Below are 42,530 nucleotides of genomic sequence, written 5' to 3' on the forward strand. Positions count from 1 at the left end.
GCGGGTGGGGTGGGTCAAGGCCTGCACCCAGCCGAGATCCATAGTCGGCACGTCGAGGTCGATCTCGACCAGCGCGCCCCGCGACAGCTCGGCCGCGGCGACGAAGCGCGGCCCGTAGACGAGGCCCTGGCCGGCCGCCGCGGCGCGGACCAGCGCCTCCCCGTTGTTGGCGTGCATGCTGCCGCGCACCGGGACGACGACCTCCCCGCCGCGCCCGAAGCTCCAGGTCGAGGTGCCGGCCTGCGAGACGATGGTGTAGCCCAGGCAATCGTGGGCGGTGAGGTCCGCGAGGATCCGGGGCGTCCCCCGTTCGCGCAGGTAGCCGGGGGCGCCGCACAGCGCGATCCGCATCGGCGCGAGCTTGCGCGCGACCAGGCTGCTGTCGACGAGCCGGCCGATGCGCACCGCCACGTCCCACTTCTCCTCGAGCAGGTCGACGTAGCGGTCGGTGAAGCCGAACTCGACCGTCACCCGCGGATGGCGCGCATGGAAGGCGGGTAGCAGCGGCGCGAGGTGGAGGACGCCGAAGGTCGCGGGCGCGCTCACCCGCAGCAGCCCCTCGACCTCCAGGGCGCGCGAAGCCGCCTCGCCCTCCGCTTCGCCGATCTCGGCCAGGATGCGCTCGGTGCGTTCCAGGTAGGCGGCGCCGGCCTCGGTCGGCGAGACCCGCCGCGTCGTGCGATGGACCAGCGCGGTGCCCAGCCGCGCCTCCAGCGCATCGATGTGCTTCGTCGCCATGGCCGCGGACATGCGCAGCTCGCGCGCGGCGGCCGAGATGCCGCCGAGGCGGACCACGCGGACGAACACCTCCATGCCGGTCAGACGATCGGCCACGACCTCGTACTCCTGGTGTGAGCAGATCGTCATACATTGTCGATTATCGCATCGGACGGCAAGGTCCATATCCCGGCTTGCGACAGGCGGCGCCCCCGAACCGGGCCTCCTCCCGGAGGACCTCCGCCGACGCCGGACCCGCGTCCGATCCAACTGATCCAAGACGGAGAACACCCATGACCATCGCCGTGACCGGTGCCACCGGCCAGCTCGGGCGCCTCGTGATCGAGCGCCTGAAGGCCGAGGTTCCCGCCGACGCCGTCGTCGCGCTCGTCCGCTCGCCCGGCAAGGCGGCCGGCCTCGGCGTCGCCGCCCGCGCCTTCGACTACGCCAAGCCCGACACGATGGCCGCCGCCCTGGAGGGCGTGGAGACGCTGCTGCTGATCTCGTCGAGCGAGGTCGGCCAGCGCCCCGTGCAGCACCGCAACGTCATTGAGGCCGCCAAGCGTGCCGGCGTCGGGCGCATCGTCTACACCAGCATCCTGCACGCGGACCGCTCGCCGATCAGCCTGGCCGAGGAGCATCGCGCGACCGAGGCGGATCTGGCCGCGTCCGGCATCCCCGCCACGATCCTGCGCAACGGCTGGTACGTCGAGAACTACACCGCCTCGATCCCGCCGGCGCTCGCCAACGGCGCCTTCGTCGGCAGCGCCGGCGACGGCAAGCTGTCCCTGGCGTCACGCGCCGACTACGCCGACGCCGCGGTCGCGGTGTTGACCGGCCAGGGTCATGAAGGCCGCACCTACGAGCTCGCCGGCGACGACGCCGTGACGCTTTCCGATCTCGCCGCCGAGCTGTCGAAGGCGGCCGGGCGCGCGATCCCCTACCAGAACCTGCCGCAGGACACCTATGCCGGCATCCTCAAGGGCGCCGGCATCCCCGACGCCTTCGCCGAAGGGCTCGCCGCCTGGGACGTCGACGCCTCGCAGGGCGCGTTGTTCGACGACGGCCGCCAGCTCTCCCGGCTGATCGGCCGCCCGACCACCCCGCTGGCGCAAGCGGTCCGCGACGCCCTGCCGGCCGCCTGAAGAAGGAAAACGTTTCGATGAAGACCATCACCTGTGGCGGCGCGCTCGGCCTCGACGGGCTCTCGATCGTCGACGGCCTCGATCCCGGTGCGCCCGGGGCCGGCGAGGTGCGCGTGCGCATCCATGCCAGCTCGCTCAACTTCCACGACCTCGCCGTCGTCACCGGGCGCATGAAGACCGCCCCCGGGCGCGTGCCGATGTCCGACGGCGCCGGGATCGTCGAGGCCGTGGGCGCGGGCGTCGCCGACCTGTCGGTGGGAGACCGCGTCGTCTCGACGTTCTTCCCGCACTGGATCGACGGCGAGCCCACGGTCGCCGACTTCTCGACCACGCCGGGCGACGGCGTGGACGGCTACGCCCGCGAGGTCGTGGTCGCGCCGGCCAGCGGCTTCACCCGCGCGCCGGCCGGCTACAGCCACGCGGAGGCGGCGACGTTGACCACCGCCGGGCTGACGGCCTGGCGGGCGCTGGTGGCGAATGGCGGTCTCAAGGAGGGCGACAGCGTGCTGGTGCTCGGCACCGGCGGCGTGTCGATCTTCGCGCTCCAGATCGCCAAGGCGATGGGGGCGACCGTCATCGCCACCTCGTCCTCCGACGCGAAGCTGGAACGCGCCCGCGGGCTTGGGGCGGACCACCTCGTCAACTATCGCACCCGGCCCGACTGGGGCATGGCGGTGCGCGACCTGACCGGCGGGCGCGGCGTCGACCACGTGGTCGAGGTCGGCGGTGCCGGCACGCTCGCCGAGTCGATCGTGGCGGCACGGGTCGGCGGCCACATCGCGCTGATCGGCGTGCTCACCGGGCCGGCCGGCCCGGTGCCGACCGCGGCGCTGATGGCACGCCAGCAGAGGCTTCAGGGCCTGATCGTCGGCAGCCGCCGCCTCCAGCAGCAGATGATCCGCGGCCTGGAGGCGACGGGCCTGCGTCCGGTGATCGACCGCAGCTTCCCGCTGGACGACATCGCCGAGGCCTTCCGCCTGCAGCAGGCCGGCGATCACTTCGGCAAGATCGCCCTCGAATATTGATCGCGCGGAAGAGGCGGCCTCCGCTTCGATCGCGCGGAGGCCGTGTCACACCTCCGGCACCGGATACCGGCTCAGGTCCGGCTCCTTGGCGCGGCCGGCGGTGAAGCGCGCAGCCAGGCGGCGGGCGGGCTTGGTGCTCGCGATGCGCAGGGCGCCGTGGAGCAGGCGGATGCCGAGGCGGGTGTTCGGGTTCATCAGCTTCGGCGCGATCTTGGGCACGCCCTGCCCGTCCTCGACCATCGGGCGCATCGCGCGCTCGTAGGCGGCGAAGGCCGCGGCGACGTCGTCGGCGGCGGCCAGCTCCGCGGCGAGGACGTAGGCGCCTGTGACGGCCAGCGTCGTGCCGATGCCGGCGAGCGGCGTGGCGCACCAGGCCGCGTCTCCGGTGACCGCCACGCGGCCGCCGGACCACCGCGGCATCCGCACCTGGCGCAGCACGTCGAAGTAGAAGTCCGCGGTGGCGTCGAGGCCGGACAGGACGCGCGCGGCCTGCCAGCCGGCGTCGGCGAAGCGTTCGCGCAGGTAGGCCTTCTGCCGGGCGGCGTCCCAATCCTGCTCGCCGCCCGGGGGCTGGCGCAGGGTCAGCATCGCGCGCGTGGTGCCGTGCTGGTCGGGACGCAGCGAGATGCCGCGCCCGCCCGGCGCGTTGAACCAGCGCCACATCCGGTCGTCGCCCGCGATGCGCGGGATGGTGAAGTAGGCGATGGTCAGGTCCATCCAGCGCGGGTCGGCCTCGCCGGGGAAGACCAGTTCGCGCGTGCTCGAGCCGACGCCCTCGGCGATCAGGACCGCGTCGTAGCGCGCGCTCGCCCCGCTCGCGAAGCCCACCGTCACGGCGTCGGCCGCGTCGTCGATGCGGGTCACGCGGTCGCCGAAGCGGTAGGTCGCGCGCTGCCGGGCGGGCTCGTAGAGCAGCCGCGCGAGGTCGCCGCGCAGGATCTCCATCTCCGCCGTCGGGCCGTCGCCGAGGCTCGGATCCATCCGGAAGGCCGCGACCGCCCGGCCCTGCCCGTCGACCCAGGCGGTGCCCTCCTCGCCGGTGCCCTGCGCGAGGGCGATCTGCTCCAGGCCCATGCGGCGCAGGACCGCGCGCCCGACCCCGCGGACGTCGACGTTCTGGCCGCCGTCCCGGAAGTCCGGCGCCCGCTCGACGACGGTGACGTCGAAGCCGGAGCGCCCCAGCCACCACGCCGCGGTGTTGCCGGCGACGCTGGCGCCGGTGATCAGGATGCGGCGGGGCATGCGGGGCTCATGGTGGACGGATCAGGGCCCCGCCGCGCCGGCGCGGTTGACCGCCCGCCGCAGGGTGCGGGACAGGTCCTCCACCGAGTAGGGCTTCTTCAGGAGCGGGAAGCCGTGGGTGCCCTGCTCGGCGATGACGTGGCTGTAGCCGGAGGCGAGCACGACCGGCAGGCCGGCTTGGCGGTGGCGGATCTCCCGCGCCATGTCGATGCCGTTCATCCCCGGCATCACCACGTCGGAGAACACCACGTCGAAGCGCGGGGACGCGGAGAGCACCGTCAGGGCCTCCTCCGCGCTCATCGCCCACACGGTCTCGTAGCCGAGCTCGCGCAAGGCCTGGGTGGCGAAGGAGCCGACCTCCTGGTTGTCCTCGACCACGAGGACGCGGGTGCCGTGCCCGTCGGCCAGGGGCTCGGGCTCGCCGTCGTCCTCGGCCGCCACCGAGCGCCCGACCTCGCGGGGCAGGTACAGGGTGAAGGTCGTGCCCTCGCCCAGCGTGCTCTCGACCACGACCTCGCCGCCCGACTGCTTGGCGAAGCCGAACACCTGCGACAGGCCGAGCCCGGTGCCCTGGCCCACGCCCTTGGTGGTGTAGAAGGGCTCGAAGATCCGGTCGAGGTCGGCGGTCGCGATGCCGGTGCCGGTGTCGCGGACCGAGACGGCGACGAAGTCGCCGGCGACGCGGGGATGGGCGCGCACCGCCGGGATGGCGGAGGCGCGGCGGACGTTGATGTCGAGGCGGCCCTCCCCGTCCATCGCGTCCCGGGCGTTGATGGCCATGTTGACCAGCGCGGTGTCGAACTGGCTCGGGTCGGCGTCGATCAGGTAGGGCACCTCGTTGCCGCGCCCGTCGCGGTTGGCGGCGACGTCGGTGACCACGCGGATGCGGGCGCCGGTGAGCGTGCCGACCATGTCGGCGACCGAGGCGACGCTGCGGCCGACGTCGAACACCTCCGGGGTCAGGGACTGGCGCCGGGCGAAGGCGAGCAGCTGCCCGGTGAGCTTGGCGGCGCGGGTGACCGTGTCGGAGATCGCGCCGATGTAGCGCTGGCGGCGCTCCTCCGGCAGGTCGGGGCGCTTGAGCAGGTCGGTCGAGGACCGGATCACCGTCAGCAGGTTGTTGAAGTCGTGCGCGACGCCGCCGGTGAGCTGGCCGACCGCCTCGAGCTTCTGCGACTGGCGCAGCTGCTCCTCCAGGGCGCGGCGCTCGGTGACGTCGCGGCCGGCGCCGTAGAAGTGGTCCTCCTGCGGGATCGCGTTCCACGACACCCAGCGGTAGCCGCCGTCGGCGGTGAGCATGCGCACGTCGAGGCTGTCCAGCACCTGGCCGGCGCGCAGCTGCTCGAAGGCGGCGGAGGCGGCCGCCTTGTCCTCGGGGTGGACGTAGTCGCTGAACGAGGTGCGCACGAGCTCGAAGGCGGACCAGCCCAGCATCCCGTTCCAGGCCGGGTTGACCGAGCGGTAGAGGCCGTCGAAGCCGCAGACCACGAGGAGGTCGCGGCTGGCCCGCCAGACCAGGTCGCGCTCCGTGGTCCGGTCGCGGGCGGTGTCGCGCAGGACGCTCTCGGCCTTCTGCCGGTCGGTCACGTCGTTGAACAGCAGGGCGACGCGGTGCTGCACGGGATCGCCGATGCGCAGGGCCTGGACCTCGAACCAGCGGCCGAGCGCGACGACCCCGCTCTCGAAGCGGACGGCCCGGCCGGTCAGGGCGACCTTTCCGTAGGTGTCGAGCCAGCTCCGCTCGAGGTCGGGCACCACCTCGCTCACCCACTTGCCGACCACGTCGTCGAGGCCGGTGTGGCGCGAGAAGGCGGGGTTGGCCTCGACGAAGCGGTAGTCGACCGCGCGGCCGTCGGCGTCGAACCGCAGCTCGATCACGCAGAAGCCGGCGTCGAGCGCGTTGAACAGGGTGCGGTAGCGCGCCTCGCTCTCGGCGAGCATGCCCTCCTCGGTGCGGAACCGGGTGACGTCGAGCTGGCTCGCGAAGAAGTAGCGCAGGTGGCCCTCGGGGGTGAAGACCGGGCTGACGTAGAGCTCGTTGCGGAAGGTCGAGCCGTCGCGGCGGTAGTTCAGGATCTCGACGACCACGTCGCGCCGCGCGGCGATGGCGTCGCGCACCTTGGCGATGTCGGACGGGTCGGTGTCCGGCCCCTGCAGGAAGCGGCAGTTGCGGCCGATCAGCTCCTCGGCCGAGTAGCCGCACAGGACCTGGAACGCCCGGTTGGCGAACACGATCGGGTTGTCCGGCAGGTTCGGGTCGGTGACGATCTGCGGCATGCGGGTCTTCTCCGCCGCCGTGAACAGCAGGTCGACGTCCGCCCCGGAGGTGCGCTGGCCCTCCTGCGGCAGGCGCACATGCGCGGCGTTGCGCTCGCGCAGGCGCGCGACTTCGGCCTCGAGTCTCCGGTTCTCGCTGCGCAGGCGCTCGATCTCGTCGTCCATGCCGTCCATTTCCAGGGACATGTTCCGGGAGGCTCGCCGCCCCGGAACACCCGTTCGCGAACGGTCCGCGGCGACGGCGGAGCGCCCGTCCGGACGCCCGTGATGCCGCCGGCCTTCATGCGTCAGGCGATCGCCTCCGGTCAACGCGGGGGGCGCAGGGGGCATCGCGGACGGTCGCCGCAGGCCGATCCCGAGCGGTCGGAAACCGATGCCCGGCCTCCACGCCGGACCATCCGAGAAGGAGCAGGAACTCCTGGCACCCGGCGTCGGATTTCCATCGCCGGACGCTGCGACGCAGCGAACGATCATCCCCTGTTGGAACGCGATCGGGCCGAAGGTGTTTTAGGTCCCATACGCATCACGACAGGAGAACTCGAATGCGCAAGCTCGCACTCGCTTCCACCGCGCTGCTCGGCCTCGGCCTGCTGGCGTCGGCGCCCGCCGAGGCCCGCGGCTGGGGTTACGGCGGCGGCTACGGTCACGGCGGCTACGGCTATCGCGGCGTCGGCTTCCGCGGCGGCTACGGCGGATACCGTGGCTACGGCGGATACGGACGCGGCTACGGCTACCGCCGCGGCATCGGCCCGGGCGCGGCCATCGGCCTCGGCATCGCCGGCCTCGCAGCCGGCGCGATCGTCGCGAATTCCTACGGCGGCTATGGTGGTTACGGCGGATACGGCTACGGCCGCCCGGTCGGCTATTACGGCGGCTACGGCTACGCGCCGGCCTACGGTTACGCCCCGGCCTACGGCTACGGCTACCCGGCCTACGGCTACTGACGAACGGACGCGCGGGCGGGCATCGCCCGTCCGCACAGGTTCATCGTTCGAGGGCGCCCGACGCGAGTCGGGCGCCCTCCTTCGTGTTCGGTCGCGAGGTGAGCGCGGCGCGGCCGCCGGCCCGTCACCGGGCCGGGACCACCATCCGGAAATGCAGCCCGGCGGCGTCGATGGTGCGCTCGAAGCGGCCGGCGAGGCTGCGCTCGATCGTCTGCTTGAGAAGGCGCGAGCCGAACCCGGTGCCGTCGGCCTTGGTGATCCCGGACGCCGCGCCGGCCTCGGTCCAGTCCAGCGTCAGCACGTCGTCGGCGACCCGCGCCACGAGGTCGAGGGTGCCGCCGCCCGCCAGCGCGCCGTACTTGGCGGAGTTGGTGGCGAGCTCGTGGAAGATCATCGCGTAGTCGTTGACCTTGTCGCGCGGCGCCACGACCGCGTCCGCCACGTCCACGGTGATGTCGGCGCCGCGCAGGTACGGCGCCAGGATGCGCTCGGCGAGGTCGCGCAGGCGCACGTCGCCCTGGTCGGCCCCACTGGCGCGCATCGCCAGGGCGGTCGCCTCGTGCAGCACGCCGAAGCGCTGCGACAGGTCCTCGGCGAAGTTCGGCGTCGAGGTCGCCTCCCTTGCGACGATGGCGGTGAGCGCGCGGGCGACCGTGAACATGTTCGAGACGCGGTGGGCGAGCTCGGCGGTCAGCAGCCGCTCGGCCTCCTCGGCCCGCTTGCGGTCGGTGATGTCGAGGAAGATGGCCTGGACCCATTCGCCGACCCGGCCGGCCTCGCCGCCGACGCCGCGCGCCGAGATCCAGCGCGCGTCGGCGCCCTCGCCGATGCGGAAGTCGAAGCTGTAGGCGTGCGGGTCGACGGCGCTCGCCGCCCAGTCCCGCATCATCGCGGGGCGGTCCTCGGCGTTCACCCGCGCGAAGAGGGCGTCGATGCCGACCACCGGCTCCGTCGTCTCCCAGAACGCGCGGCAGAGTTCGTCGAGCTGGGCGAGGCGCCGCTCCGGCGACCACGCCCAGAGGCCGACGCCGCCCCGATGGATCGCCGCGGTGAAGCTCGCGAGCGTCCACGCTTCGCCGGTGAGATCCGTGCCCTGCGCCATGCGTCCTTCCGAATCGAGCTGTTCGCATCCTGCCGGAATTCGGCCCGGATGCAGGCGCGGCGCCGTCTCGACGGAAGGGAACTCGGATCTGGCGCCTTTGCTCCGGTCGCGATGTCGCGATGCGGCACCCGCACGAGACCGTCACGCGCGAGGGATGCAGTCGGGCGTCAGCCTTCGGCCCGCTCCACGAAGCGCCGGCATCCGAACACCTCGCTGTCGCGCGATCGCTGGAGGATTCCTTCGCGCGCAGCTACGCGCCCCCTGATCCCGAGGGGCTTGTGGCCGGACACCCAGTCCCTGTCGGACGCCCGACCTCAGTGGTGCCCGGCCATGTGGCGGCCGATCGTGGCCACCTCGGCGGTGGCGGCCGGCGTCTCGTAGACGAGGCGGCCCTCCGACATCACCACGATGCGGTCGGACAGCTCCAGGATCTCGTCGAGGTCTTCGCTGATCAGCAGCACCGCGGCGCCGGCGTTGCGCGCGGCCACGATCCGGTTGCGGATCTCCGAGACGGCGGAGAAATCGAGGCCGAAGCACGGGTTGACCACGATCAGCAGGTCGACCGGGTCGGTCAGCTCGCGGGCGAGCACCGCCCGCTGCACGTTGCCGCCGGACAGGGTGGCGATCGGCGCCTCCGAGGAGGCGGTCTTCACCTTGAACCGCTCGATCAGGTCGCGTCCGCGCCGGGCCATCGCCCCCCGGTCGAGCCAGAAGGTCGGCTTGGCCGTGGGGTCGTCGCCGCGCCGGTCGAAGGCGCGAAAGCCCAGGTTCTCGACCACCGACATCCGCGGCGCGCAGGCGTTGCGCAGCGGCTCCTCCGGGATGAACCGGACTTTTCGCGCGCGGCTCTCGGCGCGGGTGCCGGCATAGGGCGCGCCGGCCACCACCACCCGGCCGCCGGTGGCGCGGACCTGCCCGCCGAGCACGTCGGCCAGCTCCTTCTGGCCGTTGCCCGAGACGCCGGCGATGCCGACGACCTCGCGGGCGCGAACGCTGAGCGCGTCGATCGCGATGTGGCGCAGGCCCGAGGCGTCGGTGGCGGTGACGCCCGCGATGCGCAGGACCTCGCGGGCTTCGTCGGGCGCGCCGACGCGGGCGGCCGGCACGCGCACCTTGCGCTCGCCCATCATCATCGCCGCCATGTCGTCGCGGGAGAGTTCGCCGACCGCGCCGCCGCCCACGAGCTTCCCGCGCCGGAGCACGCTCAGGCTCCGGGCGAAGGTCTCGACCTCGCGGAACTTGTGGCTGATCATCAGCACGGTGAGGTCGCCGCGATCGGTCATCGCGCGGAGCAGCCCCAGCACCTCCTCGGCCTCGGCCGGCGTCAAGACCGAGGTCGGCTCGTCGAGGATCAGGAAGCGGGCTTCGAGATAGAGCTGCTTGACGATCTCGAGCTTCTGCTTCTCGCCCGCCGCCAGCTCCGCCACCGGCCGGTCGAGGTTCAGCCGGAACGGCATGCCGGCCATGAAGGCGGAGAGCCGCGCGCGCTCGCGGCCCCAGGCGATCACGGAGGGCGCGTCGGCGCGGCTGATGACGAGGTTCTCGGCTCCCGTGAGCGAGGGCACCAGCGTGAAGTGCTGGTAGACCATGCCGAGTCCGCGCCCCTGCGCGCCCTTCGGGTTGGTGATCTCGGCCTCGCGGCCGTCGACCAGCACCGTGCCGGCACTCGGGGCGTAGAAGCCCATCACGCACTTCACCAAGGTCGACTTGCCGGCGCCGTTCTCGCCGAGCAGCGCGTGGAAGCCGCCGGCCGCGATCTTCATCGACACGTCGTCGAGGGCGGCGAAGGCGCCGAAGCGCTTCGTCATGCCGACGGTCTCGACGCCGATGGCGCGCGGCGGGACGGGCATCGGGACCGGGGCTGGCGACGTCATGGGCGGCCTCTCACGGCGCGTGGGCGATGATCGCGACGGGGCCGCCGCCATCCGGTCCCTGATGCTCGGCGCCGCCCGAGACGTAGAGTTCGGCGTGGCCGACGAGGCCGGCGAGCACCCCGCCGACGAAGCCGCGGGCGTGGCGGGTCGCGGCGAGGTCGGAATCGGTGAGCATGGTGGTGCGACGCCCGCGCAGGCGCCCGTCCGACGGGGCCTCGGCCTTGGCCAGCAGCGCCACGAGCCGTTCGCGCTGCGCCGGCGCCAGCTGTCCGGCCGCGCCGAGGCCGAGCCGGGCCAGCGCGGCCCGCACCGGCTCGACGTCGAGGGCGTCCGCCATGGTGGCGTGGTCGATCCGCAGCGGGCCGGACCAGCCGGCGCCGCGCCCGAGCACGACGATCTCGTGGCCCATCAGCTCGACGCCGGCCGACGCCGAGGCGCGCGAGGAAGCGAGCGCAAAATCCCGGCCGATCGCGCCCTCCTCCAGCGCGCCGACCTCGCCCAACGCCGTGGCGATGCCCAGCGAGGCGGCGGCGCGCGACAGGCCCATGGATTTCAGCGTGTCGGCGGTGGCGCAATCCGCGCCCCGGCCGCGCGCTGCGGCGATCCGCTCCGAGGTGAGGAGCGGGCACTTAACCTGGACGAACTGCACGTCGGCCGGGTCGGCGATGCCGGCGTCGCGCATCGCCGCGCGCACGCCCTCGGCCACCGACTCGACCTGGGCCAGGCGCCCGACCTCTTCGGGCGCCAGGTCGGCGGTGTGGGCGTGGCCGATGGCGAGGGCGCCGGGCTCGGCGGGTTCGTCCGCCTCGCGCACCTCGAAGACCGTCAGGTGCGGGGACAGACCGCCCTCGGTGCCGCCGGACATCACCAAGCAGACCCGCTCGGCGGCCGCCTCGCCGGCATGCCGTCGGAGCAGGTCGCGGAGCGCGCGGGCGGCGAGCCCACGGGTCCAGTCGTTGACCAGGCCGTTGCCCTCGGTCTTGCCGAAGATGGCGACGACGGCGCCCGGCACGATCCGGCCCTCCGCGATCGCGCGTTCCAGGCCGGAGACGTCGTCGGGGGCGGCGACGGCGATGCGGTGGACGACGGCGCGGCGCGTGCTCATGCGGCCGCCTGCGCGGTCACGGCCGCGATCACGGCGTCGGTGTCGGAGACCGCGCCGAACACGCCGCCCTGCATCGTCACCATGCGGAGCGCCGCCATGTGGTTCTGCGGATCGGTGGCGCCGCAGGCGTCGCCCAGCACCACGCATTCGAAGCCGCGGTCGTTGGCCTCCCGCATGGTGGTGGAGACGCAGACGTCGGTGGTGATGCCGGTGAGCACGAGGTTGCGGATGCCGCGGGTACGCAGGACCAGCTCGAGGTCGGTGGCGCAGAACGCGCCCTTGCCGGGCTTGTCGATCACCACCTCGCCGGACAGCGGCGCGAGTTCGGGGATGATCTCCCACCCGGGTTCGCCGCGCACCAGGATCTTGCCGCAGGGCCCGGGGTCGCCGATGCCGGCGCCGATCCGGCGCGAGCGCCAGCGCTTGTTCTCCGGCAGGTCGGAGAGGTCGGGCCGATGGCCCTCGCGGGTGTGGACGACCAGGTAGTCGCGGCTGCGCATCGCGGCGAGCAGGCGGGCGATCGGCGCGATCGGCGCCCGGGTCAGCGACAGGTCGTAGCCCATCGCGTCGACGTAGCCGCCCGCCCCGCAGAAATCCGTCTGCATGTCGATGATGACCAGCGCCGTATTCGACGGCCGCAGGTCGCCGTCGTAGGGCCAGGGGTAGGGCTCGGCGGGGATGGTGGTGCCGGGCCGTGCGTCGGCGGAAGGAGGACGATCGAAGCTCATGACGATGCCTCAGGGCACTGGCTTGCCGAACCGCTTTGTCGTGACAATTTCGACGTGACGACGCGCTTCGAATGGGATCCCGACAAGGCCGCGTCCAAGCTGCGCAGGCATGGGGTGCGGTTCGAGACGGCAGCGCGCGTCTTCACGGACCCGTTCGCGATCACCTCGGCGGATCGGATCGAAGATCGGGAGCTGCGGTGGCGGATCGTCGGGATGGCGGACGCGATCCGGGTGCTCGTCGTCGTCCACACGATCCGTGAGGCGACCGAAGCCGGCGAGGAGATCGAGGTCGTCCGCATCATCTCCGCCCGCAAGGCCGATCGTTCGGAAAGGCGAAGCTATGAAGACGAAGCTTGTTAGCTACGAGATCGACCTCGCCAACCCGCCGCCCCTCACCGAGACGCAGAAGACGGAGCTTAAGGCACGCGCGGCGATGCCGGACGAGGCGATCGACGACGGCGACATCCCGCCCCTGACCGAGGCGTTCTGGGCGAACGCCGTGCGCAACCCGTTCTACCGGCCGGTGAAGACCTCCACGACGGTGCGGATCGATGCCGACGTGCTGGCGTGGCTGCGCGCGCCCGGGCGGGGCTACCAGACGCGCATCAACGCGATCCTGCGCCGCGAGATGATGGCGGCGCTGAAGAAGGGCTGAGGCCCTCACTCGGCCGCCTCCCGCGCGGCGGATGCGTTCGGGTTCGTCTGCCCGGCGCCGTAGGAGCGGGTCGGCGCGGGGAAGCCGCAGGCGGTGCCGTCCACGGTCCGGACCTGGTCCTCCCAGGGCACCCTGTACCGGCCGGCCGCGAGGTCGTGCATGTAGGTGTAGGGGCAATCCTGCGCGCCGCCCTTCACCGCCGTGTAGCCGCGGTGGCCGAGCTGGTAGATGTTGTTCTCGACGCCCCAGTGGATGCGGGCCTCGCGCACGAGGTCGGGCCGGACCTCCGCGGTGATGATCTCGTCGACGCGGCCGGTGGTGCCGTGGGCGAGGATCGCCCCGTCGAAGTTGCAGACCATGCCCTCGCCCATCGAGTCGAAGGTGCCGTCCGAGCCGCACAGGCAGACGTTGGCGGTGACCATCAGGTTGCAGAAGGCGTTCGACTGGTTGGTGAAGCGCCAGGATTCGCGGATCGGCGCGGTGTAGCCGGCCGTGCGGATCATGATCTCGGCGCCCTTGTAGGCGCATTCGCGCGCCATCTCCGGGAACATGCCGTCGTGGCAGATGATCAGCGCGAGCTTGGCGCCCTTCGGACCGTCGATCACCGGGATGCCGAGGTCGCCCGGCTCCCACGGCTCCACCGGCACCCAGGGGTGCATCTTGCGGTAGTACAGCTTCACCGCGCCGGTATCGTCGACGACCAGGCCGGTGTTGTAGGGCGCGCCGTGCGGGTTGAACTCCATGATGGAGAAGCAACCCCAGATCCGGTTGTCGACGCAGGCCTTGCGGAAGGCTGCCACCTCCGGCCCGTCCATCCGGCACATCAGCTCGGGCCGCGTGTCCATCGAGAGGCCGTGGAGTGCGTATTCGGGGAACACCACGAGGTCCATCGTCGCGAGGTTCGCCCGCGCCTTGGCCACCATCGCGACGATCCGGTCGGTCTGCGCCGCCAGGTCGGCCGGCGTCTCGATCCGCGGCAGCTTGAGCTGCACCAGGCCGAGGACGACGCCGTTCGGGGATTTGTTCAGGCCGCCGAGACCATTCATGAGAAACCCTATTTCGAGAGGGAGAGCTCGCCCGGCGCGCCGGTCAGCGCCCGGTCGGGCGACGAGGTGGCGATCAGCAGGGCGAGCGTGAGGACGTAGGGGGCTGCGTAGTACAGGTAGTAGCCCTGCGTGACGCCGACCGATTGCAGCGCCGGGCCGAGCGCCCCGGCGCCGCCGAACAGCAGGGCGGCGGCGAAGCACGCGAGCGGGTTCCAGCGGGCGAAGATGACGAGCGCCACCGCCATCAGCCCCTGGCCCGACGAGATCCCCTCGTTCCACGAGCCCGGATAGTACAACGACAGGTAGGCGCCGCCGATCCCGGCGAGCACGCCGCCGGCGGCCGTCGCGTAGAGGCGCACGCGGTCGACGTCGTAGCCCATGGCGCGCGCCGCGTCGGCGCTGTCGCCGACGACGCGCACGATCAGCCCGGCCTTGGTGTTGCGGAACGCCCACCACAGGAACACGGAGAGCGCGGCGCCCGCCAGGAACAGCACGTTGACGCGCAACGCCGCCTGGATCTGCGGCACGTCCGACCAGAACCCGAACGGGATCGCCGGCAGCGGCGGGGCGGAGGGCTGGATGAAGGCCTTGCCGAAGAAGAAGGCCAGCCCGGTGCCGAACAGCATCAGCGCGATGCCGACCGCCACGTCGTTGACCCGCGGTAGGCGGCAGACGAACCCGTGCAGCAGCCCGAAGGCGCCGCCGGCCAGGCCGGCCACCGCGACGCCGGCCCAGGGCGAGCCGGTGAGCACGGCGGTGGCGTAGGCCGACATGGCGCCGAACACGAGGGTGCCTTCAAGCCCGAGGTTGATCCGCCCCGAGCGCTCGGTGATGGTCTCGCCGAGGCTGACGAACAGGAACGGCGTCGAGACGCGGATCGCGCCGCCGACCACCGCGATCAGGACGCTCCAGAGCCCGAGGTCGCCGTTCATCGCATGCTCCCCGCCGTGGTCATGCCGGCGCCCCCGCCGGCAGGGCGGCGACCGCGCGCTTGGTCGCCCACAGGTGCGGGCTGAACAGGTGCAGGCGCCCGTAGAGCGTCTCGCTGGCCAGCACCACGAGGAACAGCAGCCCTTCGAGCACCAGCACGGTGGCGTCGGGCAGCTGCATCCGGCGCTGGATCAGCCCGCTCGACGCCTCGATCCCACCGAGCAGGAACGCGACCGGCATGATCGCGATCGGGTTCTGGCGGGCGAGGAACGCGACGAGGATGCCGGTGTAGCCGTAGCCGGCCGCCAGCGTCCCGTTGGCGGTCCCCTGCACCGCGACCACCTCGAAGAACCCGGCCAACGCCGCGAAGGCGCCACCGAGCGCGGTGAAGCCGACGATCAGGCGCCCGACCGGCAGGCCCTGGATCTGGGCCGCGCGCACGTTCCCGCCGGCGATCCGCGCGGCGAAGCCCAGCGTCGTGCGGTCCATCAGCACGTAGGCGACGAGGCAGGACAGGACGCCGACCCCGAGGCCCCAATGCACCCCGATCCCCGGCATCGGCGCCAGCATGAAGGCGTCGCCGACGGGCAACGTCGAGGGCTTGTTGAGGCTCGCCGGATCGCGCAGCCAGCCTTCGATCAGGTGGTTGGAGAGCGCGATGGCGATATAGGACAAGAGCAGGCTCGCGATGGTGGCGTTGACGCCGCGATAGGCCTGAAGGAAGCCGACGGCCCCGATCCAGACCGCGCCGACGAGGGCGGCGGCGAGCGCCATCAGCGGAATCGCGAGCGCGGGCGGCAACGCGGCCAGCGGCTGGGCCGCCGCCGCCGCGCCGAGGCCGCCGAGCACGATCGCCCCCTCCCCGCCGATCACCACGAGCCCGAGGCGGGCGGGCAGCGCGACGCAGAGCGCGGCGAACAGCAGGGGCGCGGCGCGCTGCAGGCTGTTGCCGAGGGCGAAGGGCGAGCCGAAGCCGCCGCGATAGACGATGTCGACGAACTGGAGCGGCGACTTGCCGAGCGCCGCCAGGAACAGGCCGAACAGCACGAAGCCGGCGAGCGCCGCGCCGACCGGGATCAGGAACGCCTCCGAGCGCCGCGCCAGCCAGGCGCGGACCTGGAGGCCCCGGGAAGGGCCCTCGATCACCTCGACCGGTGCCACAGCGGCGTCCGCGACCATCCCGCACCGTCCTTCGGTTCCACGATCCCGCAAACCCTGCGGCAGGAAGCGTGCCAGCTTCTCCGACCCCGTCGGATCGAAGGCCGTCCGCTTCCTCTCACGCAGGGGCTACCCACCTCGCCGATTTCGTCACGGCATCGGATCACGCGCGGGTCCCCCCCTCTCCCCGCGGGCGGGAAGAGGCCCGGCGGCACCCCGTCGTGCAGCCGGGGAGCGAAAGGCGAAGCCGAAGCGGAGGTGAGGGGGGTGCCGACGGAGGAGCCTCCTTCGGCTCGGCCCCCTCACCGTCGGCTGCCGCCTCGCTTTTCCGACGACGAGGTCGGCAAAGCCCTCTCCCCGCGCGGGAAAGGGGATGCGCGCAAAGCGAACCGCCAGACGCGGCGAGGTGTGAATCGTGTCGCCTCCGCGGGCGCGGGAAACGATCCCTCAGACCGAGCCCTTCACGCCCGCGACGAGGTAGTTCGTACTTTCCAGCTCGGGCGCCTTCTCGGGGTAGCCCTGGCCGGCGGCGAGGATCTCCTTGCCGGCATTGTCCTTGAGCGGGCCTTTGATGATCTGGTAGCCGCCCTTCATCATCTCGGCCTTGACCGCGTCCGCGTTCTTTCGCGCCGCATCGCTCACGCCGGGGCCGTAGGGGCTCATCTTGACGTAGCCGTCGGCGAGGCCGCCGCGGACGAAGTTCTCCGGCACCTTCCCGGCCTGCATCGCCTCGACGAAGCCCTTGTAGATCGGCAGCCAGTTCCACTCGGCCCCGGTGAGGTACTTCTGCGGCGCCAGCGGCGACTGGTCGACGTGGTAGCCGCAGACGAAGGCGCCCCGGCGCGCGGCGGTCTCCACCGTCACCTTCGGGCTGTCGACGTGGCAGGTGATGACGTCGGCGCCGCCGTCGATCAGCGCGTTGGTGGCCTCGGCCTCCTTGACCGCGAGCGACCACTCGCCGGTGAAGATCACCTGGCAGGTGATCGAAGGGTCGACGCTCTGCGCACCGAGCAGGAAGGCGTTGATGTTGTTCAGGACCTGCGGGATCGGCTTGGCGGCGACGAAGCCGACCTTCTTCGACTTGGTGGCGTGGCCGGCCACGATCCCGTTGAGATACTGCCCCTGCGCGATGTAGCCGAAGTAGGAGCCGGCGTTCTTCGGGTCCTTGTCGGTCCACAGCCCGCCGCAATGGCGGAACTGGATTTTGGGGTTCTTCTTCGCCTCGGCGACCATGTAGGGGCTGTAATAGCCGAACGAGGTCGGGAGCAGGAGGCTCGCCCCGTCGAGGGCGATCATGCTCTCCATGGTCTTCTCGACGGCGTTGGTCTCGGGGACGCGCTCCTCCTCCGTGACCTCGAGCCCGGGCATGCCCTTCAAGGCCTTGGCGGCGAGAGCGTGGGCCTGGTTGTAGCCGTAATCGTCCTTCGGCCCGACATAGATGAAGCCGGCGGTGAGCGTGCCGGCCGCGCGAGCCCGGGACAGCGGCGCCAGCGCGAGGGCGGCGGCGCCCCCGAGGAGATGCCTGCGCGAAAGCGAATGGTCTGCCGCGTGATCTGCCAAGGCCGCCTGCTCCGTCCCGATTGCGGGGCGAAGTCTAGGCTTGGCCGCAACACCGGCGAAGCCGAGATTTTCGGCATCGCCGCCGTCGCGGCGGCTGAGCGCGACCCGCGATCGGATCGGCCTCGTCGCTCAAAATCAGTCCTGCCGCTGCGACTCTTTTCGGCAAAGGTCGCGGCGGCGTTCGAGGCCGACCTTAGCGGCCGCGATAGGCCCGCGCGTCGCGGGCGTCGCGCAGCGATCCGGTGACGAGGCCGTCGTCGGCGCCGTAGACGTCGCGCCCGTAGCCGCGCGGGGCGTGGCCGGCGGCGTCGAGAGCGTTCGGGACGGCGGCACGGCCTTTGAGGCCGCCGGGCGCGAGGGCGGCCGGGATGCCGGCGGGGGCGGTGAAGCTCTGCGCGAAGGCGGTGGTGGAGAGGGCGAGGCCGAGGGCGGTGCCGAGGATCAGGCGTGCGGTCATGGGAGCCGTCCGAGGTTCGAGTCCGGTCGGCCGCCCACGGCGGCCGATCTTATCGATCCTAGATTTTCACCAGAGCTGCCTTTGGAAAGGGCTGCGAATGCTGAAGTTTTGGTCGTATTTTTCGCCAATACCGCGGGCGGGCGCCTCGCGGTGGGTCGGCGGCAACGAAGATAGCCGAAAAATCCGTTCCCAATCAGGGTCTTAACCGATGATGCAGTGCCGCATGCCCGCAGATTCGGCACTTGGCACGCCTCTTTCCCAGAGCGTGCGGTTCGGCACCCGACGCGCGGAATTCTACCCTCGGGCGATCGTCGCCACGATCTGTCCGTGCGGCTCGTCGGTGGGCAGGAACACCGCGTTGGCGTTCTCCAGGCCGAACGGCGCGAGGTTGATCGGGATGTAATGCTTGTTCGGCATCGCGAAGCCGATCTCGGCGATCTCCGGGATCGCGGCCAGGGCCGCCTCGCCCATCCGGTACATGCTGTCCTGCACGCCGAAGCTGTAGGTGGTGCCGAACACCGCGAGCAGCCGCGCGAGGATTTCGGCGTTGGCGGTGGCGTAGTCGGCCGGCGCCCGCGTCCAGGTCCAGGTCGCGTCCATGGCGGTGGCGGCGATGCGGTCGGTGGTGTCGGGCAGGGTGCGGTAGCCGTCGTCGACGAAGTCGGACCAGCCCGATTGCGTGGTCTTCATGAAGGTGAAGTCGCGCAGGCCCGATTGCAGCACCCTCGCACCGCGGCTTGCCACGAGCCGGACGAATCCGGTGCCGTTGCCGTCGAGCGTGAAGGTGTGGCCGTGCGGCTCGGGCCCGATGGCGTGCCGGAGCCAGCGCGTCTCCTGCCCCTCGATCGTGACCTCCTCGATCTGCGGGTAGGTCTCGAGGAACACGGCGGCGACCGCCTCGACGAAGCCCTCCTTGTCGAGGGACAGGTTCTTGGCCGCGGTGACGTTGACGATGTTCTTGACGCTGTCGGTGGCGACGCAGGCGCGGTTGTCGCCCGCCGTCCAGGCGGCGTCGAAGGCGCCCTTCATCAGCACGGTGAGGGTGAGCTCGCGCGGGGTGTGGTGGTCGCCCGCGCGGGTCAACCGCATGACCCGGACGCGGCCCTTGCCGTAGGTCGAGGCGGTGAGCGGCATGGTGGTCTCCGGTTCGGGTCTGGACGCGTCAGTGCTCGGCGGCGGCGGCCTGGCGCAGGGCGGCGTCGCGGGCGTCGGCGGTGCTGCCGAGCCCGTTGAAGAACAGGTTCAGCGCCACCGCGGCGATCGCGCAGAGCAGGATGCCGGATTCGAGCAGCGGGTGCAGCGCGTGCGGCATCTGCTTGAAGAAGTTCGGCGCCACCAGGGGGATCATCCCGAAGCCGACCGAGACGGCGACGATGAACAGGTTGTTGCGGTTGCGCGCGAAGTCGACCGCGCCGAGGATGCGCGCGCCGGTGGCGCCGACCATGCCGAACATCACGAGGCCGGCGCCGCCGAGCACGCATTGCGGCACCGCCTCGACCAGGGCCGCGAGCTTCGGGATCAACCCGAGCCCGAGCATGATGACGCCGCCGACCACCGCGACGTAGCGGGTGCGCACGCCGGTGACGCCGACGAGGCCGATGTTCTGCGAGAACGACGTGTAGGGGAAGGTGTTGAACACCCCGCCGATCATCGTGCCGAGCCCGTCGGCGCGCAGGCCCTTGGTCAGGCGCGCCTCGTCGACCGGGTCGGCGCAGATCTCGGCGAGCGCCAGGAACATGCCGGTCGACTCGATCATCACCACGACCATGACGATGCACAACGTCACCACCGAGACCGGATCGAAGGTCGGCCACCCGAAGGCGAAGGGCCCCACCACGTCGAACCAGCCGGCGGTCGCCACGTGCGAGAGGTCGGCCAGCCCGAAGGCGCCCGCCACCAGCGTGCCGACGACGATGCCGACCAGTACCGACGCGGAGGCGACGAAGCCGGTGCCGTAGCGGGTGATCGCCAGGATCACGCACAGCACGAAGGCGCTGATGCCGAGGAAGACCGGCGCGCCGTAGTTCGGGTTGCCGACGCCGCCCGCCGCCCAGTTCACGCCCACCCGCATCAGCGAGATGCCGATGACGAGGATGATCGTGCCGGTGACCACCGGCGGGAACAGCGGCAGCAGCCGCCCGACGAGCGGCGCCACCAGGAACGCGAACAGCCCGGCGGCGATCACCGCGCCGTAGATGCCGGTGAGCCCGATCTCGGGGCTCGCGCCCATGGCGATCATCGGCGTCACGGCGGCGAAGGTGACGCCCATCATCACCGGCATGCGGATGCCGACACCGGGCAGGCCCCAGCTCTGCACCAGCGTGGCGAGGCCGCCCGCGAACAGGTCGGCGCTCACCAGCATCGCCACCTGCTCCGGCGCCAGCTTGAGGGCGCGCCCGACGATCAACGGCACGGCGACGGCGCCGGCATACATCACCAGCACGTGCTGGAGGCCCAGCAGCGCGAGCGCCAGGGCGCCGACCCGGGCGACCGGCGCGACGGCGGGCGCGAGCGGCACCGGTCCGCTCGCGGGCAGGACATCCGGGTGGGCGGTGCTCGACATCGGCGAACGCTCCGGGGGCCGCCGGATCGGTCCGGCCGCAGGACTTTTTCCCGCGCAAGCCATGTGCCAGGGCCGAGCCAGCGCCTCTGCGGCCGCCGATCGCACCGCGTGGCCCGTTGCCTGCTACCGTCGGCCCGGAAGACCCGATGCGCGCGAGGCCCGATGACGATCCCCCTGGCCGACCTGAACACGATGCAAGAGGCCGACTTCGTGGCGGCCCTCGGCGGGGTGTTCGAGCACGCATCCTGGGTGGCGCGAGAGGCGGCCGGCGCGCGGCCTTTCGCCAGCGTCGCGGCGTTGCATGCCGCCATGCGCGGCGCCGTGGAGACGGCCTCCGACACGACCCGCCTCGCGCTGCTGGCGGGCCATCCCGAGCTCGCCGGACGGGCCGCGCGGGACGGCACCATGGCCCCCGATTCGGTGGCCGAGCAGGCCGCGGCCGGCCTCGACCGGATGTCGGATGCGGAAGTCGCGCGCTTCGCGGCGCTCAACGCGGCCTACCAGGACAAATTCGGGCTGCCCTTCATCCTGTGCGTCAGGCGGCACGGTCGGGCCTCGCTGCTCTCCGCCTTCGCCGCGCGCCTCGAATCCGACGCCGCGACGGAGCGGCGGACGGCGGAAGCCGAAGTGTTCCGCATCGCCGCGATCCGCCTGAACGCGCTGGTCTCCGGCGACGGACCGCTCAGGACCACGGGCCGGATCTCGACGCACGTGCTCGACACCGTCAGCGGGCGGCCGGCGGAAGGCGTCGCGGTGAGCCTGCACGAGGTGGTGTCGGAGACCGAGACGGCCCTGGTGGCGCGGGCGGTGACGAACGCCGACGGACGCACCGACGCGCCGCTCGTGGCCGGGCGCCCGGTGCCGATCGCGGTCTACGAGCTGCGCTTCGCGCTCGGCGATCACCACCGGCGCCAGGGCCTCGCGCTCGCCGAGCCGCCCTTCCTCGACGTCGTGCCGCTGCGCTTCGGCGTCTCGGACCCGGAGGGGCACTATCACGTGCCGCTGGTGGCGACGCCGTGGAGCTACCAGACCTATCGCGGCAGCTGACGGGTCTACCAAATTCGTCCTCCCGGCTGCGCACCGGCGCGGCCCTCGCGCGTTGACGGCGCAGACAGACGAGGAATTCTCCCATGCTGCGTTCGACCCGCGTCCTGATCCTCTCGCTCTGCCTCGGCTGCGGGCTCGCGGGCGCCGCGTCCGCGCAGTCCGTCGGCGCCCCGGCCGGGCGCGAGGCCGCGACGGCGCCCGGCGGCGCGATCGGTCGGGCCGGGCCGGCCAACCGGATGGAGGCGATCCGCAGCGGCGACGCCTACGGCCGGCGCCGGATGCGCCGCCATCGCCATCGACGCTGAGCCGCCGTCCACTTCCCTTCGACCACGGAGACCCCCGACGATGCGCCGCGTCCTGCTCACCGCCCTGACCCTCGCCGCCTTCAGTGGACCCGCCTTCGCCCAATCGACGGGCGCCCCGGCGGGGAGCGACCCGGCGACGGCGCCGGGCGGCACCGAAGGACTCGCCGGCCCCCGCAACGAAATGAACGCCGTCCGCGACGGCGACGCGGTGCCCGTGCCGCCGCGCACGGGCGGGATCGAGGGCGACACGCCGTCGTCAGGCGAACGGATGCCGCCACCGCCGCGCTATTGAGGCGCGTAACGCCGCCGATGAGGACCGCCGGCCTCAAGGCATGACCCACATCTCCCCCCCCCGGAGAGGGGGGAGGGAAGAGCCGCCGCCTATTGCGGCAGCTTGTCGTCGACGCCCTTCACGTACCAGTTCATGCCCAAAATCATCGTGTCGGGCGCGCTCTCGCCCGCCTTCACGGCCACCGTGCCGTCCTGCTTCGTCACCGGGCCGGCGAAGGGGTGGAGCTTGCCCGATGCGATGTCGGCCTTGGTCGCCTCGGCCATCGCCTTCACGCTGTCGGGCATGTTGGCGAAGGGCGCGAGCACGACCATGCCGTCCTTGATGCCGCCCCAGGTGTCGTGGCTCTTCCAGCTCCCGTCGAGCACCGCCTTGGCCTCGCTGATCACGTAGCCGTCCCAGTCGTCGGTGATGGCGGTCAGCTGCGCCTTCGGGGCGAAGCGGGCCTGGTCGGAGGATTGGCCGAAGGCGAGCTTGCCGGCCTTCTCGGCCTCCTGCAGCGGGGCCGCGGAATCGGTGTGCTGGGTCAGGATGTCGGCCCCTTGCGCCAGCAGGGCCTTGGCCGCCTCCGCCTCCTTGCCCGGATCGAACCAGGTGTTCACCCAGACGATCTTGAGCTTGATGTTCGGGTTCACCGATTGCGCGCCGAGCATGAAGGCGTTGATGCCGCTCACCACCTCGGGGATCGGGAACGAGGCGATGTAGCCGACGGTGCCGGACTTCGAGAGCGTTCCGGCGATCTTCCCGCAGACGTAGCGACCCTCGTAGAAGCGGGCCGAGTAGGTCGAGACGTTGGCGCTGCGCTTGTAGCCGGTGGCGTGCTCGAACTTCACGTTCGGGAACTTCTTGGCGACCTTCAGGGTCGGCTCCATGAAGCCGAACGAGGTGGTGAAAATCAGCTTGGCGCCCGAGCGCGCCAGCTTCTCGATCGAGCGCTCGCTGTCGGCCTCCGGCACGCTCTCGAGATAGGTGGTCTCGACCTTACCGGGCATCGCCGCCTCGAGCGCCTTGCGGCTGAGGTCGTGCTGGTAGGAATAGCCGTAATCGGCCACCGGGCCGACGTAGACGAAGCCGACCTTGAGCTTGTCGTCGGCCTGCGCGGCGGGTGCGAGCAGGAGGGCCGCAAGGATGGCGGCAGTGATCGTCCGCGTGATCGTCCGCATGGTCGTCGGTATCCCCAAGGTCATTACCCCTACGATGGCCCCCGCCTTCAGCGGTGTGGCGTGAATTCGCGGCCCAGGGCGGCGGGCGCCAGCGAGCCGCCCTGGCGCCGCCCGAGGGACAGCAAGACCAGGGCCAGGATCGTCGCGAGGTAGGGCAGCGCCGACAGCGCCTGCCCCGGCAGGCCCAGGCCCGCGGCCTGGGCATGGAGCTGCAGCACCGTCGCGCCGCCGAACAGCAGCGCGCCGGCCGCCACGCGCAAGGGGCGCCACGAGGCGAAGACCACGAGCGCCAGCGCGATCCAGCCGCGCCCGGCGGTCATGCCCGGCGACCAGAACGGCGTGTAGGCCAGCGACAGGTAAGCCCCGGCGAGCCCGGCGCAGGCGCCGCCGAACAGCACGGCCAGCACCCGGACCCGGCGCACCGGCAGCCCGAGCGCGTGCGTCGCGGTGTGGTCGTCGCCGATGGCGCGCAGCACCAGCCCGGCGCGGGTCCGGCCGAGGAACCACCACACCCCGAGCACCAGCAGGATCGCGGCGTAGACGAAGGCGTCCTGCGAGAACAGCAGGTCGCCGACGACCGGCAGGTCGCTCAGGCCCGCCACGTGCAGATGCGGCGCCGGATCGCGCTTCATCCCGACATAGCCGGTGCCGACGAGGCCCGAGAGCCCGAGGCCGAGGATCGTCAGGGCGAGGCCCGACGCCACCTGGTTGGCCGCCAACCCGACCGTGAGCACCGCGAACAGCGCCGACAGCGCGAGCCCGGCGCCGGCCCCGCCGAGGGCGCCGAGAAGCGTCGAGTTCGTCTCGGTGGCCACCGCGAAGCCGGCGGCGGCGCCGAGCACCATCATCCCCTCGGTGCCGAGGTTGAGCACGCCGGAGCGCTCGGCCACCAGCTCGCCGACCGCGGCCAGGATCAGCGGCGTCGCCGCCGTCAGCACGGTGACGAGCACCATCTGGACGATGTCGAGACTCATCGCCGGACTCCTGTTGCCACCGTGCGGGGGTGCGACACGCGTCCCGCTCGGCGCGCCGCCCTCCCCCTGGAGCGGGGGAGGACGATGGCAGACGGCACCGCGCCGTCATTCCGGGGCGCCGCAGGCGAGCCCGGAATGCAGAGCCGCCGACGGTGCCAAGTCCGGCGCGACCTGCGGTTCTGGATCCCGGTCTCCGCTACGCGGCCCCGGGATGACGCGGTGCTGCCGGCGGGTTTCCGAAGGGCACATCGCCCTCTGCGATCGCCCAGCCCGCAGCGGGGGGACGGAAGGCGCAGTGCGGGCACGGGCTTCGAGAGACGGTCCATCACGCGGTCCGCCGCGGACCGCCCGGCACGAGCCGGATGCGGTAGCGGGCGAGCACGTCGGCCCCGAGCACGAAGGCGAGCAGCAGCCCCTGGAACGCGCGGGTGAGGTCGAGCGGCAGCTTCAGGTCGATCTGCGCCGCCTCGCCGCCGATCGTGGTCAGCGCGATCACCCCGGCGGCGACCAGTATGCCCGGCGGCGACAGCCGCCCGAGGAAGGCGACGATGATCGCGGTGAAGCCGTAGCCCGGCGAGATCGTCGGCTGGAGCTGGCCGATCCGGCCCGCGACCTCGACGATGCCGGCGAGCCCCGCCGCCGCGCCGGAGATCGCGAAGGCGGCGAGCGTCAGCCGCGCATCGCTGAAGCCGGCGAACCGCGCGGCCCGCGGCGCCGCGCCGACGACGCGGACCTCGAAGCCGAACAGGGTGCGGGCGAGCACCACGGTCGCGACGACCACGGCCAGCAGCGCGACTAGCACCCCGGCATGCAGCGTGTCGCCCTCCATCAGGTAGGGCAACCGTGCCGCCGGATCGAACGGCACGCTCTGCGGAAAGTTGAAGCCGGCCGGATCGCGCAGGGGGCCGCGGGCCATGTAGTCGAGCAGCAATTCGGCGACGTAGACCAGCATCAGGCTGGTCAGGATCTCCGAGACGCCGAGCCGGACCTTCAGGATCGCCGGGATCATCGCGTAGGCGAGGCCCGCGAGCGTGCCCGCCGCCAGCATCGCCGGCAGGATCCAAAGGGTGAACCCCTCCGCCCCTTGCGTCGCGACGCCGATCCAGCCCCCGGCCAGGCCGCCGACCACGAACTGGCCCTCGGCGCCGATGTTCCATAGGTTCGCCCGGAAGCAGAAGGCGAGCCCGGTGGCGATGAGCGCCAGCGGGGCGGCCTTCAGCGCCACCTCCTGCAGCGACCAGACCTCGCTTAAGGGAGTGACGAAATAGGTCATGAACGCGGCGCCCGGCGCGACGCCGAGCAGCGCCACCGCGACCCCGCCGACGAGCACGGCCCCCGCGAAGGCGATCACCGGCGACAGCGCCGACAGCACGGCCGAGCGCCGGGCGCGCGGGCTCAGATCGAGGCGCATGGCAGGCTCGGGGTGACCGGAAAGAGGCTGGGTCCAGACATCGCCGCCAGGGATTCGGAGTGCACGGTGCGACCCCCCTCGCCCCGCACGCGGGGAGAGGCCCGGCTGCACCGCGTCGTGCGGCCGGGAAGCGCAGGCGAAGCCGAAGCGGCGGTGAGGGGACGGTGCCGGTTGAGGCTCACCCGTCGAAGCCCCCTCACCGTCGGCTGCCGCCTCGCCGCGACGACGACGAGGTCGTCGCGGCCCTCTCTCCGCAGGCGGGGCAAGGGGATGCGCGGCGGCCGGCTCGCATCGACGAGCCAGGCGTCCGAGGATTCTTGCAGGAATTCGGAGTGGGCAGTGCGACCCCCCTCTCCCCGCGGGCGGGGAGAGGCCCGGCTGCACCTTGTCGTGCAGCCGGGAAGCGCAGGCGAAGCCGAAGCGGCGGTGAGGGGGTGGTGCCGGTTGAGGCTTCTCCGTCGAAGCCCCCTCACCGTCGGCTGCCGCCTCGCCGCGACGACGAGGGCGTCGCGGCCCTCTCCCCGCAGGCGGGGCGAGGGGATGCGCGGGTCCCCTCGCCCGTCCGAGAGAGGGCCAGGGTGAGGGGTGCGACCCATCCGGAAAGACCTGAACCCCTCACCCCGACCCTCTCCCGAACGGGAGTGGGGGCCGCGTCGCGCGTCGAACGACTTCGCGGCGACCGCGGATGAGCGAACGGATGCGGCGCTAGACATGCGCGGCCTCCGATCCGCCCATCAGCAGCCCCACCGCCTCGCGGGTGGTCTCGCCGACGGGCACCGGGGCCGAGAGCGTTCCGGCATGCAGCACCGCGACCCGGCTCGCGATCTCGAACAGCTCGTCGAGGTCCTGGCTGATCACCAGGAGCGCGGCGCCGCGGGCGGCGAGGTCGATCAGCGCCTGGCGGATGCGGGCGGCGGCCGAGGCGTCGACGCCCCAGGTCGGCTGGTTGACCACCAGCACGCCGGGCTCCGCCTGGATCTCCCGCCCGACGACGAACTTCTGCAGGTTGCCGCCCGAGAGCGTCCCGGCGGCGGGGTCGGGGCCAGCCTTGCGCACGTCGAAGGCGGCGATCACCGAGGCCGCCAGCGCGCGCGCCGCCCCGCGCCGGAGCAGGCCGAGGCGCGCGAGCGGCGCGGTGGCGTGGCGCGACAGCACCGCGTTCTCCGACAGGCTCATCTCGGGCGCCGCCGCGTGGCCGTTGCGTTCTTCCGGCACGAAGGCCGCGCCGCGGCGCCGCCTGGCGTTGATGCCGAGCCGCCCGACGGCGGCGCCGTCGACGACCACGGTTTCGGGTCGTGCGGCGGTCGTCTCCCCGGAGAGGGCGGCGAAGAACTCCGCCTGCCCGTTGCCGGCGATGCCGGCGACGCCCAGGATCTCGCCGCCGCGGACCGACAGGCGGATGTCGCGCAACGCCGTCCCGTGCAGACCCGGCGCCGGCAGGGACAACCCGTCGAGGACGAGGCGCTCGGGGCCCGGCGCCGTGCCGGCGCGGCCGGTGACCGCGCCGACCTGCGCCCCGACCATCAGGGCGGCGAGCGAGCGGGCGCTCTCGCCTTGCGGGTCGCAGGCGCCGACGACCTTCCCGTGGCGCAGGATGGTGGCGCGGGCGCAGAGCCGGCGCACCTCGTCGAGGCGGTGCGAGATGTAGAGCAGCGCCCGGCCCTCGTCGCGCAGCCGCTCCAGCACGGAGAACAGCAGCTCGGCCTCGCCCGGCGTCAGCACCGAGGTCGGTTCGTCGAGGATGACGAGGCGCGGGTCCTGCAGCAGGCAGCGCACGATCTCGATGCGCTGGCGCTCGCCGGCCGAGAGCGACCAGACCGGCCGGCCGGGATCGAGATGCAACCCGTAGGTGGCGCCGAGCGCCGCGATCCGCTCGGCCAGCGCCTTGCCCGACAGGCCCTTGGGCATCACCAGCGCGATGTTCTCGGCCACCGTCAGGTTCTCGCACAGCGAGAAGTGCTGGAACACCATGCCGATCCCGATGGCGCGGGCCGCCTCGGGGCTCGCCAGCCGCACGATGTCGCCCCGGTGGGTGACGACGCCCTCGGTCGGCTCCAGCAGCCCGTAGAGGATCTTCATCAGGGTCGACTTGCCGGCGCCGTTCTCGCCGAGCAGCGCGTGGATCTCGCCGGCCCGGATCTCGAGGTCGACGCCGTCGTTGGCGGTGAAGTCGCCGAAGCGCTTGACGACGCCGTAGGCCCCGTAGAGCGGCGCGGTGCCGATGCCTGTGTTGGTGCTGGTGGTTGTGCCGGTGTTTGTGGTTGTGCCGCTGTTTATGCTTGTGCTTGTGCCGATGCTGGTGGTCGTGCCGGTGTCGGTGCTCGTACCGATGCCGACGCCGGTCCCGGCGGCGTTCGACGGCACGCCCGCCATCAGGCGTCGCCGAGGAGGCTGAGGGCGAGCCGGCCGTGCTCCTCGCGGAGCTTCCTCGTGTCCATGCCGACGGGGTGGCCGTCGACCACCCGCCACGACCCCGCGACCATCACCCGGTCGGCGCGGTGCGCCCCGCAGAGGACCAGCGCGGCCAGGGGATCGTGCGCGCCGGAGAAGCGCAACTCGTCCAGGGTGAACAGCGCCAGGTCCGCCTCGCGGCCCGGCGCGATCCGGCCGATGTCGTCGCGCCCGAGGCAGCGGGCCGAGCCCTCGGTGGCCCAGCGCAGGGCGTCGAGATGCGTCACCCGCTCGGCGCCATAGGTGAGGCGGTTGATCATCAGGGCGTGGCGCACGCCCTCCATCAGGTTGGAGCTGTCGTTCGAGGCCGAGCCGTCGACGCCGAGGCCCACCGGCGAGCCCGCCGCCTCCAGCTCGCAGGTGCGGCACTGGCCAGACGCCAGGGTCATGTTCGAGGTCGGGCAGTGGCACACGCCGACGCCGGCCTTGCCGAGACGCCGGACCTCGTCGTCGTTGAAGTGGATGCCGTGCGCGAGCCAGGCCCGCGGGCTCATCCAGCCGACCTCCTCGAGGTAGTCGACCGGGCGCTGGCCGAACATCTCGAGGCAGTAGGCGTCCTCGTCCAGCGTCTCGCCGAGATGGGTGTGGAGCTGGCAATCGTAGCGGTCGGCGAGGCCCGCGCTCTCGCGCATCAGCCGCTTGGTGACGTTGAAGGGCGAGCACGGCGCCAGCCCGATCCGCACCATCGCGCCGGGCTTGGGGTCGTGGAACAGGTTCAGCACCCGCTCGCTGTCGGCGAGGATGGTGTCGTCGTCCTGCGTCAGGCACTCGGGCGGCAGGCCGCCGTCCTTCACCGACAGGCTCATCGAGCCGCGGGTGACGAAGGCGCGGATGCCCAGGGCCTGCGCCTCGTCGACCTGCACGTCGACGGAATCCTCCAGGCCCTTCGGGTAGAGGTAGTGGTGGTCCCCCGCCGTGGTGCAGCCGGAGAGCAGGAGCTCGGTGTAGGCGAGCCGCGTGGCGAGGCGGAACGCGTCGGGGGTGATCTTGTCCCAGACCGTGTAGAGCGCCTTCAGCCACGGAAACAGCGGCTTGTTGATCGCCAGCGGGTGGGCCCGCGTCAGCGTCTGGAAGAAATGGTGGTGGGTGTTGATCAACCCCGGGATCACCACATGCCGCGCCGCGTCGAAAGTCTCGTCCACCGGCGCGGCCGGCCTGGCGCCGGCCGCCACGCACTCGACGACGCGGGTGCCCTCGACCACGACGCCCCCGGCCGCCCCCTCCGCGAGGATCGCCAGCGGATCGCGGACCCACAGGCGCCGGAGCTTCGCGTCGGATCCCGTCATGCCGTCTCCCATTCCGTTGCGGTCGCTCGACCGACGATCCAGCCGCGATCAGAAGATGTGGAATGCGACGCCGGCGAGGAAGCTCTTCTCTTCCGTTCCCTTGAACGTCGCCGTCTCGACGTTGCCGAACTTGTTCAGCCAGTACTGGAAGCCGATGAAGGCATCGACCTTGTTGGGCTGGTCGTAGATGAGCTTGCCAACGTCGAGCACCAGGTTGGTGCGCGAGAGGAATTCGAGGCCGCGCTTCGGGTTGAAGGCGAAGTCGGCGGTGTTCTGAACGCCGCGGCCCTTGGGCAGAACGATGTTGTTGAAGCCGGTGAGGCTCAACGGCAGGTTGGTGAAGCCGAGGGGGAAATTGTAGACCAGCTCGAATTCCGGCACGACGTCGAAGCTCTGGTCGCGGTCGGGCTGCAGGTTGAAGCCGTTGCGGTTCCACTCCTTGTAGGCATGGACCGACAGGTTGAGGAAGCCGGCCGGCACGTCGAACGAGAAGTTGAGGCCGCCGACCACGTCGCGCTTCTTCGAGCCGAACGCGTCGTTCTGCGAGTTGGCGTCGAACCCGAAGGCGAGGGACACGTCCTTCACGATGCCGGGCAGCGTGAACGCCTTGGAGTTCGTGATCGCGTTGAGGCTCAGCGTGCCGCGATACAGGCCGTAGGCTTCGGTGTTGCCGTAGTCGGCGAAGAACGGCGCGCCGACGCTGCCGGGCGGGTTCGTGGTGCCGGCCGGGAACTGCGAGCCCGACTTCAGGATGTCGAGCGAGAAGAAGTTCGTGCCGTAGGCCCAGGCGTCGGCATGCGAGATGTTGTAGATCTGCTTGGGCGCCTCGCGGCTGCGGAAGCTCCCGTCGGCCTTCTGGATCTGCACGCCCGGCGACACGGTCGGGAACTGGTAGCGATAGCTGAACTGCGTGTCGGCGAAGAGGAAGAACGGCGCCTCCTTGGCGGGTGCCTCCACCGCGGCCTTCTTCGCGTCGAGGTCGGCCGCCGCGCCGGCCTGGACAAATCCGAGCGACAGGGCCGCTGCAACGAGGGTTCGAGCGATCATGGCTGCCGTCTCCGTGCCGAAAATCCGTCGAGCAGGCAGCAACCGATATGCCAGCGCGTGCCAACCGGGGCAGACGCGCCGGCCGAGTCATAATTCGGCAACAGATTCGCCGGCCTACCTGTGGCGCCCGCTCTCGCGGGTGTCGTGACGGCTTGGCCGGGAGCCAAGGCGGGACGGCCGCGACCGCGGCCCCGACGGGACCGCGCCCGCCACGTTCCGTGGTCGTCGCCCATCGCGGCGGCAGCGCCCGCACACTATTGAAGCAGCGCCGGACAATCTTTGTGGATGCGTTTCCCGCCGTCGGACGACATCGTCGGGGTCGCGCGCCGCCGAGTCGGCCGCACGACGGGAGACCCTTCGCCATGGTGACCGTGGACGCCGAGCCGGCACCGCTGGCGATCGACCTTGCGACGACGGCGCTGGTCATCATCGACATGCAGCGCGACTTCCTGGAGCCCGGCGGGTTCGGCGAAAGCCTCGGCAACGACGTCTCGCTGCTGGCCGTCGCCGTGCCGCCGGCACAGGCGCTGCTCGCGGCGGCACGGCAGGCCGGACTCCTCGTGGTCCACACCCGCGAGGGGCACCGTCCCGACCTGTCGGACGCGCCAGCTGCCAAGATCGAGCGCGGCGCGCCCTCGGCCCGCATCGGCGCGCCCGGGCCGATGGGCCGCATCCTGATCCGTGGCGAACCCGGACATGACATCGTCGCCGCCCTCGCGCCCCTGCCGGGCGAGCCCGTGATCGACAAGCCGGGCAAGGGCGCGTTCTACGCCACCGACCTCGCGGAGATCCTGACTGCGCGCGCCATCGCCACGCTGATCGTCTGCGGCGTCACCACCGAGGTCTGCGTCCACACCACGGTGCGCGAGGCCAACGACCGCGGCTACCGCTGCCTTGTGGTGTCGGATGCCTGCGGCTCGTATATTCCGGCCTTCCACGCGGCAGGCCTCGCGATGATCGTGGCGCAGGGCGGCATCTTCGGATGGGTCTCGGATTCGGGCCGCGTCGTCGCCGCGCTGGCCGCGGGCGCCCCCTGAACGATCGGCATCGACCCCCGGCCAAGCTTGGCCCGGTTATTGCCCCGCCGGCGCGATCGGCAATCAGGAGTTCGTCGCATGCGTACAGTCTTGGCAAGCAGCTTGGTTCTCGCACTGCTGACGACGGCAGGTCTCGCCCAATCCTACACCGCGCCTGCGCCGACGGACGTGCCGTCGAGCGGCACGAAGAGCCTGAACAAGGCGGACCGCAAGATCGCCTGCACCCAGGAAGCCGACCGCCGGAACCTGCGCGGCCTGCGCCGGCAGCAATATCGCGCCGCCTGCCGCAACCGCCCGATCCCGCGGGGCTGAGCAGCCACGCCTTGCCGAAGCGGCGGCCGGGTTTTATCCGCGGCGGGCCGCGACCCCGGTCACGCCCGCAGCGAGTGGCCCCGTGGACGCCCCGACCCGCTACGCGCTCTACGTGACGCCCGAACCCGGCTCAGCGCTGGCCGCCTTCGGCGACGCGATCCTGGGCGACACGCCCCCGCCGGACTGGGATCCGGCCGACCGCGCAGCGCTCGCCGCCGTCACCGCGGCGCCGCGGGTCTACGGCTTCCACGCGACGCTGAAGGCCCCGATGCGCCTCGCCCCCGGCCGAAGCGAGGACGACCTGGTCGCGGCCTGCACCGACCTGGTGCAGGCCCGTTCTCTCCTGCCGATCGGGCCGCTCGCGGTCGTCCTGCTGGGGGACTTCGTCGCCCTGGTGCCCACCGCGCCGCCGCCGGAACTTGGCCTGTTCGCAGCCGAATGCGTCGCCGCCCACGACCCGTTCCGGGCGCCTCTGACCCCGACCGAGCGGGCGCGGCGCCGCCCCAAGGACCTCGACCCGCGCCGCCGTGCGCTCTTCGATCGCTGGGGCTATGCGCACGTCTTCGAGGCGTTCCGTTTCCACATGACCCTGACCGGCCGCCTCGCGGACGACGCCCGCGAGGCCTGGCGCGCCCGCTTGGCGGCAAGCTGCCCGCCGCTCTCCCTGACGATCGACGCGATCACGCTGCTGCGCCAGCACGGCGCGGCGCCGTTCCGCATCGTGCGGCGGTTTCCGTTCGAACTGTAGACGGGCGCCGAGACACGGCCACGCGCCTACGGACGCGTGAGGCAGGTCTCCCGGCGCGTCGCTTGCGGCGGGCGGGACGCATGCTCATCGTCGAGGATCTGATGCACCGCTACGGATTGCGGCTTCCGGCGAACCGCTTCGCGATGCCGTCGAACGTCGGCTCCCGCTGATCGGCAGGAAGGTGCGGAGCGGCCCGGTACGTTCTTCCCTCCCCCCTCTGCGCGGGAGGGAAACGCGTGTGCGGTGTACCGCCGCCTTACAGGAAGCGCCGGGGATCGAACGGCGCCAGCGGGATCTCCGGGGCCTCTCCGCCGACGAGCTGCGCGACGAGGCGCCCGGTGCGTGCCGAGCCGACGAGGCCGACATGCCCGTGGCCGAAGGCGTAGACCACGTCCGCGGTCCGCCGGGCGCGGCCGATACAGGGCCGCCCGTCCGGCATGCTCGGGCGATGGCCGAGCCACATCCGGATGCGCTTGGCCGGCACGGTCTCGGGCAGGTCCGGGAACATGCTGGTCAGGTGGTCGCGCAGGATCTCGGCGCGCTTCCAGTTCGGTGCCGCGTCGAGCCCGGCGAACTCGACCTGCCCCGCCGCGCGTAGGCCGCCCGCCATGGCGTTGACCACCATCTTGGCGTCCGAGGCCATCACCGGGGTGCGCGGCCCGGCCTCGGCGTCGGCGATCATCACGTGGTAGCCGCGCTCGCTCTCCAGCGGCAGCCGGTCGCCGAGGGATGCGGTTAGCGCGCCCGACCGGGCGCCAGCGGCGACCACCGCCCGGTCGCACGGGATCGCGCCGGCTTCGGTCTCAACGGCCACGAGCCGGCCCTCGTCGAGGCGGAACCCAGTGGCGCGGGTGCGGGCGTGGGTGGCGCCGCGGGCACGCGCGAGGTCGGCAAGCCCCGCGACGTAGCTGCCCGGATCGCGGCAATGGCCCGCCTCCTCGACCATGACTCCGAAGGTGTAGCGGCGGTGCAGGGTCGGCTCGCGCTGGCGCAGCTCGTCGGCCGAAAGCTCGAGCCACCGCACGCCGACCGCATGGCGGATCGCCCAGGCGGCCGCGTCGGCCGCAAAGGCGGCGCGGTCGGGGTAGACGTGGAGCAGGCCGCGCCGCTCGATCAGGTGGCCGAGGCCGGCCTCCTCGGCGAGGCCGGCATGGAGGCGCGGCGCGTCCACGAGCAGAGTGCGCAACGCCCGCGCCGTGTCCGCGATCTGGCGTCCGCTCCGCGCCGCCCAGATGTAGCGCACCAGCCAGGGCAGCACCCGCGGCAGGTAGCGCCAGCGGATCGCCAGCGGTCCGAGCGGGTCGGCGAGGTAGGACGGGACGCGCTTCCAGATGCCAGGCTCCGCCGGCGGGATCACCGAGTGCGACGAGAGCCAGCCGGCGTTGCCGTAGCTCGACGCCTGCTCCCCGCCGGGCTCGCCCGGATCGACCACCGTGACCCGGTGGCCGGCGCGCAGGCATTCGAGCGCGCTCACGCTCCCGACCGCGCCGGCACCGATGATCACCACGTGGCGGGCCGAGGGTGCCGTCATCCGTCCGGTCTCCTGTCTCAGGCGCTCGCAGCCCGCGCCGAGGGTCCGTAGCGAGCGCGGGGCGCCGCAGGCAATGCCGCCGGGCGACGGGATTCGTTCCCGGGACACGAAGACCGACGTCTATGCCATGTTCGAGCGAACGCTCGACAACGGCCACCCCCCCGACGATCAGGCGACGCCGCTCGCGGAGGGCTAGGTCCTGTTCTACCAAGTGCTGATCCCGGAGACATGCACAAGGCGGCGGCGACGCGGATCGTGGACGTAGCGGGTTTTCGCGCGGCGGTGAAATAAACAGGCGCGATATCAGCGGAGACGGCGGAGCGATGGCGGACCGAGTCGAAATCCTCGAAAACGCGCATCTTGTCCTGCCCGATCGGGTGGTCGCCGGCTGGCTCGCGATGGCCGGCGGACGCATCGCCGAGTTCGGCGAGGGCCGGGCACCCGGGCGCGGCGTCGATCTCTCCGGCGACCACCTCGTCCCCGGCCTGGTCGAGTTGCACACCGATCACCTGGAAAGCCACTACGCGCCGCGCCCCCGCGTGCGCTGGCACCAGCTGGGCGCCGTGCTCGCCTACGATGCGCAGATCGCGGCGTCCGGCATCACCACCGTGTTCGATTCGCTGCGCGCCGGCACCGACCCGGACGGCGGCGGCCTCGGCTCCGAGTTCGACACCCTGGCGCAGGCCATCGCCGACGCCCGCGCCGCCGGCCTGTTCCGGGCCGAGCACCTGACGCCCCTACGCTGCGAGATTCCTTCCGCCGATGTGATCGACACCGTGCGCGATTTCGTCGCCCGCCACCCCGTCGGCCTGATCTCGCTGATGGACCACACGCCGGGCCAGCGGCAGTTCCGCGACATGGCGAAGTACGACCAGTATGCCGGACGCGGCGGCCGGCCGATCGAGGCGATCCGGGCCGGCACCGCGGGCAAGATCCGCGACGGCGCCGCCCGGAACGCCCGGAACCGCCCGATCCTTCTGGCGCTGGCGCGCGCGCACGGCATTCCGCTGGCGAGCCACGACGACACGACGCTCGCCGACGTGGCGATGTCGAAGGCCGAGTCGGTGGCGCTCGCCGAGTTCCCGACCACCCGCGCGGCGGCCGAGGCCTCGCACGCGGCCGGCATCACTGTGATGATGGGGGCGCCCAACCTGATCCGCGGCGGCTCCCATTCCGGCAACGTGGCGGCGCAGGAACTGGCCGAGGCCGGCCTACTCGGCATCCTGTCCTCCGACTACGTGCCGGCGAGCCTGCTGATGGCGGCGTTCCAGCTGCCCGGGCGCGTGCCCGGCATCGACCTGGCCGCCGCCATCGCCACGGTGACGGCCAACCCGGCCCGCGCCACCGGCCTCGACGACCGCGGCCGGATCGCCCCGGGCCTGCGCGCCGACCTCGTCCGCATGCGGATGGCGCAAGGGGTGCCCGTCGTCCGCGAGGTCTGGCGCGCCGGCACACGGGTTATGTGATGGCAGAGCGTCCGATCGGCGGCTTCGTCCTCGTGGTCGGCCCGAGCGGGGCCGGCAAGGATACGGTGATCGCCGCCGCCCGCGCGCGGCTGGCCGGCGACCCGCCCTTCGTGTTCCCGCGCCGCCTCGTGACCCGGCCGCCCTCCGCCCACGAGGACAACGCCGAGATCGCCGAAGCAGATTTTTCGCGTGCCGCCGCGGCCGGCGCGTTCCCCCTGCATTGGCGCGTCCACGGCCTCGGCTACGCGATCCCGCCCGATGCGCTGGAAGAAGCCGCGCGCGGGCGCATTGTGGTGTGCAACATCTCGCGCCGGGTGATCGAGGCGGCGCGCCGCATGCTCCCCGGCGTCCACGTCGTCGCGATCACGGCAGCCCCTGAGACCCTGGCCGCACGGCTCGCCGCCCGCGACCGCCCCGAGGACGGCGATCTCGGCGCGCGGCTGGCACGCGCGGTGCCGGCGGAGGCCGACGCCACCGTCGTCAACGACAGCGAGCGCAGCATCGCGACGGCCAACTTCGTCGCGATCCTTCTCGATCGCGCCGGACGGCGCTGACCGATGGCTGCGAACGCGCGCAGGCTTACGGCACGACCGCCGTGTACGTCTTTCCAGGCGGAGGCAACCAAGGCGGCGATCGGCCTGTTGTTCGGGCCACCGACCGAATTGGGCAGAAAGCCAAAGCCATGTCGAACCGTCTCCCGCTTACCGCCGGCCTGATCGCAGCGGGCCTCCTCGCAACCCCGCTCGGCCTGACGGCAGCCTTGGCCCAGGCGCCCGCCGCGAATGCCCAGTCCGAAATGAAGGAGTTCCAGATCGCTAAGACCAGCAAGGTCGGCCTCGCCCAGGCGCTGACTACGGCCGAGGCCCAAGGCGAGAAAGGCCGCGCGATCGACGCGGACTTCGAGAAGGCGGACGGCAAGAACCCGACCCATTACAGCATCAAGGTCGTCTACCCGGACGGCAAGCTCGTCGAGTACGGTATCGATGCCGAGACCGGCGCGCTCTACAAGACCGAGAACCAGCCGATCGAGCGGTACTTCACCCGGCTCAAGCCCGCCGACTTCCAGAACGCCACCACCTCGCTGAAGGACGCCCTCGCCATCGCCGAGCGCAAGGCCGGCGGCGGCAAGGCCTACGAGGCGGAGGTCGAGCGCGAGGGCAAGTCGGTGCAGTACGAGATCAAGGTGGCGCTGGCCGACCACGAGCAGACCGTGAAGGTCGGCCCGGACGGCAAGGTCGTCGGCGACTGATCGAACGGGTGTGCGACGCGGCATCGATCGGGTGCCGCGTCGCCCCGTCGATCGTGGTACGGGGTCCGCCGGAAACGGAGTCGGGACCCCGAAGTGCGAGCCCTGTTGCCATGAACCCGACTGCCGTCGCCGTCATGCTGGCCATCGCCACCGGCGCGATTTCGCTGTTCCTGTTCGCCCTCGTCGAGGGCTATCCGCTGCTGCTGGCGAGCATGGTCGCCGTCTTCGTCGCGATGTTCGTGCGCTGGGGCTGAAGCGCCCCGTCGACGCAGCGGACGACTCCGAAAGCCGTCGATCCACGCGGGCTGTGGGTGCGGCGCGGGCCGCGACAGGGCGGAGCTTCACAAGGCTGTCACGCTGCTATTAGACTAAGCCCCAATGGAGAGGGCCTTTTCGTCATTTCGCGAAGGGCTGGGATCGACCGGGTTGGCATCCGGACCCCGCCGCGAGCCGGATGTATCCGCCCCAGCCGGTCGCCGATCGCGCCCGGCAAGCCACGCGTTTTCCATGCGCCCGGCCGAGACGGCGCCGCCCGCCGGGCCCCGCCTTCGACGCAGCGGCACACGATCTCCCCATCACCCCCTCGACCTTGTCCTCGGGACGGCGCGCAAACCCGAACTCGCGCGTTGTCCCGTATGGCTTTCGTTCGAAGAGTCGCGCCGATGATGGATCTCCAGACCCTCGTCCTCAACGCGGATTACAGGCCGCTCTCCTACAACCCGCTGTCGTTGTGGAACTGGAAGGACGCCTTCACCGCCCTGTTCCTCGACCGCGTGACCCTGGTCGCGAGCTACGACGTCGAGGCGCGCAGCCCGAGCCGGGCGCTTCGGGTGCCGAGCGTGGTGGCCCTGAAGAATTACGTGACACTGGCCCGCAGCCCGGCCTTCACCCGCTACAACATCTACCTGCGCGACAGCTTCTCCTGCCAATATTGCGGCCTGCGCCTGCCTTCGGGCGGCCTGACCTTCGACCACGTCAACCCGCGCTCCCGCGGCGGGCTCTCCACCTGGGAGAACGTCGTCGCGGCCTGCAGCCCGTGCAACCTGCGCAAGGCCAACCGCACACCCTACGAGGCGGAGATGCCGCTGCTCACCGAGCCGCGCCGCCCGACCCGCTACGAGCTGCACCACCGACAACCCGAATTCGACCACCGCGACTACCACCACACCTGGCTCGACTACCTGTACTGGGACAGCGAGCTGGAGAGCTGAGCGGCCGCGAGTTGGCTTCCGATTTGGGAATTCCCCGTCTCGGGGTGTCGCCTTGATGACCGAGAGTTCGGGATCATCAATCCCGATGGTGGGCGGTGAGGGACTCGAACCCCCGACCCTCTCCGTGTAAATCAGATGGTTGGAGAGATAGTTGCGCAGTCGGGCGCTTATTATTTGCCCGTGGCGCTTGTCGCCCCTCGCATTTTCGCTGATACCCTCTCCGTCGAACGCGGCGGCCACGAGGGCGCGCGTACTGGCTGCTTACAATACGCTTACCAGCATGCGCCTCACAAACCAGTCGGCGGCAGCCCTGAGGGTGCCGGAAGGCAAGCTCTACGTGCTGGCCTTCGACGACGACCTGCCGGGCTTCGGCATCCGGGCCAACGCCGGCGGGTCGCGGATCTGGATCGTCCAGTACCGGAATGCCCTGGGCCAGTCGAAGCGGGAGAGCTTGGGCCGGGTCGGCGTCCTTTCGGCGACCGATGCTCGCCGAGCCGCCGCTGAGAAGCTGGCGCGGGTTCGGCTTGGCGGTGATCCTGGCGCCGAGCGTGAGCAGGCTCGGAAGCGGGCCGCCGTCACCGTCGGGTCGAAGGTTGACGCCTACCTCGAGGGGCTCGGTGATCGGATCCGAGCGACAGGCTTGCGCGAGTCGACCCGCTACATGCGGCTGTCGTGGGCGCCACTGCATCGAGTTCCCGTCGCCGAGGTGACGCGCGCCATGGTGGCCGAGCGGCTCAACGTGATCGCAAAGACGTCGGGGCCCTACGCCGCGAACCGGGCGCGCACCACGCTCTCGGCCTTCTACGGGTGGCTGATCGAGGAAGGCCTGGCCGACGCGAACCCGGTGGTCGGCACGCGGAAGCCGATCCAGGATGAGAAGCGCCAGAGGGTGCTCAAGCCGGACGAGATCCGCGCCGTGCTCGCCGCGCTGCCGGCGGGCGACTTCGGCCGCGTGGTGCGCCTGCTGCTGCTCACCGGCCAGCGCCGGGACGAGGTGGCGGACATGACCTGGGCAGAGGTCGATCTGGCCGGGGCCCTATGGAGCATGCCGGGCGGCCGGACGAAGAACGGGCTGGCGCATGACGTGCCCTTGTCCGCGCCGGCGCTGGCCGTCCTCGCCGAAGCGCCGCGGATCGAGGGCCGAGATCTCGTGTTCGGGTCCGGTGCCGGCGGCTTCCAGGGATTCACGCGGGCGAAGGCCGCTCTCGACAAAGCCTGCGGCGTGACAGGGTGGCGGCTTCACGATCTCCGCCGGACGGTCGCCACTGGTATGGGCAACCTCGGGGTTCTACCGCATGTGGTTGAGGCGGTGCTGAACCACATCTCGGGGACGAAGGCCGGTGTCGCCGGCGTCTACAATTACGCGCTCTACAACCCGGAGAAGCGGGCGGCCCTAGACCTGTGGGGCCGCCACGTATCGACTTTCCATCCAGCGATCGAGCTCGCCGCGCCGGACCCCAAAGCACCGCTCGCTGATCTGTAGCAGCGGAGGGCCTTTCCCGCGCCGGCACATCTGGCGCAGCGTCGTCGACGACACGCCCAACTCCTTGGCGACGTCCGGCATGCGGACGACGAAGCGAGATGGATCAGCGGCCTGCATCGTTACCTCCTTCGTCGGCGTTCTCCCGTCCCCGTGCGGGCGGGGTGGTGTTAGATTGCGCCATTAGGTTGCGAACGGCGCTATCCTCGACGCTGGCCCATCGCAGCTTGTTGATCAGGTCAAGGTCGTCCCAATCGCCGCTGGCACTGCCGAACATCGCGCCATGCGCCAGCCAGAGCGTTTCGCCTGGTGGCCGAACGCCTTCCGCCGGTCTGCCCGCCTCCGCCTCTGACCGATCCGTTCTGGTGGAGCGAAGGGCGGCGAGTTCGAAGGACTTCGCGATCAGACCAGCAGCCTGGGAAACCCCGTGGAGCGTTGAGGCGGACCCGGACTGCGGTTCGACGTAGACGTATTGCCGGATCAGCGCCTCGATCTCGGCGGGCGCCACCTGCCTCGGGCTATCCATGATCTGCCTCCGCGGCGATAAGGGCGGTCAGGAGAGCGGCACAGATGGCGAGAGGCGTTGTTGCGGCATCGCCTGACGCGAAATCATCCTTGCCGTGAAAGACGCATGCTCCCCCGCCCAGCTTTTCGCGGTAGCCGTCTGAGCAAGCGTGCCAGTGCCAGCCGGGGAGCGCCCGGCCAACGAGCGCCACCGCGGCGTCGATGCTGGCGGTGAGCGCGGGCGTCGCCTTCGCCATTTTGCTGCCTGGCATGCACATTCCCAGGTGCTCAGCCGGTGTGCCTGCCCATGGCGCGACGCCGAGCGCATGGCACAGGTAGCGATCCAGGATCGGGTCCGGCCCGGTCGCCGCCTTCACCCGCGCCAGCAGCCCTCGCAGCACTTCCACATCATTCGCCAACGTCTGCCCCTTTCGTGCTGGTAAGAGCGCGGGCGGCTCGGATGTCGGCCTCGCCCTGCTTGAGGATCGCGCTGTAGGCGTCGTCCCCGAGTTCCATGCCGAGCGCTTCGGCTGCGGCTATGCAGAGATCGGCGGCATCCATTTGCGGGCTGTCGCAGTCCTCTAGCCACATCACGCCCTCGCCCGCGGTCCTATCCACGAACGGCAGGAGCAGGCGGAGCGCGGCGGCCAGCCGGTCGCGTTCGGCCTCCGCGGCCTCACGCTCGGCAACCAGCGTCTCAACCGGCGGCAGGCATTCCTTCACCGCGGCGTTCACCTCGCCGAGCTTGGCGTCGATGCGATCCGCCCGTGCCTCCGCCTCCTCGCGTGCGGTGCGCTCGGCGGTGATGGCGGCGAGGAGCGGGGTAATCGGGCCGGCGATCAGGATGTCCGCCATTTCGCCGGACAGCTTGCCGGCCATGTGCGCCGCATCAAGGGTCCTCGTGATCGTCTCCCGCAGGGCGCTCTCTGCCTCGGCAGTCGTGTCCTCCGCTGGGGAGCGTTGGGGCTTGGGGGCGTTCATGGGTTAGGCTCCGCGAAAGCACGAGCGAGCGCCACTTCGGCGGCCCACGACGACGCGCCCCTCTTCGGTTGGACGACCTGGGGGCCTCTGCGGTCCACCTTCGGGGTCGTGTGGACGTTCCCGAGACCGCAGCCGGCGGCACGGTGAAGTGCGGCCACGGCCCGGTCGCCCGCAGCGAACAGGGCTGTGCCGTTCGATGGCGAGACGCCCGCCGTCCCGTCCGGCCGAAGGAACCTGATCTTGCGGGTGAACAGGGCGGCGTCGGCTTTCGCCCACGCGGACCAGAACCAGGGCGCAGACGTGCGGTCCGGCGTCAGGGCGATGCCGTCCCCGTGTGCGAAGAACCTATCAAGCCACGGCTCGATGCCATTTCGGCCGCCGAACGGCGGGTTCATCCAGACGAAGCCGTGCCAGTCCTCGACCAGTCCGTCAGCAACTGTAATCTCTGCTGCCGGCACATGGTGCCCGCCCATGCGGGCTGGTGCCACATCAAGATCAAACCGGCAGCCAAGCGCCTCAAAGACGGCTGGCGGCGTATACCACTCGTCAGAGCGGCCAGGCGTGTCCCAGTAGCCCATCACGCTCCCCCTCCCGTCGCATCGTCCGCTGGATTGGGGCGGGGTTTGATCGTGGGTGGGGCGCCGAACAGGTCGCCCGTCGCCTTGCAGTGGTACACAGGGCGCGGCGCGTGCTTGTCGCTGAACGCGGTGCAGCAGGGCTGGCCGTCGGCGCCGTAGATCCACTCGGGCGGGTAGTTCTCGTCGCCGAGATCGCAGGCCCAGGCGCGCAACTGGATCAGGCAGCCGTTGCCATCCGGCAGGGTCTGACGACGGCAACCCGAGCACCAGACGTTCTCGAAGACATCGCCTTCGGTCCCGTTGCTCGGGCGGTACGGCTCTCCGGTTCGACCCACGAAGAAGCGCGCCGCCTCGTCTGGAAAGATCGCCCGGCTCAGCCTCACCGGCTTCTCGTTCTGTCTGGCGGTCATGCGGACGGCCCTCTGTCGTCGTGCGACTGATCCGCCTGAAGGCGCCCGGCCAGATACGAGTAGGCTCCGCCAGCGCTCGGCAGCGTTACAGCGCGGGTGGCGGCGCTCCGGTTGGCGTGCTTGTGGAGCCCAGCGAACAGCTTCTGCGTCCGGGCCGATCGATTCCCGAGACGGTGGCAATCCTTGACGCTCATCATGCGGATGGCCTCCGGTTGGGCTTGCGGGATTGAAGCTTCTGGCCAGCCGGGAATGAGCGCTTCGGCCAGGCCTTCTTCGGCGGCCCCGGGCGGCGGGGCTCGGGCGCCCAGGGCGCAACGGCGGGATCGTCGGGCGCGACATCGCCTCTCTCGACTCGGGCTCGGACGAGCTGCCGGGTCTTGCGCATCTCACCCACGTGGCCTGCCTCCTGAAAAGTGGTCCTCCCTGAGGTATGGCTTCAAGCCATGTGGAGGATATTTTCATGGGACGGAAGAAGCATACGGCTGAAGAGATCGTCGCCAAGCTGCGTCAGGTCGATGTCTT

Annotated in this window: 43 protein-coding genes; 17 read left to right on the plus strand and 26 right to left on the minus strand. The window is 71.5% G+C overall.

The window, feature by feature from the left end; genetic code table 11:
* Positions 1–834: LysR family transcriptional regulator (locus FV234_RS16265; protein ID WP_147830389.1), on the minus strand; the 834-nt coding region annotated here is incomplete at its 3' end.
* Positions 835–1,010: 176 nt separating this feature from the next.
* On the opposite strand from FV234_RS16265, the gene FV234_RS16270 reads away from it, so the two are divergent.
* Both FV234_RS16270 and FV234_RS16275 read left to right on the plus strand, forming a co-directional pair.
* Positions 1,011–1,862, plus strand: a complete 852-nt coding sequence (locus tag FV234_RS16270; protein ID WP_147830391.1) for an SDR family oxidoreductase — start codon at positions 1,011–1,013, stop codon at positions 1,860–1,862.
* 17 nt (positions 1,863–1,879) lie between these two features.
* A complete protein-coding gene (locus tag FV234_RS16275) occupies positions 1,880–2,887 on the plus strand; it encodes an NAD(P)-dependent alcohol dehydrogenase (RefSeq protein ID WP_147763531.1) in 1,008 nt (335 codons plus the stop codon).
* Positions 2,888–2,932: 45 nt separating this feature from the next.
* Here the strand turns inward: FV234_RS16275 and FV234_RS16280 are convergent, their stop codons facing one another.
* The gene (locus FV234_RS16280) at positions 2,933–4,129 is read right to left on the minus strand and encodes an FAD-dependent monooxygenase (RefSeq protein ID WP_147763530.1); all 1,197 of its coding nucleotides are present in this window, start codon (positions 4,127–4,129) and stop codon (positions 2,933–2,935) included.
* 21 nt (positions 4,130–4,150) lie between these two features.
* Complete coding sequence (locus FV234_RS16285; protein WP_147763534.1) at positions 4,151–6,571, minus strand: PAS domain S-box protein; 2,421 nt, start codon at positions 6,569–6,571, stop codon at positions 4,151–4,153.
* Between the two features lie 377 nt (positions 6,572–6,948).
* Here FV234_RS16285 and FV234_RS16290 point away from each other — a divergent pair, with 377 nt between their 5' ends.
* Positions 6,949–7,350 carry a hypothetical protein gene (locus FV234_RS16290; protein ID WP_147752133.1) on the plus strand — a complete coding sequence of 134 codons (402 nt, stop codon included), beginning with the start codon at positions 6,949–6,951 and terminating at the stop codon, positions 7,348–7,350.
* A gap of 124 nt (positions 7,351–7,474) precedes the next feature.
* Here FV234_RS16290 and FV234_RS16295 read toward each other — a convergent pair whose 3' ends face one another.
* From FV234_RS16295 to FV234_RS16310, 4 genes are all read right to left on the minus strand, one after another.
* Entirely contained in the window at positions 7,475–8,452 is a 978-nt protein-coding gene (locus tag FV234_RS16295) for an HWE histidine kinase domain-containing protein (protein ID WP_147763529.1), read from the minus strand.
* A gap of 314 nt (positions 8,453–8,766) precedes the next feature.
* The gene (locus FV234_RS16300; protein WP_147763528.1) at positions 8,767–10,326 is read right to left on the minus strand and encodes an ABC transporter ATP-binding protein; all 1,560 of its coding nucleotides are present in this window, start codon (positions 10,324–10,326) and stop codon (positions 8,767–8,769) included.
* 10 nt (positions 10,327–10,336) lie between these two features.
* Positions 10,337–11,431: a ring-opening amidohydrolase gene (locus FV234_RS16305; protein ID WP_147763527.1), complete on the minus strand. Its 1,095-nt coding sequence runs from the start codon at positions 11,429–11,431 to the stop codon at positions 10,337–10,339.
* Entirely contained in the window at positions 11,428–12,159 is a 732-nt protein-coding gene (locus FV234_RS16310; RefSeq protein ID WP_147830393.1) for an isochorismatase family cysteine hydrolase, read from the minus strand. Before FV234_RS16310 ends, FV234_RS16305 begins: the two co-directional genes overlap by 4 nt.
* Before the next feature lie 54 nt (positions 12,160–12,213).
* On the opposite strand from FV234_RS16310, the gene FV234_RS16315 reads away from it, so the two are divergent.
* Together FV234_RS16315 and FV234_RS16320 are read left to right on the plus strand one after the other, a co-directional pair.
* Positions 12,214–12,519, plus strand: coding sequence for a BrnT family toxin (locus tag FV234_RS16315; protein ID WP_147763525.1), 306 nt, complete (start codon positions 12,214–12,216; stop codon positions 12,517–12,519).
* A complete protein-coding gene (locus FV234_RS16320; protein WP_147763524.1) occupies positions 12,500–12,814 on the plus strand; it encodes a BrnA antitoxin family protein in 315 nt (104 codons plus the stop codon). The genes FV234_RS16315 and FV234_RS16320 overlap by 20 nt, the downstream gene beginning before the upstream one ends.
* A gap of 5 nt (positions 12,815–12,819) precedes the next feature.
* Here the strand turns inward: FV234_RS16320 and FV234_RS16325 are convergent, their stop codons facing one another.
* From FV234_RS16325 to FV234_RS16355, 7 genes are all read right to left on the minus strand, one after another.
* Positions 12,820–13,860 carry a formamidase gene (locus FV234_RS16325; RefSeq protein WP_147830395.1) on the minus strand — a complete coding sequence of 347 codons (1,041 nt, stop codon included), beginning with the start codon at positions 13,858–13,860 and terminating at the stop codon, positions 12,820–12,822.
* Positions 13,861–13,868: 8 nt separating this feature from the next.
* Positions 13,869–14,792, minus strand: coding sequence for an ABC transporter permease (locus tag FV234_RS16330; protein WP_147763522.1), 924 nt, complete (start codon positions 14,790–14,792; stop codon positions 13,869–13,871).
* Between the two features lie 19 nt (positions 14,793–14,811).
* The gene (locus FV234_RS16335; RefSeq protein ID WP_147763521.1) at positions 14,812–15,969 is read right to left on the minus strand and encodes an ABC transporter permease; all 1,158 of its coding nucleotides are present in this window, start codon (positions 15,967–15,969) and stop codon (positions 14,812–14,814) included.
* Positions 15,970–16,395: 426 nt separating this feature from the next.
* Positions 16,396–17,508: a BMP family ABC transporter substrate-binding protein gene (locus FV234_RS16340; RefSeq protein ID WP_147763520.1), complete on the minus strand. Its 1,113-nt coding sequence runs from the start codon at positions 17,506–17,508 to the stop codon at positions 16,396–16,398.
* 193 nt (positions 17,509–17,701) lie between these two features.
* Positions 17,702–17,965, minus strand: coding sequence for a hypothetical protein (locus FV234_RS16345; RefSeq protein WP_187273705.1), 264 nt, complete (start codon positions 17,963–17,965; stop codon positions 17,702–17,704).
* 294 nt (positions 17,966–18,259) lie between these two features.
* Positions 18,260–19,099 carry a factor-independent urate hydroxylase gene (gene pucL, locus FV234_RS16350; protein WP_147763519.1) on the minus strand — a complete coding sequence of 280 codons (840 nt, stop codon included), beginning with the start codon at positions 19,097–19,099 and terminating at the stop codon, positions 18,260–18,262.
* A 28-nt stretch (positions 19,100–19,127) separates the two neighbouring features.
* Positions 19,128–20,528 (minus strand): nucleobase:cation symporter-2 family protein, encoded by a 1,401-nt coding sequence (locus FV234_RS16355; RefSeq protein WP_147830397.1) that lies wholly within the window; start codon positions 20,526–20,528, stop codon positions 19,128–19,130.
* Positions 20,529–20,690: 162 nt separating this feature from the next.
* Between FV234_RS16355 and uraD the strand changes: the two genes are divergently transcribed.
* The 3 genes from uraD to FV234_RS16370 all read left to right on the plus strand — a co-directional run bounded on the left by uraD (position 20,691) and on the right by FV234_RS16370 (position 22,172).
* On the plus strand, positions 20,691–21,575 hold the full coding sequence (gene uraD, locus FV234_RS16360) for a 2-oxo-4-hydroxy-4-carboxy-5-ureidoimidazoline decarboxylase (protein ID WP_147763517.1): 885 nt from the start codon (positions 20,691–20,693) through the stop codon (positions 21,573–21,575).
* Between the two features lie 83 nt (positions 21,576–21,658).
* Complete coding sequence (locus FV234_RS16365; RefSeq protein WP_147763516.1) at positions 21,659–21,880, plus strand: hypothetical protein; 222 nt, start codon at positions 21,659–21,661, stop codon at positions 21,878–21,880.
* A gap of 40 nt (positions 21,881–21,920) precedes the next feature.
* Complete coding sequence (locus FV234_RS16370; protein WP_147763515.1) at positions 21,921–22,172, plus strand: hypothetical protein; 252 nt, start codon at positions 21,921–21,923, stop codon at positions 22,170–22,172.
* 89 nt (positions 22,173–22,261) lie between these two features.
* Here FV234_RS16370 and FV234_RS16375 read toward each other — a convergent pair whose 3' ends face one another.
* The 6 genes from FV234_RS16375 to FV234_RS16410 all read right to left on the minus strand — a co-directional run bounded on the left by FV234_RS16375 (position 22,262) and on the right by FV234_RS16410 (position 30,501).
* Positions 22,262–23,332, minus strand: coding sequence for a BMP family ABC transporter substrate-binding protein (locus FV234_RS16375; RefSeq protein ID WP_147763514.1), 1,071 nt, complete (start codon positions 23,330–23,332; stop codon positions 22,262–22,264).
* A 47-nt stretch (positions 23,333–23,379) separates the two neighbouring features.
* On the minus strand, positions 23,380–24,306 hold the full coding sequence (locus FV234_RS16380) for an ABC transporter permease (protein WP_147815570.1): 927 nt from the start codon (positions 24,304–24,306) through the stop codon (positions 23,380–23,382).
* Between the two features lie 325 nt (positions 24,307–24,631).
* The gene (locus FV234_RS16385; RefSeq protein WP_147763512.1) at positions 24,632–25,717 is read right to left on the minus strand and encodes an ABC transporter permease; all 1,086 of its coding nucleotides are present in this window, start codon (positions 25,715–25,717) and stop codon (positions 24,632–24,634) included.
* 705 nt (positions 25,718–26,422) lie between these two features.
* Positions 26,423–28,090, minus strand: coding sequence for an ABC transporter ATP-binding protein (locus FV234_RS16395; protein ID WP_187273706.1), 1,668 nt, complete (start codon positions 28,088–28,090; stop codon positions 26,423–26,425).
* Positions 28,090–29,454 (minus strand): 8-oxoguanine deaminase, encoded by a 1,365-nt coding sequence (locus tag FV234_RS16405; RefSeq protein WP_147763510.1) that lies wholly within the window; start codon positions 29,452–29,454, stop codon positions 28,090–28,092. The genes FV234_RS16395 and FV234_RS16405 overlap by 1 nt, the downstream gene beginning before the upstream one ends.
* A 48-nt stretch (positions 29,455–29,502) precedes the next feature.
* Positions 29,503–30,501, minus strand: a complete 999-nt coding sequence (locus tag FV234_RS16410) for a hypothetical protein (protein ID WP_147763509.1) — start codon at positions 30,499–30,501, stop codon at positions 29,503–29,505.
* Positions 30,502–30,863: 362 nt separating this feature from the next.
* On the opposite strand from FV234_RS16410, the gene FV234_RS16415 reads away from it, so the two are divergent.
* From FV234_RS16415 to FV234_RS16425, 3 genes are all read left to right on the plus strand, one after another.
* Positions 30,864–31,538, plus strand: a complete 675-nt coding sequence (locus tag FV234_RS16415) for an isochorismatase family cysteine hydrolase (protein ID WP_147763508.1) — start codon at positions 30,864–30,866, stop codon at positions 31,536–31,538.
* Positions 31,539–31,616: 78 nt separating this feature from the next.
* Positions 31,617–31,850 carry a hypothetical protein gene (locus FV234_RS16420; RefSeq protein WP_147752645.1) on the plus strand — a complete coding sequence of 78 codons (234 nt, stop codon included), beginning with the start codon at positions 31,617–31,619 and terminating at the stop codon, positions 31,848–31,850.
* Positions 31,851–31,932: 82 nt separating this feature from the next.
* Entirely contained in the window at positions 31,933–32,598 is a 666-nt protein-coding gene (locus tag FV234_RS16425) for a DUF1045 domain-containing protein (RefSeq protein ID WP_147830399.1), read from the plus strand.
* 256 nt (positions 32,599–32,854) lie between these two features.
* Here FV234_RS16425 and FV234_RS16430 read toward each other — a convergent pair whose 3' ends face one another.
* A complete protein-coding gene (locus FV234_RS16430) occupies positions 32,855–34,129 on the minus strand; it encodes an FAD-dependent oxidoreductase (protein WP_147830401.1) in 1,275 nt (424 codons plus the stop codon).
* Positions 34,130–34,452: 323 nt separating this feature from the next.
* Here FV234_RS16430 and FV234_RS16435 point away from each other — a divergent pair, with 323 nt between their 5' ends.
* From FV234_RS16435 to FV234_RS16455, 6 genes are all read left to right on the plus strand, one after another.
* Entirely contained in the window at positions 34,453–35,595 is a 1,143-nt protein-coding gene (locus tag FV234_RS16435; RefSeq protein WP_147830403.1) for an alpha-D-ribose 1-methylphosphonate 5-triphosphate diphosphatase, read from the plus strand.
* A complete protein-coding gene (gene phnN / locus FV234_RS16440; RefSeq protein ID WP_147763504.1) occupies positions 35,595–36,149 on the plus strand; it encodes a phosphonate metabolism protein/1,5-bisphosphokinase (PRPP-forming) PhnN in 555 nt (184 codons plus the stop codon). Before FV234_RS16435 ends, phnN begins: the two co-directional genes overlap by 1 nt.
* Before the next feature lie 128 nt (positions 36,150–36,277).
* Positions 36,278–36,844: a PepSY domain-containing protein gene (locus FV234_RS16445; RefSeq protein WP_147763503.1), complete on the plus strand. Its 567-nt coding sequence runs from the start codon at positions 36,278–36,280 to the stop codon at positions 36,842–36,844.
* A gap of 110 nt (positions 36,845–36,954) precedes the next feature.
* A complete protein-coding gene (locus FV234_RS26250) occupies positions 36,955–37,098 on the plus strand; it encodes a hypothetical protein (RefSeq protein WP_187273707.1) in 144 nt (47 codons plus the stop codon).
* Positions 37,099–37,506: 408 nt separating this feature from the next.
* Positions 37,507–38,055 (plus strand): HNH endonuclease, encoded by a 549-nt coding sequence (locus FV234_RS16450; protein ID WP_147763502.1) that lies wholly within the window; start codon positions 37,507–37,509, stop codon positions 38,053–38,055.
* A 337-nt stretch (positions 38,056–38,392) separates the two neighbouring features.
* Positions 38,393–39,538: a site-specific integrase gene (locus FV234_RS16455; RefSeq protein ID WP_246686216.1), complete on the plus strand. Its 1,146-nt coding sequence runs from the start codon at positions 38,393–38,395 to the stop codon at positions 39,536–39,538.
* 103 nt (positions 39,539–39,641) lie between these two features.
* Here FV234_RS16455 and FV234_RS16465 read toward each other — a convergent pair whose 3' ends face one another.
* The 5 genes from FV234_RS16465 to FV234_RS16485 are packed head-to-tail and all read right to left on the minus strand — an operon-like array spanning position 39,642 to position 42,008.
* The gene (locus tag FV234_RS16465; RefSeq protein ID WP_147830407.1) at positions 39,642–40,061 is read right to left on the minus strand and encodes a hypothetical protein; all 420 of its coding nucleotides are present in this window, start codon (positions 40,059–40,061) and stop codon (positions 39,642–39,644) included.
* Positions 40,054–40,458, minus strand: a complete 405-nt coding sequence (locus tag FV234_RS16470) for a hypothetical protein (protein WP_147830409.1) — start codon at positions 40,456–40,458, stop codon at positions 40,054–40,056. Before FV234_RS16470 ends, FV234_RS16465 begins: the two co-directional genes overlap by 8 nt.
* Positions 40,448–41,020: a hypothetical protein gene (locus FV234_RS16475; RefSeq protein ID WP_147830411.1), complete on the minus strand. Its 573-nt coding sequence runs from the start codon at positions 41,018–41,020 to the stop codon at positions 40,448–40,450. Before FV234_RS16475 ends, FV234_RS16470 begins: the two co-directional genes overlap by 11 nt.
* On the minus strand, positions 41,017–41,598 hold the full coding sequence (locus tag FV234_RS16480) for a DNA N-6-adenine-methyltransferase (protein WP_210250917.1): 582 nt from the start codon (positions 41,596–41,598) through the stop codon (positions 41,017–41,019). Before FV234_RS16480 ends, FV234_RS16475 begins: the two co-directional genes overlap by 4 nt.
* Positions 41,598–42,008 (minus strand): hypothetical protein, encoded by a 411-nt coding sequence (locus tag FV234_RS16485; RefSeq protein ID WP_147830415.1) that lies wholly within the window; start codon positions 42,006–42,008, stop codon positions 41,598–41,600. Before FV234_RS16485 ends, FV234_RS16480 begins: the two co-directional genes overlap by 1 nt.
* Positions 42,009–42,530: the final 522 nt, after the last annotated feature.

The organism is Methylobacterium sp. WL8, from assembly GCF_008040045.1.
Taxonomy (GTDB): domain Bacteria; phylum Pseudomonadota; class Alphaproteobacteria; order Rhizobiales; family Beijerinckiaceae; genus Methylobacterium; species Methylobacterium cerastii.

Bases quoted from the DNA above. Each gene is read 5' to 3' on its own strand.
- FV234_RS16385 (WP_147763512.1), bottom strand. From the start codon at position 25,717: ATGCGCCTCGATCTGAGCCCGCGCGCCCGGCGCTCGGCCGTGCTGTCG.
- pucL (WP_147763519.1), bottom strand. From the start codon at position 19,099: ATGCCGCTCACCGCCTCGACCTACGGCAAGGGCCGCGTCCGGGTCATG.
- FV234_RS16420 (WP_147752645.1), top strand. From the start codon at position 31,617: ATGCGTACAGTCTTGGCAAGCAGCTTGGTTCTCGCACTGCTGACGACG.
- phnN (WP_147763504.1), top strand. From the start codon at position 35,595: ATGGCAGAGCGTCCGATCGGCGGCTTCGTCCTCGTGGTCGGCCCGAGC.
- FV234_RS16445 (WP_147763503.1), top strand. From the start codon at position 36,278: ATGTCGAACCGTCTCCCGCTTACCGCCGGCCTGATCGCAGCGGGCCTC.
- FV234_RS16395 (WP_187273706.1), bottom strand. From the start codon at position 28,090: ATGGCGGGCGTGCCGTCGAACGCCGCCGGGACCGGCGTCGGCATCGGT.
- FV234_RS16270 (WP_147830391.1), top strand. From the start codon at position 1,011: ATGACCATCGCCGTGACCGGTGCCACCGGCCAGCTCGGGCGCCTCGTG.
- FV234_RS16430 (WP_147830401.1), bottom strand. From the start codon at position 34,129: ATGACGGCACCCTCGGCCCGCCACGTGGTGATCATCGGTGCCGGCGCG.
- FV234_RS16345 (WP_187273705.1), bottom strand. From the start codon at position 17,965: ATGACCGCACGCCTGATCCTCGGCACCGCCCTCGGCCTCGCCCTCTCC.
- FV234_RS16285 (WP_147763534.1), bottom strand. From the start codon at position 6,571: ATGGACGACGAGATCGAGCGCCTGCGCAGCGAGAACCGGAGACTCGAG.
- FV234_RS16365 (WP_147763516.1), top strand. From the start codon at position 21,659: ATGCTGCGTTCGACCCGCGTCCTGATCCTCTCGCTCTGCCTCGGCTGC.
- FV234_RS16375 (WP_147763514.1), bottom strand. From the start codon at position 23,332: ATGCGGACGATCACGCGGACGATCACTGCCGCCATCCTTGCGGCCCTC.
- FV234_RS26250 (WP_187273707.1), top strand. From the start codon at position 36,955: ATGAACCCGACTGCCGTCGCCGTCATGCTGGCCATCGCCACCGGCGCG.
- FV234_RS16410 (WP_147763509.1), bottom strand. From the start codon at position 30,501: ATGATCGCTCGAACCCTCGTTGCAGCGGCCCTGTCGCTCGGATTTGTC.
- FV234_RS16330 (WP_147763522.1), bottom strand. From the start codon at position 14,792: ATGAACGGCGACCTCGGGCTCTGGAGCGTCCTGATCGCGGTGGTCGGC.
- FV234_RS16275 (WP_147763531.1), top strand. From the start codon at position 1,880: ATGAAGACCATCACCTGTGGCGGCGCGCTCGGCCTCGACGGGCTCTCG.
- FV234_RS16435 (WP_147830403.1), top strand. From the start codon at position 34,453: ATGGCGGACCGAGTCGAAATCCTCGAAAACGCGCATCTTGTCCTGCCC.
- FV234_RS16290 (WP_147752133.1), top strand. From the start codon at position 6,949: ATGCGCAAGCTCGCACTCGCTTCCACCGCGCTGCTCGGCCTCGGCCTG.
- FV234_RS16405 (WP_147763510.1), bottom strand. From the start codon at position 29,454: ATGACGGGATCCGACGCGAAGCTCCGGCGCCTGTGGGTCCGCGATCCG.
- FV234_RS16280 (WP_147763530.1), bottom strand. From the start codon at position 4,129: ATGCCCCGCCGCATCCTGATCACCGGCGCCAGCGTCGCCGGCAACACC.
- FV234_RS16480 (WP_210250917.1), bottom strand. From the start codon at position 41,598: ATGGGCTACTGGGACACGCCTGGCCGCTCTGACGAGTGGTATACGCCG.
- FV234_RS16465 (WP_147830407.1), bottom strand. From the start codon at position 40,061: ATGGATAGCCCGAGGCAGGTGGCGCCCGCCGAGATCGAGGCGCTGATC.
- FV234_RS16320 (WP_147763524.1), top strand. From the start codon at position 12,500: ATGAAGACGAAGCTTGTTAGCTACGAGATCGACCTCGCCAACCCGCCG.
- uraD (WP_147763517.1), top strand. From the start codon at position 20,691: ATGACGATCCCCCTGGCCGACCTGAACACGATGCAAGAGGCCGACTTC.
- FV234_RS16295 (WP_147763529.1), bottom strand. From the start codon at position 8,452: ATGGCGCAGGGCACGGATCTCACCGGCGAAGCGTGGACGCTCGCGAGC.
- FV234_RS16415 (WP_147763508.1), top strand. From the start codon at position 30,864: ATGGTGACCGTGGACGCCGAGCCGGCACCGCTGGCGATCGACCTTGCG.
- FV234_RS16300 (WP_147763528.1), bottom strand. From the start codon at position 10,326: ATGACGTCGCCAGCCCCGGTCCCGATGCCCGTCCCGCCGCGCGCCATC.
- FV234_RS16380 (WP_147815570.1), bottom strand. From the start codon at position 24,306: ATGAGTCTCGACATCGTCCAGATGGTGCTCGTCACCGTGCTGACGGCG.
- FV234_RS16450 (WP_147763502.1), top strand. From the start codon at position 37,507: ATGATGGATCTCCAGACCCTCGTCCTCAACGCGGATTACAGGCCGCTC.
- FV234_RS16370 (WP_147763515.1), top strand. From the start codon at position 21,921: ATGCGCCGCGTCCTGCTCACCGCCCTGACCCTCGCCGCCTTCAGTGGA.
- FV234_RS16485 (WP_147830415.1), bottom strand. From the start codon at position 42,008: ATGACCGCCAGACAGAACGAGAAGCCGGTGAGGCTGAGCCGGGCGATC.
- FV234_RS16325 (WP_147830395.1), bottom strand. From the start codon at position 13,860: ATGAATGGTCTCGGCGGCCTGAACAAATCCCCGAACGGCGTCGTCCTC.
- FV234_RS16310 (WP_147830393.1), bottom strand. From the start codon at position 12,159: ATGAGCTTCGATCGTCCTCCTTCCGCCGACGCACGGCCCGGCACCACC.
- FV234_RS16335 (WP_147763521.1), bottom strand. From the start codon at position 15,969: ATGGTCGCGGACGCCGCTGTGGCACCGGTCGAGGTGATCGAGGGCCCT.
- FV234_RS16475 (WP_147830411.1), bottom strand. From the start codon at position 41,020: ATGAACGCCCCCAAGCCCCAACGCTCCCCAGCGGAGGACACGACTGCC.
- FV234_RS16305 (WP_147763527.1), bottom strand. From the start codon at position 11,431: ATGAGCACGCGCCGCGCCGTCGTCCACCGCATCGCCGTCGCCGCCCCC.
- FV234_RS16355 (WP_147830397.1), bottom strand. From the start codon at position 20,528: ATGTCGAGCACCGCCCACCCGGATGTCCTGCCCGCGAGCGGACCGGTG.